Below are 40,450 nucleotides of genomic sequence, written 5' to 3' on the forward strand. Positions count from 1 at the left end.
CGACCGGGTCGCGGCCCAAGGGATCATCACGACGGCCGAAGCACGGGCGGCCAAGGCCGAGCCGGTGCCCGCCGGCCGACGGCTGTTCCCGATGCTCGCGGCCCATGCCGCCGACGCGGCGCTCGCGGCCGAACCCGCCGCACCGGTGGTGCGCCTGACCCTCGACGGGCGCCTGCAGGCCAGCCTCGAAGCCCTGGCGACCGAGCGTGCCGCCGCGGTCGGACCGGGGATCTCGGCGGCGATCCTGGCCATCGACAACGCCACCGGCGCGGTGATCGCCCAGGTCGGCAGCCCCGGCTACACCGATGCCTCGCGCATGGGCGCCATCGACATGACGGGTGCCATCCGCTCGCCGGGGTCCGCCCTCAAGCCCTTCATCTACGCGCTCGCCTTCGAGGGGGGGATCGCCCATCCCGAGACGCTGCTCGAAGACCGGCCGGTGCGCTTTGCCGGTTCCTATGCCCCCGAGAACTTCGACCTCGGCTACCAGGGCGTGGTCACGGCCCGGCGCGCGCTGCAACTCTCCCTCAACGTGCCGGCGGTGGACCTGCTGGAGGCGGTGGGGGCGGCGCGTTTCGTCGCCCGCCTGCGCGCGGCGGGCGCGCGGATCGACCTGCCGCGCGACACCGCGCCCGGCCTGCCGGTGGCGCTCGGCGGTCTCGGCATCACGCTCGCCGACACCGCCCGGCTGTTCTCAGGGCTCGCCCGCGGCGGCGGCGTGCCGGCCCTCCTGCGCCGCCTCGGCGAGGTGCCGGGCCCCGAGACGCGGATCGCCGAGCCGGTGGCGGCTTCCTATGTCGCCGACATCCTGCGCGGGGCGCCGCCGCCGGAGAACGCCCTGCCCAACCGCATCGCCTACAAGACCGGCACCTCCTACGGCTATCGCGATGCCGTGGCGGTGGGGTTCGACCGGCGCGTGACGATCGCCGTCTGGGTCGGGCGGCCGGACGGCAACGCCGTGCCCGGCCTCGTCGGGCGCCTCGTGGCCGCACCGATCCTGTTCGACGCCTTCTCCCGCTACGGCGGCGAGCCCGAGCCGGTGCCGCTCGCCCGCGAGGCGCTGGTGGCCACCACGCTGTCGCTGCCCCCGCCCCTGCGCCACATCCGCAGGGACGTGCCCAAGACCCTGGCGGCGAGCCAGGGCGCCGCCCTGCGCATCGCCTACCCGCCCGACGGGGCGCGGATCGACCTCGGCCTGGCGGAGGCCGCTGCCGCGCCGCTGGCCCTCAAGGCGCTGGGCGGGGTGCCGCCGCTGACCTGGATGGCCAACGGCCTGCCGGTGGCCGACAGCGCCCGGCGCCAATCCGCCTGGGTGCCCGACGGTGCCGGCTTCGCCCGGATCTCGGTGATGGATGCCGCGGGCGCCAGCGACAGCGTCGTGGTGCGGTTGGAGTGACCCGGAGGTGCCCACACCCCGAACGGCCGCGTCAGGCTCCGCCCTGCACCACGCGCCCGTCCACCACCCGGATCACGTCCGCCCTGCCCGCGAGGTCCGCGAACAGGGCGGGGTCCGCCCCCGTCATCCAGACCTGGCCCGGCAGGGCGTCGAGAGCGTCGAACAGGCCGGCGCGGCGGCGCGGGTCGAGGTGGGCGGCGACCTCGTCGAGGAGGACGACCGGCGCCAGGCCGCACATCGCCTGGACCAGCCGGGCATGGGCGAGCACGAGGCCAATCAGCAGGGCCTTCTGTTCGCCGGTGGAGGCGGTGGCGGCCGGCACGTCCTTGGGGCCGTGGCGGACGACGAGGTCGGTGGTCTGGGGGCCGTTGAGGGTGCGGCCGGCGGCCCTGTCACGCTGGCGACCCTGCCGGAGCGTCTGCCGGTAGCGATCCTCCGCCTCGATGGCCGGCCAGACGGCGACGAGGTCGTCCATGTCGCCCTCCAACCGCACGCCCGCCCAGGGGAAGGGCTGGCCGTCGTCGCGGCCCTCCGCGATCAGGCGGTCGAGGCGCTCGGCGGTCTCGCGGCGGGCCAGTGCCACGGCGACGGCGAGTTCGGCCACCTCCCGCTCGATCGCGTCGAGCCAGCGCCCGTCGTCCGGACGCTCGTCGAGCAAACGGTTGCGCGAGCGCAGGGCCCGTTCCAGGGCACCGACGCGGGCGCCGTGACTGGCATCGACCGCGAGCACCAGCCGGTCCAGGAAGCGACGGCGGTCGCCGGCCGGCCCGCGGAACAGCCCGTCGAGGTCGGGGGTCAGCCAGACCACGCGCAGAAACTCGCTGAAGGCGATGGGGGATGGCACGCTTCCCCCGTCGACCCGGCACAGCCGGGTGGCGCGGGTGTCGAGCCCGGCGGGCTCGTAGCCGGTACCGACCCGGTGCTCGTCCTCGCCGCTCGTGAGACCCATCGAAACGGCGAAGCCGCCGGTGCCGCCGGTGCGGGCCATGCCGGCGAACTCGGCCCGGCGCAGGCCGCGGCCGGGCGAGAACAGCGAGATCGCCTCCAAGAGGTTGGTCTTGCCCGCACCGTTCTCGCCGACCAGCGCCACGAAGCGGCGGTTCAGCCCGAGTTCGAGGTCGGCGTGGTTGCGAAAGTCCCGGCAGGTCAGCCGGGTAAGCCGAAGCTGCCCGCCCTGGTCTGTCGGTCGATCCTGGTCCGGCGCGATGGGCGGCTGGCTCCCCCTCACACCCGCATCGGCATCAGAACGTAGAGGGCGGCCGCGCCCTCGCGGTCCTGGATCAGGGTCGGCGAGCCGGGATCGGCGAGCTTGAACAGGGCGGTGTCGCCTTCGAGCTGGCCCGTGATGTCGAGGAGGTAGCGGGCGTTGAAGCCGATATCGAGGGCCCCGGCCTCGTAGTCCACGTCGAGCTCCTCCGTGGCGCTGCCCGAGTCCGGGTTGTTGACGGACAGCGCCAGGCGCCCCTCCTGCACGCTGAGCTTCACCGCCCGCCCGCGCTCGGAGGAGATCGTCGAGACGCGGTCGACCGCGCGGGCGAAGGGCTCGCGCTCCACGGTGAGGAACTTGTCGTTCCCGGCCGGGATCACCCGCTGGTAGTCGGGGAAGGTGCCGTCGATGAGCTTGGAGATCAGCACCACGCCGCTGGCGAAGCGAAAGCGGATCTTGGCCGGCGACAGGTCGATCTCGACGCCCTCGCCGCCGTCCTCCACGAGCTTGATGATCTCGGCCACGGCCTTTCGCGGCACGATGATGCCGGGCATGCCGCGGCTGCCCTCGGGGGCGTCGATCTCCACCCGCGCCAGGCGGTGGCCGTCGGTGGCCACGGCGCGCATCTTGAGCGCACCGTCGACGTCAAGGGTATGGAGGTAGATGCCGTTCAGGTAGTAGCGCGTCTCCTCCGTCGAGATCGCGAACTGCGTCTTCTCGATCAGGCGCTTGAGGTCGGAGGCCGCCAGGGCGAAGCCGTGCGGGAGCTCGCCCGCCGCGAGGTCGGGGAAGTCGCCCTCGGGCAGGGCGCCGAGCGAGAAGCGCGAACGGCCCGAGCGGATGGTCATCTGCCCGGTCTCGCCGCTCGTCTCCAGGGAGACCTGGGCGCCGTCGGGCAGCTTGCGGACGATGTCGTAGATGACGTGGGCGGGAACCGTGGTGGCGCCGGGATCGGCGACGTCCGCGGCGATCGTTTCCGTGACCTCGATGTCGAGGTCGGTCGCCTTGAGTTGCAGGCCCTCCGGGCCGCTGCGCAGGAGCACGTTCGAGAGGATCGGAATCGTGTTGCGGCGTTCCACCACCCGGTGGACGTGGCCGAGCGACCGAAGCAGGGCCGCACGCTCGACTGTGACTCTCATCTCGAAAACTCGTGGTCTTTGAAAAAAAGCTCGCCGCAGCCGCGAGGGCCCGAGGACGGGGCCTCAACTTGGCGAAGCGCCCCCCGGAAGGCAAGGGCGGGACAGGCCCCGGTCTCCCCCGCCCGCGCCCACGGCTCGCCTCCTTGCACAGGCTTGTGGCGGCGGTGTCGGGGACGGCGACGGTCCGGGAACGGCGGCGCCCGGGTTTCGTTGAGCGAGCGTGGCCGCAATTCGGGCGGTGGGTGACGGGCGAGGGTGGGACGGATCATGGCGGAGCGGCCCTCGGAGTCCCTTCCTTCCCTCCTCGGGCAGGCGCTGCGCCTGGGCGCCGAGCATCTGCGTCAGACCCTGGCCCTGGCGCAGATCGAGACCACGGGGAACATCCGCGCCATCCTCGGCCTCGTCACCCTCCTGGGCACGGCCGTCCTCCTGGTGATCGTCAGCTTCTTCCTGGTCCTCGCCGCCGTGGTGAAGGGGCTCGCCGTCTTCGTCGGGTCGGAGCCGCTGGCGGCGGTCATCGTCGCCGGTCCCTTCCTGCTGGCCTCGCTCGTCCTGCTGTGGCTCGGCCTGCGCCGCATGGCGCTCGACAACCTGGAACCGCGACGGACCGAACGGCAACTGGCCGCCGACGCCCGCGTGGTGCTGGGCACCGACGCGCCCCGCTAAGGCCCTTCAGCCTGTCGCGAACCGGACGATTGCGATCGCAGTCTCGCCATAGAGGCGCCGTTCGAGTTCCGTGAAGCCGGTCGGCAGTCCGACCATGGCGCTAGCGGCCTCCTCCACCACCACGAGGGCGCCCGGCGCCAGCCAGCCGCCCTCGGCCGCCGACGCCAGGGCCGCAGGGGCGAGGTCGCGGCCGTAGGGCGGATCGCAAAAGGCGAGCGAGAACGTGCCGCTGGTGCCCACCGGCCCGAGCTTGGTCGCGTCGCGCCGGAACAGGCGTGTCACGCCTTCCGCCCCGAACGCCTCGATGTTGTCGCGGATCAGGCCGCGCGCCTCGGCGCCGTCGTCGACGAGCAGGGCGTAGGCGGCTCCGCGTGACAGAGCCTCGAAGCTGAGTGCCCCGGTGCCGGCGAACAGGTCGAGCACCCGCGCGCCGGTGACGGGGTCGTCGTAGGCATGCATCAGGACGTTGAAGACGGCCTCGCGCAGGCGATCCGACGTGGGACGGATCGCATCGGTCTTCGGGGTCGCGAGCCGGCGCCCGCGATGGGCGCCGCCGACGATCCTCACCGCGAACCACCGCGCGGCGGACGACCCGCCCCGCCGCCGGGACGGCCACCCGGCTTGGCGCCTCCGGGCTTGGCCCCGAAGCCTCCGGGCTTGGCCCCGAAGCCTCCGGGCTTGGCTCCCCCGGGCCTGGCGCCGAAGCCGCCCGGCTTGGCCCCGCCGGCCTTGAAGCCCCCCGGCTTGCCGCCGGCCTTGAAGCCGCCGCGGTCCCCGCCCGGTCGCTCGCCGCCCGCCTTGAATCCACCGGTCTTGAAACCACCGGGTTTGGCGCCGGCACCCTTGTAGCCGCCGCGATCGCCGCCACCGGGACGGTCGCCACGGTCCCTGGCGCCGTCGCGGTCACCCGAGGGTGCGAAGCTGCGGGGACGCTCGCCGGCCGGCGGGCCGCGGCGTTCGCCACGCTCCCCGCCGCGATCCTGGCGGGGGGCGCCCGGCGCACCGTCGCGGCCGAACGGCCGTGGTCCGGCATCGCGGCGGGGCGGACGTGCGTCGCCCTCCGGTCGGCCGGCGCTTCGGGGCTGGTCGTCCCGCCGCGGTGGGCGGGCGTCGCCCTCGAAGCGGCGGGCGGGACGGTCGTCGCGGTCGTCCCGCCGGAACGCCGGCTTGGGCGTGAACGCCCGCGGCGCGCGGGCCGGCTCGTGACCGTCGGTTCGCGCGCGCTGCGGGCGGGCATCGCCCTCCGGCGCATCCCGGCGCGCACCACGGTCGCGGCGATGCGGCTCGGGCGCGGCTTCCTGGGGCGTCGCCTTCAGGCGCTCCACCAGCACCCGGCGCTCGCCGGTCTGGATGGCGCCGACGCGCTCGCGACCGCGGGCGGCCGCCGTCTCGCGCTCGACCTTCGGGTCCGCTCCGCGGCGGGGAACCTTGACGCGGCGGGGGGCGTCCTGCGCCGATGCCTCCTCCTCGGAGCGCCAGACCGAGCGGCGCGGCCCGGCACCGGAGCCTCCGGTGGGAACCCTGGCGGGAGCGGCGGGGCCGCGGACCGGGCGGTCGCCGCCGCGGGAGGGAGCGCGCTCGCCGTAGGATCGCGCCGGGCGCGGTGCCTCGTCGTCGGACTGGCGCCGTTCGGCGCCCCGGGCGGCCGAGGCCGAACGGGCGGGCTGCTTGGCCTGCGGCTTGGGCGATCCGAACGGAGCGATCGGCTCGCGCACCGGGCTCGCGAAATCGACGCCGGCCTGTTCGGACAGCGCCGGGCCGAGCTGCTCCTTGAGGACCTTGGTCTTGATCTCCTCGACGAGGCCCACTTCGAGGTCGCCGAGCTGGAACGGCCCGAACGACAGCCGGATCAGCCGGTTCACGGCCAGCCCGAGGTGTTCGAGGATGCGCTTGACCTCTCGGTTCTTGCCCTCGCGCAGGCCCAGCGTGATCCAGAGGTTGTCGCCCGACGAGCGGTCGAGCACGGCATCGACCGGGCCGTAGTCCATGCCGTCGATGGTGACGCCCTTGCGCAGCTTGTCGAGTTCGGCCTGGCTGGTGTCGCCATGGGCCCGCACCCGGTAGCGCCGCAGCCAGCCGGTGTCGGGATGCGCGATCACCTTGGCGAGGCCGCCGTCGTTGGTGAGCAGCAGCAGCCCTTCGGTGTTGATGTCGAGCCGGCCGATCGCCACCACCCGCGGCAGGTCCTCGGGCAGCGATTCGAACACGGTCTGGCGACCTTCCGGGTCGCGGGCCGTGGTGACGAGGCCGCGCGGCTTGTGGAAGATCCAGAGCCGGGTGCGCTCGCGGATCGGCAGCGGCTCGCCGTCGACGGTGATGACGTCCGCATCGGTGACGTTGATCGCCGGCGAGTCGAGGACCCGGCCGTTCAGGCTGACGCGGCCTTGCTCGATCATGGCCTCGACGTCGCGGCGGGAGGCGATGCCGGCCCGTGCGACCACCTTGGCGATGCGGTCACCCTCCGGCGTCGGCTCGTCGGAGGCGGCCGGCTTGGGCTTGGGCGCCGGCTCGGTCCGGCGCCGCAGGGGCGCGTCGCCGCCGCGGGCGGGGGCTGCGGCCTTGCGGGGCTTGGGCTTCTCCTCGGCCGAATCGCCGGGCACGCCGGCATCGGTGGTCGGGGCCCAAGGCGCCGTCGCGGCTTCGCGGCCAGCGTCTTCGCGCTCGACCGCCGGAGGCGTCGTGGTGGGATCGCGCGTGTCGTCGGACCCGCCCGTCGTATCGTCTGTGTCGTCGCTCATCCCCGCCCCATAACAGAGAGGGTTCACGGTTGCGAGATGGCCACGACGCGACGAACGGCCGAGCCGGACGAGAAAAAGGCGGCCGAAGCCGCCTCTGTCCCACTCCGTCGGCCGAAGACCGACACTAGATCCTGGGCGAGCGCCCGCGGATGACGCCGAACACCGCCGAGATCAGGAACAGCGCGATCGCCACGAAGAAGACGATCTTGGCGGCCTCCATCGCAGTGCCGGCGATACCACCGAAGCCGAGGAGTGCCGCGACGAGCGCGACGACGAGGAAGGTGACTGCCCAACCGATCATGGTGTTCTCCGTTCGGTTCGTGCCGTCGCTGACGAACGGCGCTGCGATGATCCGAGGATCAGGATGCCCGGCTCAGGGCATGGGACCGTTTGAGCCGGGCTGTTCGAGGTACGATCAGATCTTGCTCTTGACCGCGTCGGCTGCGTTCTTGACGCCGTCCTTGGCGTCGCCGACCGTCTTCTGGGTCTCGCCCTTGAGTTCCTGGGCCTTGCCCTCGGCCTTCAGCTTGTCGTTGTCTGTGACGTTGCCGATGCCCTGCTTGACGTTGCCGACGGCTTCGTTGGCGAGACCTTTGATCTTGTCGGTGGTGCTGCTCATGATGCGCTCCTCAACTGTCATTGGCGGGCCCTCGTCCTGGTCGACGTCTGTCGTCGAAGACTTGGCCGCGTCGTCGGATCAACCCAGTCGGGCCGGCAATGTTCCGACCATTAACATTGCATGTCGCAGATCGATGGCCGGTTCGGCCGGCGGGTTTGCCCAGACACCGACCGGGGCTTAGGAACGTGCCCGTGAGCGATCCGATCCCTTTTTCCTCCGGCAACGATCCGTTCGACCTGGCCTTCGCGGCCGCCCGCGCGGCCGCCGATGCCGGCGAGGTGCCGGTGGGTGCCGTCGTGCTGCGCGGCGGCATGGTGCTGGCCGTGGCGGGCAACCGGCCCCGCGCCCTGGCCGATCCCACCGCCCATGCCGAGATCCTGGCGATCCGCGCGGCCTGCGCCGCCGTAGGCGACGAGCGGCTGGTGGGTTGCGACCTCTACGTGACCCTGGAGCCGTGTCCGATGTGCGCGGGCGCGATCTCGCTGGCGCGCATCCGCCGGCTCTACTTCTCGGCGTCCGACCCCAAGGGCGGCGGCGTCGAGCACGGGCCGCGGGTGTTCAACCAGCCGACCTGCCACCACGCGCCGGAGGTCTACGGCGGTTTTCGCGAGGCCGAGGGCGCGGCGTTGCTGCGAACCTTCTTCGCGCACAGGCGCGACCGCTGAGGCGGGACGGCGGGCCGCCCGGCCCCGGCGGCGAGGATCAGGCCGCCGCCAGCGGCTTGGAGACCTCCTCCAGGGACTTGCCCTCGGCGGCCGTGCCCCAGATGCCCCCGACGATGGCCGCGAACAGCATCAGCGCCGCGCCGATGCCGTAGCCGATCAGCACGTTGTCGCGCGAACCGGTCTCCACCAGGGCGCCGAACAGCAGCGGGCCCGAGACCCCGCCGATGCCGGTGCCCAGCGCATAGAACACCGCGATGGCCAGGGCTCGGATCTCCAGCGGGAAGGTCTCGGCCACGGTGAGATAGGCCGCGCTCGCGGCGGCCGAGGCGAAGAAGAACACCACCATCCAGGCCGCGGTCTGGCCGACCGGCCCGAACACCTCGATCTTGAAGAGGTAGCCGGTGACGGCGAGCAACACCGCCGAGATGCCGTAGGTGAAGGCGATCATCTGCCGCCGCCCGATCGTGTCGAACAGACGCCCCAGCAGCACCGGCCCGAGGAAGGAGCCGAGGGCGAAGGGGAGCAGGTACCAGCCGACGTGCTCGCCGGGCACGCCGTAGAACCGCTGCAGCACCAGCGCGTATGTGAAGAACAGGGCATTGTAGAAGAACGCCTGCGCGATCATCAGGGCGAGGCCGACCAGGGTCTGCTTGCGGTGGCCCACCAGCATGGTGCCGAACACCTCCGACAGGGGCGTGTGGCTGCGGGTCTTGATCTTGTAGCGCTTGGCCTCGTCGATCGGGGGCAGGGTGTGGCCCTCGTCGGTGAAGCGCTTCTCGATGCCCGACACCACCCGGTCGGCCTCGGCGATGTAGCCGTGGGTGGCGAGCCAGCGCGGGCTCTCGGGAATCCACGACCGCAGGAGAAGGATGGCGAGTCCGACGCCGCCGCCGATGAAGAAGGCGACGCGCCAGCCCCAGTTCGGGTCGATCACGTCGGCGCGCAGCAGCACGATCGACAGGACGGAGCCGCCCGCCGCACCGATCCAGAACGAGCCGTTGATGACGAGGTCGGTCCAGCCGCGCACGCGGGCCGGCACCAGCTCCTGGATGGTGGAATTGATGGCGGTGTACTCGCCGCCGATGCCGGCGCCGGTGAGGAAGCGGAAGATGCAGAAGCTGTAGATGTCCCACGACAGGCCGGTGGCGGCGGTGGCCACGAGGTAGAGGGCGAGGGTGATGAAGAACAGCTTCTTGCGCCCGATCCGGTCGGTGAGCCAGCCGAAGCCGAGCGCCCCGGTGACGGCGCCGATGAGGTAGGAGCTGGCCGCGAGCCCGACGTCGAACTCGGTGAAGCTCATCGGCTCCTTGCGTAGCGCGCCCACCAGCGAACCGGCCAGCGTCACCTCGAGGCCGTCGAGCACCCAGGTGATCCCGAGCGCCACGATGACGAGGACGTGGAACCTGCCCCAGGGCAGCCGGTCGAGACGGGCCGAGACGTCGGTGTCGATCACCGTCCCCATCGGGACGCGCTCCGGGCTCGCCGCCGTTTCAGCCCTGGTCGCCATCGACACCTCGTTAACGCTGCTGTGAGAGACGGGTGGAGAAGTCGAGGCGAATCGCTTTCGTTCCGCTTTTGCCTTCACCGGTCCGGCTCATGCTGGCGGCATCCCCACGGGTCCGCCCCATGCCGCGTCCACGCTCCTCCGAAATCCTGTTCGTCGTCGTCATGACCGCTCTCTTCACCGCCGCGTTCAGGGGCGGCGAGGCGAAGCCGCCGCCCGACGATCCCGCCGCGACGGGCGCCACCGCCGTGCCGGGAAACACCGACGGCCGCGTCGTGCGGATCGTCTACCAGCCCCTGGTCACACCGCGCTGAGATCACACCGCGCCGAGATCACGTCGCGCTGAGGTCGCGCAGGCGCGGATCGAGGGCGTCGGACAGGGCGTCGCCGATCAGGTTGAGCGAGACCAGCGTCGCGACCAGGAAGGCGGCCGGACCGGCCAGCATCCAGGGCGCCGTCTCGAGGGAGCGGGCGCCGTCGGCGACGAGGGCGCCCCAGCTCGTCTCGGGCTCCTGGACCCCGAGCCCGAGGAACGAGAGGAAGCTCTCCAGCAGGATCACCCGCGGCACCAGCGAGGTCGCGGCCACCACCACGACCCCCAGGGTGTTGGGGACGACGTGCCGGGCGAGGATCGCGGCCCGCGACCGGCCGAGCGCCTCGGCGGCGCGCACGAAGTCGCGGTGGCGCAGGGCTCGGGTCTGGGCGCGCACCAGCCGGGCCATGTCGAGCCATTCCACCGCCGCGATGGCCGCCAGGATGAGCACGAGGTTCGCCCGGAAGAACACCAGCAGGACGATCACGAAGAACACGAACGGCAGCGCGTAGAGGATGTCGACGATCCGCATCATCACCGCATCGAGCGTGCCGCCGGAAAACCCCGCCACGGCGCCGTAGACGACGCCCACGAGGAGCGCGACGGCGGTGGCGACGAGGCCGATCAGCAGCGAGACCCGGCCGGCGACCAGGCTGCGGGAGAGGATGTCGCGCCCGAGCGCATCGGTGCCCAGGAGGAAGTGGAGCCGGCGCACGGGGACCGAGACGACGAGGCCGCGCCCGTCCTCCGCGCGCGACAGGACGACGGGCGTACCGAACAGGTCCGAGCGCGGCAGCGCGGTCAGCACGCGCGGGTCGATCGGCCGGTCGGCGGCGAGCGTCAGGCGCACCGTGCCCGGTTCCCGCACCACGGCCTCGAGGCGCACGCGCATGCGGAAGGCGAGGCGTGCGAGGATGTCCGGAAGGTCGTCGCCGCGCGGGTGTGCCGCCGGCCCGGGCGCCACCCGCACGAGGTCGGGGTAGATCCGCCCCGGCGCGTGGCCGGTGAGGAGCGGGCCGACGAGGCAGGCCAGGGCCACGGCGGTCAGCACCGCCACCGCCGCGACGGCGACGGGCCGGCGCAGGAGGCGCCCGGCCGCCAGCCGCCCGAGGGACCCGCCCGCCGTCATCGCATCGACCGCGTGCGCGGGTCGAGCATGGCCGCCGCGATGTCGCCGACGAGGTTGAGGACCATCACGAAGACCGCCACCAGCACCACCGTGCCCATCACCAGCGTGTAGTCGCGGTTGAGCGCGCCGTCGACGAAGTAGCGGCCGATGCCGGGCAGGCCGAAGATCGTCTCGACCACCACCGACCCCGTCAGCAGCGCCGCCGCGGTGGGGCCGAGGGTGGCCACCACCGGGATCAGGGCGGCGCGCAGCGCGTGGCGGGCGATGCGCGCCGGCGACAGGCCCATGGCGCGCTGGGTGCGCACGTGCGGCGCGTTGAGGGTCTCGACCAGGGCGGAGCGGACGAGGCGGGCGATCGCCCCGGCCTGGGGCAGCGCCAGGGTGATCGCCGGCAGGACGAGATGGCTCGGTGCGCCACCCTCCCAGCCGCCCACCGGCAGCCAGGCCAGCCCGAGCCCGAGCACGATCTGCAGGAGAGGCGCCACCACGAACCCGGGAACCGACAGGCCGGTGCCGGCCATGAGACCCACGGCCCGGTCCCAACCGCTGCCGCGCCGCAAGGCGGCCAGCGACCCGAGGCCGAGGCCGGCGCAGACCGCGAGCGCCAGCGCCAGCGCGCCCAGGGTCATCGACACCGGCAGGCCGCGGGCGAACAGTTCCGCCACGGTGAGGTCGCGGAACGAGAACGAGGGCCCGAGGTCGCCCCGCAGCAGCGCCGCGCAATAGCGCAGGAACTGGACCGCCAGCGGCTGGTCGAGCCCGTAGGTGCGCGACAGGTTCTCCATCGCCGCGCGGGGGAGGGGGCGTTCGAGGTCGAACGGACCGCCGGGCGCCAGGCGCATCAGGAAGAAGCTGCCCGCCACCACGAGGAACAGGGTCGGGACCGCCTGGACGAGCCGGTGCAGGACGAGGCCGATCACCGGGCCCGTCGCCCCAAGTGGATCGCGCCGGCCCGTCGCCGCCCCGTTGGCTCGCGCCGGCCCCTCACGTCATCGCTCTCCGTCACCGCCGCCCGCGATGATGACGCCACGGCCGGACCCGCGCAAACACCATCCGCTCGCAAACACCATCCGCGCACAAGCACCCTTCGAACGCGTCCCGCCGCGCGTCTGCCCTGCCAGAACTTGCCTTTCCGTTCGAACCCGTCTATCCGCCCGTTTCGCGTTCGCTCCGGCTGGGGGCTGAACGGACGGTGTCGGCTTGCCGGCAACAGGGGGTGGTTCCGAACCGGAGTCGTTCCCGTCGTCCCGTGTCTCCGCCTTCGATCAACCGCTCGGGCCTCCATTACGGCTCGAAGGGCTTGGCGCCGGGTGAACGTGTGAGCCGGCCCGACGCGTCTTCCAGCACTTCTGGTGCCGTCGGGTCCCTATGGACATGAAGGGCCCGTTACAATGCCTCTTTACGAACACGTCTTCCTGGCGCGCCAGGACGTGACATCCCAGCAGGTCGAGACCATGATCGAGACCTACAAGGGCGTCATCGAAGCCAATGGCGGCACGGTCGAGAAGATCGAGATGTGGGGCGTCAAGTCCCTCGCCTACCGCATCAAGAAGAACCGCAAGGCGCATTTCACCCTCCTGAACATCGACGCCCCCCCGGCGGCGCTGACGGAGATGGAGCGCCAGATGCAGATCTCCGAAGACGTGCTGCGGTTCATGACCGTGCGCGTCGAGGCCCTCGAGGCCGAGCCGTCTGCGATGATGCAGAAGCGCGATCGCGACGATCGCAAGGACCGCGAGCGCGGCCGTCGTCGTGACGACGAGGGCTTCGGTGGCGGTGGTGGTGGATTCGGTGGCGACCGCGATCGGGGTGATCGCGGCGACCGTGGCGATCGTGGCGACCGGCCCGAGCGCAGCTTCGGCGGGGAGGCTTAAGTCATGGCATTCGGTGCTGGACCTGGTGCGGCCCCTGCGGCCGGTGGTGCTGCTGCTGGCGGAGCCGGCGGCGGACGTCGTCCGTTCTTCCGTCGTCGCAAGACCTGCCCCTTCTCGGGCGTGAACGCGCCCAAGATCGACTACAAGGACGTCAAGCTGCTCTCCCGCTACGTCTCGGAGCGCGGCAAGATCGTGCCGTCGCGCATCACCGCGGTGTCGGCCAAGAAGCAGCGCGAGCTCGCCCAGGCGATCAAGCGCGCCCGCTTCCTCGGCTTCCTCCCCTACGTGATCAAATAGTTGGCTGCCCTGGCCCGGCTTTGCCGAGCCAGGGCGTCCGCCGCACGCGCGGCGGTGCGTAGTCACGCTTGCGCCGCATAGGGGCGGCGAGGGGTTTTTCGTACCGGCGTTCATGGTGGAACGCCGGGAGTCGTTGGGGCGACGCGGTTCGCCTCTAACCCTGCCCCATCCGGGACAGCGGGACAGCGGGATTCAATGAAACAGTCACTCGGTATCGGCATCGGCGCGGGCCTCGTCTCGGCACTCCTGTTCGGCGTGCTCCTGAAGGCGACGGCCCTCTCCATCCTGCTCTATCTGCTGGCCCCGCTGCCGATCCTCATCGTCGGGCTCGGCTGGAGCCACAAGGCCGCCCTGGCCGCCGCCGTCTCGGGCAGCCTGGCGCTCGCCCTCGTGATCGCGCCGTTCCTCGGCCTCGGGTTCCTGGCCTATCTCGCCCTGCCGGCCTGGTGGCTCGCCTATCTGACGCTGCTCGGCCGTCCCGGTGCCGACGGCACCATGGAATGGTATCCCACCGGGCGCCTTTTGGCCTGGACGGCGAGCACGGCGGCCCTGGCTTTCGTCGCCATCGCGGTGATCGCGTCTCCGAACTACGAGACCTTCCAGAACCAGCTGCGCGGGATGACCCGCACCCTCGTGAAGACGCGCGGCGACGCGCGCATCACGCCGGCCCCGGCCCCGGCCGCACCCGGTTCGTCCGAGACCCAGGATCGCTCCGCTCCGGCGCAGGATGCTCCCGCCACCCCGGCCACGGACGGGACGACGCCGATCACCGTCTCGGCCGACGAGGTCGCCGATGCGCTGGCGGCGATCGCGCCGGGGCTGGCCGCGCAGGGACTGGCGCTGCTGCTGACCTTCTACCTCTGGGCCGCGGCCCGGATCGTCCAGATCTCGGGGCGCCTGCCGCGGCCGTGGCCCGACCTGCCCGCCACGGCGATGCCGCGCCGTGTCCTGATCCTCCTCGGGGCGGGGGCCGTCCTGGCGCTGATGCCGGGCTACTTCGGTGTCCTCGGGATCGCGCTGGCGGGGGCCCTGAGTGCCGCCTTCGCCCTGCAGGGGCTCGCCGCCTTCCACGACCGCAGCCGCGGCCGCAAGGGCCGGGGGGCGCTCCTGATCGGCCTCTACATGATCCTGTTCGTGACCCAGGGCGTCGCCTTCGTGGCGCTGACCCTGTTCGGCGTCGCCGATTCCGCGCTCAACCTCCGCCGTCCCAAGGAAGGCGCGGGCCCGACCTGAGACACCCCGCTCAAACCCCGCCGCTCCGGCACCGGACGGCGGCCCATCTCCCACCCACCGGACAAGGACAAAAGACCATGGAAGTGATCCTCCTCGAGCGCGTGGCCAAGCTCGGCCAGATGGGCGAGACCGTCAACGTCAAGCCCGGCTACGCCCGCAACTTCCTCCTGGCCCGCGGCAAGGCCCTGCGCGCCACCTCCAACAACAAGAAGCACTTCGAGACCCAGCGCGCCCAGCTCGAGGCCCGCAACCTCGAGCGCAAGTCCGAGGCCCAGGGCGTCGCCGAGACCCTCGAGGGCAAGAGCTTCGTGCTGATCCGCCAGTCCGGCGAGACCGGCGTGCTCTACGGCTCGGTCTCCACCCGCGATCTCGCCGAAGTCGTCACCGCCGAGGGCTTCACCGTCGGGCGCGACCAGTTCGCCCTGAACGCGCCGATCAAGACGCTGGGCCTCCATGTCGTCCCGGTGGTGCTGCACCCCGAGGTCGAAGTGACGGTGACCGTCAACGTCGCCCGTTCGCCGGAAGAGGCCGAGCGTCAGGCGCGTGGCGAATCGACCACCGAGCGCGAGGCCTTCAACCTCGACGACCTCGGCCTCGAGGTCGGCGCGGCGCTCGCCGAGGCCGGCGACGACCGCGAGTAGGTCCCACTCGCCCCGGTGGACAACGGGGACGGTCGGCCTTCGGGCTTGACACGTTCCGCATTTGTTCCAGCATGGACGCCCGCCGGTTCGAAGGAGCCGGCGGGCGTTCCTGCGTTCGATCCTATCCCGATCCCTCATCCTGAGGTGACCGGGCCGGAGACGCGAGGCGCGTGTCGCGCCCATCGGCTAAGGATCGGCTAACCATGCCGGGGCCATGGTCTTCAGGTAGCGACGTTGCGCGGCGGCGACCGCGCGGTTTTGACGAGTTGGAGCGTCGAGTCAGCCCATGGCCCTGCCCAATGCCCTGACGGCCAACCTCCAGGCGGTCACCCAGGAATTCCGCGTCGCGCCCCACAACATCGATGCGGAGCAGGCGCTGCTCGGCGCCATCTTGGTCAACAACGACGCCTACTACCGGATCTCGGACTTCCTCCTGCCAGAGCACTTCATGGAGGACGTGCACCGCAAGATCTTCGAGGTGGCGACTTCCCTGATCAAGGCGGGCAAGCTCGCGACCCCGATCACGCTCAAGACCTATCTCGGCGATGCGGATCTCGGCGGCCAGACGGTGATGCAGTACCTCGCCCGCCTCGCGGCCGAGGCGACGACGGTCATCAACGCGGGCGACTACGGCCGCACCATCTACGATCTCGCCATCCGCCGCCGGCTCATCACCATCGGCGAGGATCTCGTCAACGGCGCCTACGAGGCGCCGGTGGAATCCTCGCCCCGCGACCAGATCGAGGGCACCGAGCGCCGGCTCTACGAACTCGCCGAATCGGGCAAGTACGACGGCGGCTTCCAGAAGTTCTCCGACGCGCTCACCACCGCCGTCGACATGGCGGCCAAGGCCTACCAGCGCGAAGGCAAGCTCTCCGGCATCGCCACCGGCCTCACCGACCTCGACGCCAAGATGGGCGGCCTGCAATCGTCGGATCTCATCATCCTCGCCGGACGCCCGGCGATGGGCAAGACCTCGCTCGTCACCAACATCGCCTTCAACATCGCCAAGGCCTACCAGGGCGAGAAGCAGCCCGACGGCCGCATCGAGACCAAGAACGGCGGCATCGTTGGGTTCTTCTCGCTGGAAATGTCGGCCGAGCAGCTCGCCACCCGCATCATCGCCGAGCAGTCGGGCGTGCCCTCCTACAAGATCCGCCGCGGCGACATCCGCCCGGAGGACTTCTACAAGATCACCGACGCGGCGCGGGACATGCAGTCGATCCCGTTCTACATCGACCAGACCGGCGGCATCTCGATCGCCCAGCTCGCCGCCCGCGCGCGCCGCCTCAAGCGCCAGAAGGGCCTCGACGTGCTCATCGTCGACTACCTGCAACTGCTTTCGGGCTCGGGCAAGCGCAGCGACAACCGCGTGCAGGAGATGACCGAGATCACCACCGGCATGAAGGCGCTCGCCAAGGAGCTCTCGGTGCCGATCATCGCCCTGTCGCAGCTTTCGCGCCAGGTGGAGAACCGCGACGACAAGCGCCCGCAGCTCTCGGACCTGCGCGAATCCGGCTCCATCGAGCAGGACGCCGACGTGGTGATGTTCGTGTTCCGCGAGGAATATTACGTCAACAACAAGAAGCCTCGCGAGGGCACCGAGGAGTTCTTCGCCTGGGAGGCGGAGATGAACCGCGTCCACGGCAAGGCCGAGGTGATCCTGGGCAAGCAGCGCCACGGCCCCACCGGCACGGTGGAACTGCAGTTCGACGCCAACATCACCCGGTTCTCGAACCTGGCGGCCGAGGACCGGACGCCGGCGCGGATGTAGGACGCCGCCGCGCCCGGCCGGCCCTCACCGGCCGAGCAATCGTTTGAGGAACGAGCCCTCGACCGGAACCGTCGGCGTCCCGGCCGCGGCGGGGATCGGGCCTCGGCGAAGCTCCCATCCCCAGGACCAGACATGCTGGCCAGGCTCGCCGACGATGCCGAGGCCCGCGCACGGGCGCTCTCCGTCCACGGGCGCGACACGGCCGGCGGCCCAGACCCGCTGCCAGCAGTCCCGCAGGCCGAGGTCCGCATCGCACCAGCCCAGGCGCTCGGTTCCCATCACGGCGAGGATGCGTGCGGCCGAAAAGTCCGCCGGGATCCAGACCCAGGCGGAGAAGACGTAGACCGTGCGGGGATCGAAGGCGCGGATGTCGAGGAGCGTCGTGTAGGAGTTCAACACCTCACCGGGCAGTCCGGTGTCGTGGCGCCGGGCCGGGCGGGCCAGCCTCGTCGGGCGGGCGAGGGGCCCTGCGGGCGCGGGACGCAAGCCATGGTGAGCCGCATAGGCGGCGTCGCAGAGCCCGATCCACGATTCGAGGTCGGTTTCGTAGTTGCGCTCCGGTTGCGAGATCCGTCTGACCGTGCCCTCCAGCAGCCGCCCCGACGTACGGCGGAGGCCCGGCTCGCCCTCGGTGACGCGCAGCACCGTCGAGGGTCCGTGCTGCCAGATCGCTTGCGCCAGGGCCATGAAGGCGGCATCGTCCTCGCCCTGCTGCGGCTTGCGGACGAGGATCTTCTCGCCGGTGGCGAGGTCGCTCAGGAGCGCCCGCTTGAGGTGGGCCACCTTGCCGTACTGCCGCTCGAGGAAGGCGCTCTTGTCGACCGCGTCGGCATGCGTCTGGGTGTTGTACCAGAAATTGTAGCATCCGCTCCTGCAGTAATAGGTTCCGCTCTCGGTCTCTTCGAGGCTCAGGTCGCCCGGCGCGCCATACTTGTCCAGGTTGTCGGCGATCGCGTGCGTGAGCGGTTCCACATCCGCATAGGCGAACCGGAACAGCCCGGAGGGCTCGGCACCGCAATAGCGCTGCACGAACCCGAACTCGCAGTTTCCGCCGAGGCTGCGGAAGGCCGCGATCCGGTCGGAGACGCCGAGACCGCCCAGAAGCCCGGTAGTCGGCCCCTGGCGCGAGGGACGCAGTCGACGCTTGCCGCCGAGCTTCACGATCATGGTCTCTCCTCGCCCGCCCCGTTTCGGACCGCTCGGGGGCGGGATAGACCACCCGGGCCATGCCGGTCACCCGGCCGCATGCCGGCGGTTTTAGCGAGCGGTGTGGCCGCATCGGGCCGCGATCGTGCATAGGTAGGGCGAGGACGCGGGCCGGTTCCCGGCCTCGCCCGCGCCGGCAACCGCCGGTGGCTGTGTCGTTGGATGGAGGATGTCATCGGATCGGTTGATGCGGCCTCGATCGGCCATGGTGCCCGCCTCACGATCGACCTTTCCGCCATCGTCGAGAACTGGCGCCGGCTCGGTGCGCAAGCGCCCCACATCCCCTGCGCCGCTGTGGTGAAGGCCGACGCCTACGGCTGCGGCCTCGCCGCCGTCGCCCCGGCCCTGTGGCGGGCCGGTTGCCGCACGGTGTTCGTGGCCCATTTGAGCGAGGGCATCGCCGCCCGCGCGCTCCTGCCGGAGGCCGCGATCTACATCCTCAACGGGCTCCTGCCCGGGACCGGCGAGGCCCTCCTCGCCAACGCCCTGCGGCCGGTGCTCGGATCGCGGGAGGAACTCGCCGAATGGGCCGGTCGCGGGCCGGCGGCGCTGCATGTGGACACTGGCATGAGCCGGCTCGGCCTGTCGGTGCCAGAGGCCCTGGCGCTCGCCGGCGATTCCCTCGTGACGGGGGCGGGACTCGACCTCCTGATGAGCCATCTCGTCAGCGCGGAACAGCCCGGCGAGGCGATCAACGCCCGCCAGGTCGCGGATTTCGCGCGGGTGCGGGCGGCCTATCCCGGCCTCCCGGCCTCGCTCGCTAATTCCTCCGGCTGCTTTCTCGGGGACGGCGTTCCCAACGATCTCCTGCGGCCGGGCTACGCCCTGTTCGGCGGCAACCCCATGCCGGGTTCGCCCAACCCCATGCGCCCCGTGGTGCGCCTGGAGGCGGCCATCGCCCAGGTCCGCACCGTCGAGGCGGGGGAGAGTGCGGGCTACAACGCCCGCTGGACCGCGCCGTCCCGGCGCCGGCTCGCCACCCTCTCGATCGGCTATGCCGACGGCTATCCCCGCGCGGCGAGCGGGCGCGGCCATGCCCTCGTGGGCGGTGTCGCCTGTCCCATCGCCGGGCTGATCTCGATGGACCTCATCATCCTCGACGTCACCGATGCGCCGGCCGCCCGCCGCGGCGAGCCGGCGGTGCTGATCGGCGACGGCCTCGACGTCGACACCGTCGGGCAGGCGGCGGGCACCATCGGCTACGAAATCCTGACGGGCCTGGGTTCACGCTATGTTCGCCATTATGTAGTGTGACGGGGCGGAGCGCCGCGCCCGACCCGGAAGCAGAATGGCCAAGATCCACCAGACCTTCGTCTGCCAGTCCTGCGGGGCGGTCTACAACCGCTGGCGCGGGCGCTGCGAGGCCTGCAACGGCTGGAACTGCATCGCCGAGGAGACGGGGGCGAGCGGCCCGCAGGCCGGCCCGGTGGCGACGCGTCCGGGCCGGGCACGCGGCCGGGTGTTTCCCCTCGAAGGGCTGACCGGCGAGGCCAAGCAGGCGCCGCGCATCCCCTCCGGCATCGCCGAGCTCGACCGGGTCACCGGCGGCGGCTTCGTGCGCGGCTCGGTGATCCTGCTCGGCGGCGATCCCGGTATCGGCAAGTCGACGCTCCTGATGCAGGCCACCGCCGCCATGGCCGGCACCGGCGAACGCGTCGTCTACATCTCCGGCGAGGAGGCGGTGGCGCAGGTGCGCCTGCGGGCGGAGCGCCTGGGCCTCGCCGGCCGGCCGGTGGAGCTGGCCGCCGAGACCAACGTCGAGGACATCGTCGAGACGCTGTCGCAGGGGCGCCCGCCGGCGCTCGCCATCATCGATTCGATCCAGACCATGTGGACCGAGACGGTGGAATCGGCGCCCGGCACGGTCACGCAGGTGCGCGGCTCGGCCCAGAGCCTGATCCGCTTCGCCAAGACCACGGGCACCGCGGTGATCCTGGTGGGCCACGTCACCAAGGACGGCCAGATCGCCGGCCCGCGCGTGGTCGAGCACATGGTCGATTGCGTCGCCTCCTTCGAGGGCGACCAGGGCCATCATTTCCGCATCCTGCGCGCCGTGAAGAATCGCTTCGGCCCCACCGACGAGATCGGGGTGTTCGAGATGACCGACATGGGGCTGGCCGAGGTGCCCAACCCCTCCGCCCTGTTCCTGGCCGGGCGCGACCATGCCGCGCCGGGCACGGCGGTCTTCGCCGGAATGGAGGGGACGCGGCCGCTGCTCGTGGAGATCCAGGCGCTCGTCGCCCCGTCCTCCCTCGGCACGCCGCGCCGCGCCGTGGTGGGGTGGGACCCCAACCGCCTGTCGATGGTGCTGGCGGTGCTCGAGGCCCATGGCGGCATCCGGCTCGGCACCCACGACGTCTACCTCAACGTCGCCGGCGGCCTGCGCATCACCGAGCCGGCGGCCGACCTCGCGGTCGCCGCGGCACTGGTCTCGTCGCTGTCGGGCGCGGCGCTGCCGCCGGAGACCGTCTATTTCGGCGAGATCGGATTGTCCGGGGCGATCCGCCCCGTGGCGCAGGCGCCGGCCCGGATCAAGGAGGCGGTGAAGCTCGGGTTCGCCAAGGCCGTGACACCGCAGAACCGGGGGGAGGGCGGCGACGGCGCCCTCCAGACCGAGGCCCTGCGCCACATCGCCGACCTCGTCGCCGGCATCGCCAGCGGCGCGCCCCGGCGCGGCAAGGGCGGGCGTGGGCGGGACGACTACGACGACGACTGACCCTCAGCGATCGCTCGACCACGACCCTCCCGCGCGCGTTTCGCGGCGGAGGGTGACGGGCCTGATCCGGCACGGTATACGGTCATCGCGGCACGGGGCAGCCGCAACGCCATCGATCGTCGCCGCTCTGCCCCCTTGTGACCAGCGTCGTCGATGCCGTTTTCCATTCTGGACCTCGCCGTTCTGGGGATCGTCGCGATCTCCGCCCTTCTCGCGGCCGTGCGAGGAGCCACCCGTGAGGTCCTGGCGATCATCGCCTGGGTCGCCGCGGCGGCCGTGGCCTGGAAGTTCTACCCCCTCGTCCTGCCGATGGTCGGCCAGCACGTCACCAACGCCACGGTGGCGCTCGTCGCCTCCATCGCCGCGATCTTCCTCGGCACCCTGATCGTCGTCTCGATCATCACCGTGAAGATCTCGGACATGATCCTCGATTCGCGGATCGGCGCGGTGGACCGCTCGCTGGGCCTGATCTTCGGCGCCGGTCGCGGCTTCCTGATCTGCGTGATCGGCTGGGTGTTCCTGGCCTGGCTGGTGCAGGGCAAGATGCCGGACTGGGCCGCCACCGCCAAGAGCCGCCCCCTCCTCGAGAGGTCCGGCGATGCCCTGGTGGCGCAGCTGCCGGAGAACCCGGAGGGGATCCTCAAGCAGTTCAAGAAGCCCAAGGCCGACGGGGCGGCCGAGCCGACCGATTCGCCGGCGGAGGGCGAGGCGCCGGTCCAACGGCGCAGCGATGCCGAGAAGCCGGGCCAAGCCGCGCCCGCGGCGCGACGCTGACCTGCAAGAATCCGGGCTTGGTTGCGCCGCACCGATCGACGACATAACGGTTTCGTGACGCAAGGTCTTGAGGCTGCGCCCGGCCGCCTTTCCCGGTGACCCGCGCGGCCGACGGGGAAACGGCAACAGCATGTCCGATCGATCAGCCACTTCCCGTTCCTCCCACCGGACGGTGGACGGGATGGACCGCGACGGCGACACGCTGCGCGAGGAATGCGGCGTCTTCGGCATCTTCGGGCACCCGGACGCCTCGGCCATCGTGGCGCTGGGGCTGCATGCCCTGCAGCACCGCGGCCAGGAGGCGGCGGGCATCGTCTCCTTCGACGGGGCGGTCTTCCATTCCGAGCGTCGCCCCGGCCTCGTCGGCGACTCGTTCTCAGACCGCTCGACCATCGAGCACCTGGAGGGCTCGGCCGCCATCGGCCACGTCCGCTATTCGACGACAGGGGGCACGATCCTCAGAAACGTGCAGCCGCTCTTCGCCGAACTCGCCAGCGGCGGCCTGGCTGTGGCGCACAACGGCAACCTCACCAACGCCCTCACCATCCGCCGCGACCTGGTCCGCGAGGGCGCCATCACCCAGTCGACCTCCGACACCGAGGTGATCCTGCATCTGGCCGCGCGCTCGCGCGCCCCGCGCATCGTCGAGCGCTTCACCGAGGCTCTGCGTCGGATCGAAGGCGCCTATGCCATCGTGGCGCTGACCAACAAGAAGCTCATCGGTGCCCGCGACCCCCTCGGCATCCGTCCGCTGGTGCTCGGCGAACTCGACGGCCGCTATATCCTTGCCTCCGAGACCTGCGCGCTGGACATCATCGGCGCCAAGTTCATCCGCGACATCGAGAACGGCGAGATCGTGGTGATCTCCGAAGAGGGGATCGAGTCGATCCGGTTCGCGCCGCCCCAGCCGATGCGCCCGTGCATCTTCGAGTACATCTATTTCGCGCGGCCCGATTCCGTCGTGAACGGCAAAAGCGTCTACGCGGTGCGCAAGAACATCGGCGTCGAACTCGCCCGCGAGTCGCCGGCGGATGCCGACATCGTCATCCCGGTGCCGGATTCCGGCGTGCCGGCGGCGCTGGGCTTCGCGCAGGAGACCGGCCTGCCCTACGAGATGGGCATCATCCGCAACCATTACGTCGGACGGACCTTCATCCAGCCGACCCAGTCGGTGCGAGAGCTCGGCGTGCGCATGAAGCACTCGGCCAACCGGGCCGCCGTCGAGGGCAAGAGCATCGTGCTCGTCGACGACAGCCTCGTGCGCGGGACCACCTCGGTGAAGATCGTGCGCATGATGCGCGAGGCCGGCGCCCGCGAGGTGCATTTCCGCATCGCCTCGCCACCGATCACCTACCCCGACTTCTACGGCATCGACACGCCCGAGCGCGAGAAGCTGCTCGCCGCCACCCACGACCTCGAGGGCATGCGCCGCTACATCGGTGCCGATTCGCTGGCCTTCCTGTCCATCGCCGGACTCTACCGGGCGATGGGGGAGGAGGCGCGCGACTCCGCCTGTCCGCAGTACACCGACCATTGCTTCACCGGCGACTATCCCACCGCCCTGACCGATCTGGCGGTGGCCGGGCCGCGGCGCCTGGCCATGCTCGCCGAAGCCGATTGAGATCCCCATGACCGCGTCCTCCGACAAGCCGCTCTCCGGCCGCGTCGCCGTCGTCACCGGTGCTTCCCGCGGCATCGGCCGTGCGGCGGCCCTGGCCCTGGCGCAGGCCGGCGCGCATGTCGTCGCCGTGGCGCGCACGCAGGGCGGCCTCGAGGAGCTCGACGACGCCGTGACGGCGGCGGGATCGAGCGCCACCCTGGTGCCGCTCGACCTCACCGATTACGACGGCATCGACCGCCTGGGCGCGGCGATCTACGAGCGCTGGCGGCGCCTCGACATCCTGGTCGGCAACGCCGGCATCCTCGGCAACCTGACGCCGCTCGGCCATGTGACACCCAAGGCCTGGGACCAGGTGATGGCCATCAACGTGACGGCCAACTGGCGCCTGATCCGCTCGCTCGATCCCCTGTTGCGGGCCTCCGATGCCGGGCGGGCGGTGTTCGTCACCTCCGGCGCGGCCCACAAGTGCCGCGCCTATTGGGGGGCTTATGCCGTGTCGAAGGCTGCCCTCGACGCCCTGGTGCGGACCTACGCCGCCGAGACCGAGACGACGCCGGTGCGGGCCATGCTCCTCAATCCCGGCCCCCTGCGCACGGCCATGCGCAAGGCCGCGATGCCCGGCGAGGATGCCGCCACCCTCAAGACGCCCGACGACCTCGCCCCGGCCTTCGTGCGGCTGGCGCGGCCCGATTGGTCGGACTCCGGTAAGATCTACGACTTTCCCACCGACCGTGTCGTGGTGTTCCAGCCGCCGGCCTGACCGGTGGTGTTCCACGACGACAGGCTAGCCAGGTCCCCACGATGATCGACGTCCGCTGCATCTGTGCCATCGGGTTGCGGGGCCAGCTCGGCCTGAACGGGCAGTTGCCCTGGGAGGGCAACACCGACCCGCTGTTCGTCGAGGACGTGACGCGGTTCTTCGCCCTCACCATGGGCCATGTGCTGATCGCCGGCCCCAAGACCATCGCGTCGGTGCCGACCTTCGCCTTTCAGGATCGCACCATCGACGTGATCCGCAGCCACGAAGACCCCGAGGCGGTGCTGGCCCGCTATCCCGGCCGGCGCATCTTCGTGGGCGGCGGCATCGCGGTCTGGAACGTCTACGCGCGCTACATCCAGCACTGGGACGTCACGCGCCTGCCGTACGACGGCGAGGCCGACCGCTGGTTCGACCCGGCCTGGCTGGTGGGCGGGGCGTTGCGGGAGGGCTGATGCGGTCTGCCGCTTGATGAAAGCGGTGACCGTATCGGCAAGCCCATGCGGCGCCTGAGCGAAGCGGAAATCCGCATTGCGAAGCAATCGAACGGATTTTGCATGAGCCAGTCCGACTGAATTGGGTTTCGCTGCCGCGCGGCACGATGGCCATCGTCCCGAGTTGACGCTCAGGCCATACGCGAAGGTTCCCCATGACCGCACACAGCTACCGCTTTGGCATCGAGGAGGAGTACTTCCTGGCCGATGCCGAGACCCGCGGCACCCCGCGCCGGTCGGTGACGGCCTTCCATGAGGAGGCCGGCGACAGGCTGCCCGAGATCGGGCAGGAATTGCTTCAGAGCCAGATCGAGGTCTGCACGCCGCCGTCCACGGATTTCGGAGAGGCACGCGAGATCCTGGCCGGCCGGCGCTGCGCACTCGCCGCCCTCGCTGGCAGGCACGACCTTTTGATCTTTGCCGCCGGCACGCACCCGGTCGCCGAATGGGCGCGGCAGGTGCCCACGAAGGGCGACCGCTACCGCGGCATCTTGCGCGATGTCGGGCTCGCCGGGCGGCGCAGCCTGATCTGCGGCATGCATGTCCATGTCGAGGTGCCCGACCCGAAGGCGCGCATCGACCTCATGAACCGGCTGCTGCCGTTCCAGCCCCTGTTGCTGGCGCTGTCGGCCTCCTCGCCGTTCTGGCAAGGGGCCCCGACGGGGCTGACCGCCTATCGCCTGAGCGCCTTCGGCGAGTTGCCCCGCACCGGGCTGCCGCCGCTGATCGGGTCCCCGCAGGATTACGAACGCTATCTGCGCATCATGACCGCGGCCGGGTCGATCGCGGACGCAAGCTTCCTATGGTGGTCCCTGCGCCCCTCGATCAAGTTCCCGACCCTGGAACTGCGCATCGCCGATTCCTGCACGCGGCTGGAGGACGCGCTGGCCATCGCCGCCCTGTTCCGTTGCCTCGTGCGCCTCGTGATCCGCCGGCCCGACCTCAACGACTCCCTCGACGGGGTCTCGCGGGCGCTGGCGGAGGAGAACCTGTGGCGGGCCCAGCGCAGCGGCACCGACGCCGAATTGATTGACGAGGCGAGCGAGGACGCCCTACCCTTCGCCGAGGCCCTGGACCGCGTCCTCGCCCTCGTCGATGCGGACGCCGACGCCTTGGGCTGTGGCCCGGAGATCGAAAGGACCCGCGCGATCCTGACCGAGGGCACCAGCGCCGAGAACCAGATCGGCGTGTTCGAGGCGGCCCGAAAGGGCGGCCGCAGCGACCGGCAGGCCCTCGACGCCGTAGTGGACTGGCTGGCGAAGACGACGGCCGGTGCGACCGCCGCCTGAGCCGCCCGTCTAGCCCTTGTTCTCCTTGTCGAACGGGTTCTTCGACGTCCGTAGCGACAGGCGGATCGGGGTGCCGGGCAGGTCGAACGCCTCGCGCAGGTTGTTGACGAGGTAGCGGGTGTAGGATTTCGGCAGGCCGTCGAGCTGGTTGCCGAACAGGGCAAAATGCGGCGGGCGCGCCTTCACCTGGGTGGCGTAGCGGATCTTGATGCGCCGGCTCGCCACGGCCGGGGGCGGGTTGCGCTGGGTCGCCTCGTTGAGCCAGTCGTTGATCCGCGAGGTCGAGATGCGCCGGCTCCACACATCGGCGGCGTCCACCACCGCCTGCATCAGCTTGTCGATGCCCTGGCCGGCGAGGCCCGACAGCGGGATGACGGAGACGCCGCGCACCTGCGGCAGCAGCCGGGTGCAATCCTCGCGCAGGGTCTTCAACAGGCCGTTCTGGTCTGCCACCAGATCCCACTTGTTGAGGCCGATGACGAGGGAGCGGCCCTCGCTCTCGACGAGGTCGACGATGGTGAGGTCCTGCTTCTCGAACGGGATGGTGGCGTCCAGGAGCACCACCACCACCTCGGCGAACCGCACCGCACGCAGGCCGTCGGAGACCGCGAGCTTCTCGAGCTTGTCGTCGATGCGGGCGCGCCGGCGCATCCCGGCGGTGTCGTGGAGCTTGATCCGGCGGCCGCGCCAGTCCCAGTCCAGCGAGATCGAATCGCGGGTGATGCCGGCCTCGGGCCCCACCAGAAGCCGGTCTTCACCGAGCATGGTGTTGATGAGGGTCGACTTGCCGGCGTTGGGCCGGCCGACGATGGCGACCTTGAGCGACTTCTCCGATCCCTCCTCGTCATAGTCCTCGTCCTGTTCGGGGAGGGCGGCGATGAGGGCGTCGTGCAATTCGCCGATGCCTTCGCCGTGTTCGGCCGAGAACGGGATCGGGTCGCCGAGCCCCAGCGAGAACGCCTCGTAGGCGCCCCCGAGCCCGGCGCCGCCCTCCGCCTTGTTGGCGATGAGGATGACCGGGCAGCCGGCCCGGCGCACGAGTTCGGCGAAGGGCTGGTCGGCGGGCAGCACGCCCGCGCGGGAATCGATCACGAAGAGGACGACGTCCGCCTCCATGATCGCCGCCTCGGTCTGGGCGCGCATGCGCCCGAGCAGCGTGCCCGCATCCGCATCCTCGAGCCCGGCCGTGTCGATGACCCGGAACACGAGGCCGCCGAAGTTCACGTCGCCCTCGCGCCGGTCGCGGGTGACGCCGGGCCGGTCATCGACGAGGGCGAGCTTCTTGCCGACGAGCCGGTTGAACAGCGTCGACTTGCCGACGTTCGGCCGTCCGATGATCGCGACGGTCGGCATATCCATGGGGTGGGCCAGTTCAGGTTGGGGCGGTCGGTCGGGGAACGCGAAAACGGCCGGTGCGGGACCGACCGGTTCTCGACCGCCGACGGAGCAGGTAAACCGATTTTGCCAATCGGCTCAAGGGAAAGGCGGAGTGCCCTAGCGCGTCGCGGGGAGAGGGGCCGCCGGCGCCGGGACCGCCTCGGTCACCGTCACCGGACCGCCGGCCACCAGGGCGGAATAGACTTCGATGCGCTGGCGCAGGTTCTGCGGCGTCTGCGGATCGGCGCTGATCTGGTCGAACCAGCGGCCGGCCCCGTCGTAATCGCCGCGCTTGAGCGCGGACAGGCCCAGCATCTCGCGGGCGGTGTGCCGGAACGCGCCAGTGGGGGCGGCCAATCCCTGCAGGCTGGCGAGCGCCGGATCGGGGTTGGGCAGGTCGAGGCGGATCAGGGCCGCCCGCAGGCGTGCGAGGTCGCGCAGCCCGTTGCTCAGCTTGGCGTCGGCGCCCAGCGCCTCGTATTCGGCGGCACCCGCGGCCTGGTCGCGCTTGGCGGTCTCGGTGGCGGAGCGGAAGCGTGCGAGCAGGGCATAGCCGGCCGGCGCCTGGGATTCGATCGCGGCGAAGGCCTTGTCGGCCTCCTCGGCCTTGCCGTCGCGCACCAGCCGGTTGGCGGTCTCGAACGATTCCGATGCCGTCTCGGCCCGGCTGCGCTGCTCGGACTGCCAGTAGCGCCAGCCGCCGACGCCGGCCACCACCAGCACCGCCAGGGCGATGATCAGCGCACTGTAGCGGCGCCAGATCTCGGCGACCTGATCGCGGCGATAGTCCTCGTTGACCTCGCGGATGAACTCGTTGTTCTCAGCCATGTCGTCTCATAACAGGTCAGCTCCTGCCGCGGCATCCGCGGCGGGCGACCTCACGATGGTCGGGGCCTGCGCCTAGCACACCATGGGCGGCTTGGCGACAGACGCGGCGCCGGCCGCGCTCAGGCCATCCCCGGCCAGGCCGCGACGCCGATGAGCAGCGGATGCAGGTACTTCGCGAAGACGAACCAGGTCACGAGGCCCACCGCCACGGCGATGGCATCGTTGCGCCAGCCGGCCGGTGCCGCCACCGCGCCGCCGTGCTGGGCCACCGCCTCGGCGGGGTTGCGGGCCCGGCGCTTGGCGCTGATGCGGGCGATCACCGCCCAGGCGAGGAAGGCCCCGAACAGGAGCATGCCGCCGAGGTCGCCGTTGGCGAGGAGATGGGCGGTCGCCCAGATCTTCACGGCCAGCAGCATCGGGTGCTTGGCCTTGGCGCGGATGTGGCCGGGCAGGTAGGCCGAAGCGAGGGCGATGAAGGCCAGGAGGTTGAGGACCAGCGCGAGGTGGCGGGTGAACACCGGCGGGTTCCAGACCTGGATCATGCCCTCCTGCCTGTACACGCCGAAACCGTAGCCGACGAGCACCAGGCCCAGCAGCGACAGCACCATGTACCCGAGCTTGTAGCGGGTCTCCCCGACCTCGCCGATGACCTTGGCGCGCTTGGAGCGCAGCATGGTGAAGGCGTGGGTGCCCAGGAACAGCACGAGGCCGAGGATCAGGAAGGTCATGGAGGTCTCGGGGCGGTGGTCGGCCAATCGGAAGGTTAAGGGTTCAGACCGCAAACTCAGGCGCAAGTCCAGGCTGGAACCGCTCCAGGTCAAGAATGACGCGCCCGCTTCCCCGATCGTCCGCGCGCGCTCGTCGTTCCCCCAGGATCGTCGCGGCCCTCGTCGTGGCCCTGGCAAACCTCGTCTGGCCCGATGCCGGATGGGCAAGGGGCGACCCGCCGCTGTCGGCCCTCACCCTGATCGGCGCACCCAAACCCCTGTTCCGCGCGACGCGCGACGCCTGCGACGGGGTCGACGTGCCCGACGCCTCGGCCCGCGCCTTTCGCGATGCCGCCGGCACGGTCGTGCTATTCGGCATGCACTATCGCAACCGCGCCCTGCGCGGACCCGACTTCGACCGGCTGAAACTCGATTGCGCCGTCGTCCTCGATTCGGCGGGTGACGCCGATCCGGCCCGCTACGACGACCGCTCCTGGGTCACCGCCACCTGGACCGAGGACGGAACGGCGGTGGCGGCGCTGCTCCACCACGAATATCAGGCGAACACCCACGCCGGGCGCTGCCGGCTGCCGGCCTATCTCGCGTGCTGGTACAACAGCATCGTGGCGGCCTCCTCCACGGACGGCGGTCGCACCATCCGGCGCGCCGTGCCGCCGGTGGTGGTGGCCGCAGCGCCCTTCGCGCAGGAGGTCGACCAGGGCCGGCATCGCGGGTTCTTCAACCCTTCGAACATCGTCGCGGACGGGCGCTGGCGCTACGTCTTCGCCTCGACCACCGGCTGGTCTCAGCCCGGCCGGAAGCAGGAGGCCGGCGTCTGCTTGTTCCGCAGCGACGACCCCTCCGATCCGGCCCGCTGGCGCGCCTGGACCGGAACCGGGTTCGAGGCCCGCTTCCCCGGCCCCTACGGCAAGGCCCGGCCGGGACCGGATGCCTGCAAGCCTGTCGCACCCTTTCCGACCCCGGTCGGCGCGGTGGTGCGGCACCGGGCGACGGGGGCCTGGATCGCCGTCTTCATGGCCAAGGCGAGTGCGGCGTTCCCGCGATCCGGCTTCTACTGGACGAGCTCGCGCGATCTCCTGGCCTGGGATCAGCCGCGGCTGCTGATGGCGGGTGCCACCCTCTACGACGATGCCTGCACCGCGTCGGGACGCCTCATCGCCTATCCATCGCTCCTCGACCCGGCCGCCGAGGGCCGCAACTTCGACGACGCCGGAGACGCCGCGCTCCTCACCTATGTGACTCTGAGGACCGAGGGCTGCACCGTCACCTCCGATCGCGATCTCCTCAGCCAGCGCCTGTCGATCAAGGTCTGGCCGTAGGGTCGCCGGCCGAATCGAGAGTGCTCGCGCGCCGCCAGCGGACGATCCGTCCCGACGGCCTTCGATGGGCCGAGCCCGTTCCGGCGAAGGTGACGCAGAGTCCAAGTCGGCTATGGTTGAAACCATCGCGCAAGCGCTAGCGTAGCCGTCGTGTCGATGACGGTGCTCGCACCCATCGCTCCGGACAACGGGAGAACGCCACCATGAACCTCAACCGTCGCACCACCCTGGCCGCCATCGGCGGAGGCCTCATCGCCCTTCGCGCGCAGGCGAGCGTCGCGCAAGGAGCGCCGGCCCCGGCTCCGTCGGGTCCCTTCACCCTCGCACCGCTGCCCTATCCGGCCGACCGCAACGCCCCGACCATCGACGCCGAGACGATGCAGCTGCACCACGGCAAGCATCACGCCGCGTTCGTGACGAACCTGAACACGGCGCTGGCCGACAAGCCGGACCTCGCCAAGAAGCCGTTGCCGGAGATGCTCGCCAACCTGTCGTCGCTGCCCGAGGCGGTGCGCGGGACCATCCGCAACAGCGGCGGCGGACACGCCAACCACACGATGTTCTGGACGATCATGGGCGGCAAGGGTGGCGAACCCACCGGCGACCTCAAGGCGGCCATCGACAAGGATCTGGGTGGCTTTGCCAAGCTGCAGACCGATTTCAACACCGCCGGCACCAAGCTGTTCGGCTCCGGCTGGGTGTTCGTGGTGCTCGGCAAGGACGGCAAGCTCGCCCTCACCAGCCGCCCCAACCAGGATTCGCCGCTGATGGACGGCACCCCGGTGGTGTTCGGCAACGACGTCTGGGAGCACGCCTACTACCTGACCTACCGGAACCGCCGCGCCGACTACCTCAAGGCGTGGTGGAACGTGGTCGACTGGTCGAAGGTGAGCGACCGCTACGCGGCCGCCAAGGCCGGCACGCTGGCGATCTGAGGCTCGCCGTTCGTCCCCTGGCCGGAGGCTCGTCTCCGGCCAGGGGCGCCCGAGCCGTCAGGCCCTCGGGCCGGCGGACGACAGCACGCCGAGGCCAGCTCCCAGGCAGGCGCGTGCGCGGCGTAGACTCCGGAAGGCGGCGCCCGAGTCCCTGGCGAGCCTCATCAGGTCGCCGGGGCTCGCCCGGCGACGGACGAGGGCGCGTAGCACGGCGAGGATGTCGGGATCGCCGTTTGGCTTGAGGGCGCTCGCCACGAAGGCCGGCAGGGCCCGGTCGGCCGGGTCGCAGACCACGCGCAGCGCCGCGAAGGGAAGGCCGTGCGCCCGCGCGAAGCCGGCCGCCACATGCGATTCCATGTCGACCGCCGCCGCGCCGGTCCGGCCGCGCAACGCCGATTTATCTGCGACGGCGAGGACCGCGGCGTCGACCCCGGCGAGGTCGGCCGCGGTGATCCTCAGTCCGCTGCGCTCCAGACGGTCTCTCAGGCAAGCGACGATGCCGGGATCGGCGTCCCACCGTTCGCCGTCCGACCGGACGCCGGTCGCCACCACGACATCGCCGGGGAGGAGCGCCGGGTCGAGACCGCCGGCGATGCCGAAGCTGATCACGGCGCGGACGGCGCCGGGGGCCTGGCGGGCGAGTGCCGCGCGCAGGCGGTGCGGATCGCCGCCGGCACCCACCACGACGACCCCCGGACCGGCCGCGAGGCGCGCCTCCTTGGAGAGGCCGACCACGGCGAGGACGGACCGTTCGGTCCCTGCCGACATGGCGATGCGCTCCGCCGGACCGGCCTACATCCCGAAGGCCACCTGGCGGGTGTTGCTCTGCTTGAGGTTGCGGAACCGCGCCATCGCCCAGAGCGGGAAGAACTTCGGGTAGCCGTGGTAGCGCAGGTAGAACACCCGCGGGAACCCGGTGGCGGTGTAGCGCTCCTCGGCCCAGAAGCCGTCGGCCCCCTGCGTCCGGGTCAGGTAATTGATGCCGCGGGTCACCGCCGGGTCGTCGGCTTCGCCCACCGCCATCAGGGCGAGCAGCGCCCAGGCGGTCTGCGAGGCGGTGGAATAGCCGGGCTCGAACGCCGGATCGATCTTGTAGGACGAGGCGTCCTCGCCCCAGCCGCCGTCCGGGTTCTGGATGCGGATGAGCCAGGCCACGGCGCGGCGAATTTCCGGCGAGGCCGGATCGACGCCCGCCGCGTTGAGGGCGCACAGCACCGACCAGGTGCCGTAGATGAAGTTCATGCCCCAGCGGCCGTACCAGCTTCCGTCGTCCTCCTGGTCGGCCAGGAGGTAGGTGACGCCGCGGTCGAGCGCCTTGGAGCTGGAGCGCGTCTCGCCGAGCTGGGACAGCATCGAGACCACCCGCGCCGTGACGTCGGCGGTGGGCGGATCGAGGAGCGCGCCGTGGTCCGAGAACGGGATGTGGTTGAGGTAGTGGTGGTTGTTGTCGGCGTCGAAGGCCGCCCAGCCGCCGTCGCTCGACTGCAGGCCCTCGACCCATTCGCGCGCGCGGGCGATGGCGTTGGTGTAGTCGGGCATGTCGGCGACGAGGCCGTGCTGGCGCATCGCCCGGTCCATCGCCATCACCACCACGGCGGTGTCGTCGAGGTCGGGGAAGTGCGGGTTGGCGTATTGGAATGCCCAGCCGCCCGGCCGCACGTTCGGCCGGCCCGCCGCCCAGTCGCCCTTGATGTCGAGGACCTGCAGGGGCCGCAGCCAGTCGAGGCCGCGCCGAGCCTGATGCTCGGCCTGAGGGCCGCCGGCCTCGAGGAGCGCGTGGCTCGCCAGCGCCGTGTCCCACACCGGCGACAGGCAGGGCTGGACGTAGGCCTCGTAACCCTTGTCGACCACCAGCTTCTCGATCGCCTCGCAGGCGATGCGCATCTGCGGATGGTCGGCCGGGTAGCCCAGCACCTCGTACATCAGCACGGAGTTGACCATGGCCGGGTAGATCGCCCCGAGGCCGTCCTCGCCGTTGAGGCGCTCGCTCACCCAGGCCACCGCCTTGTCGATGGCGCGCTGGCGGCGCTTCTTGGGAAACCAGTTCTCCGTCAGCTGGAGGATCCGGTCGATGCCGCCGAAGATCGGCGTCCACGGCCAGGTCGCATGCGGGCTGCCGGGCCAGTTGCGCACGTGCTCGGGCGGCGTCACGAACAGCTCGGGGATGCCGATGCCGAGGGGGTTGCGGGCGCGGGGCTTCTTGGCCTGGAGGACGAACAGGGGCACCATCACGCAGCGCGCCCAGTACGACACCTTGTCGAGGTGGAACGGGAACCAGCGCGGCAGGTGCATCACCTCCACCGGCATCACCGGGATGGCACGCCAGGGCACCTCGCCGTAGAGGGCGAGGAAGAAGCGGGTGAACACGTTGGAATTGGCCGCCCCGCCGCGCGAGAGGATGGCCTCGCGGGCCTTGCGCATGTGGGGCGCCTCGATCGAGTCGCCGATGAGCTTCAGGGCGAAATACGCCTTCACGCTGCAGCTGATGTCGAACGGCCCCTCATGGACCAGCGACCAGCCGCCGTGCTTGCCCTGCGTCCGGCGCAGGTAGTTCCCGATCTTCGGCCCGAGACCGTTGGGAATCGGCGTGGCGCGAAAGTTGTGGAACAGGATGTATTCGGATGGGATCGTGGCATCGGCTTCGAGCTCGAAGCACAGGTGCCCGTCGGCATGCGACAGGGCCGTCAATCCTTGCGTCGCCCGGACGATGCCGCGCTCCACGTCGGAGAGAGAGATTTCCTGTGTCTTGGGACGCTGCAGCGTCTCGACCTTCTTGAATGCCTCGCGCATCGATCTCCGCCTTGAACCATCCGCGACCACGGTGCGTCGGGACTAGACCGTCCCGTCCGCCGCATCCGTGACCGATCACACGTCTCGGCTGCGCGGCGAGCGGCCCCGATGGGCCGACGCCGCGCAGGTTTCTGCGAGCGCAACGTCCTGGATCTGGCTCCAGGACGATGCGCCCATCTCTCGTCCTGGCATCAGACCCAAAGGCGGCAGCCGCCTTTCGGTCCGATGCCCTAGGCGCGCGCTCCGTCGAGGAGCGCGTGCGCAGCCGTGGTTCCAGAGCGGATCGCCCCCTCGATCGTCGATGGCAGGCCGGTGGCAGTCCAATCGCCCGCCAGGACGAGGTTCTTGTGGTCGGTCACGGCGCTTGCGCGCCGCGCGGCCTCGGCCGGCGTCGCTGCGAAGGTCGCCCGCTTCTCCTTGACGATCTGCCAGCTTGGCCTTTCGGGCGCAAGTCCCGTCAAAGTCGAGAGCTCCGCCCAGATCCGGGCACTCAAGTCTTCCCGTGGTGTATCGAGCAGCCGATCGGCACCGCTGATGGTCACCGATAGACGATCCGGATACGCGAACAGCCACTCCGTCAGTCCGTTCACCACACCCAGAAGAAGAGGCGATCCCGGTGGAGGAACGATCGCGAAATGGGCGTTCACGATGGATCGGTAGGCCTGCGGGCTCGCGACGCCGGGCAGGACGTCGGCGGCCACCCAGGGTGGCAGGGCCAGAACCACGGCATCGTCCGGCCTGAGGGCGAGGGGGCCGTCGCCGAAGTCGAGGCTGTCGATCCGCCCGGCACCGAAACCGAGGCCGCGCAGGCGGCGCCCGAACCGGATCTCGCCCCCCCGTGCGGTGAGATGGGCCACGGCCGGGTCGACGAAGGCGTAGGAGAGGCCGGCCACCGCCACCAGCGGTCGGCAGGCCTCGCCACCCGCCCCCAGGGTCTCGAGCAGGATCTTGGCGGCCAGGCCGTTGTCGCTCTCGGCCGGCTCGGTGTTGAGCGCGGCCAGCAGCACCGGGTGCCACAGGCGCTCATAGAGCGTGCCGGAGCAGGTCATGCTCTGCCCGATGGTGCCGCCGAGGCCCGGCCCCTTGCCGGCCGCCGCCCGGATGATGCCGAGGGGGGCGAGGTAGTCGATCGCCCGGGTGCCCGGCACCCGCCGCGACGGGCTCATCACCCACCACGGCAACCGGCCGCGGTTCGGGCGCAGGCGCCAGCGCTCGCCCGTGGCGAGGTCGGCGAAGTCGAAGGCCGCCTCGGCCGGTCCTTGCAGGGCGTCGGCCGGAGCGCCGATGGTGCGCATGAAGCCGAGCGTCGAGGCGTTGCCCGACAGGAGGAGATGGTTGCCGTTGTCGAGGGTGAGCCCGAGGCTGGGGTCGTAGTACGAGCGGCAGCGTCCGCCCGCCTGCTTGGCGGCCTCGTGCAACACCACGCGGGCGCCGCGTTCCACCAGCGACACCGCCGCGGAGAGCCCGGCGAGGCCCGCTCCGACCACATGGACGGTTCCCGCCATTCAGACGATCCCGTGGCGCAGGGCGACGGACAGCAGGGCGAGCTTGCCGGGCTTGACGCGGGCGCGTGGGGGCGACCACCCCCGCTTCAGGAGCTCGTCGAGATAGAGGCGGTAGGCGGCCGCCATCAGCCGGGGGGCCTTGGTGGCCGCCCTCGGGCTTTTGGCGATGATCGCCCAGGTCTCGCGGTAATGCGCCTCGGCCTGGGCGGCCACCGCCGCGCAGACCTCGCCGATGCGCGGATGCGCCATCGCTGCCTGCGGCGTCGGAGTCGTCAGACCGATGGCGGCCAGCCGCTCGCGCGGCAGGTAGAGGCGGCCGCGCCCGGCGTCTTCGTCGATGTCGCGCAGGATGTTGGTGAGCTGCAGCGCCCGGCCCTCGTGATGGGCCAGCCGGATGCCGAGATCCTCGGGCAGGCCGAAGATGCGCACCGAGAGGCGGCCGACGGCGCTGGCGACGCGGTCGCAATAGAGGTCGAGGGTGTCCTCGTCGGGGGCGACGATATCCTCGAAGGCATCCATCGCCATGCCGTCGATGACCGCCTGGAAATCCTCGCGGCGCAAGGCGTAGCGCGCGATCGGGACCACGAGGTCGCGCACCCGGGCCGCCGGGCGGCCGGCGTAGAGGTCGTCGATGTCGGCGCGCCAGCGGTCGAGTTCGGCCGCACGGACCTCGGCCGCCCCGCCGTCGTCGGCGACGTCGTCCACCGCCCGACAGAAGGCGTAGACCGCATACATCGCCTCGCGCCGATCCTTCGGCAGCAGCCGCATGGCGGTGTAGAACGAGGAGGATTTCGCGGGCAGGGCAGGGGCTTCGGCGGCGTCCGCCGGCAGCGGCGTGGCGGTGGCGCTCATCGGCGTCCCTCCTGGTTGGCGACGCGCAGCGCCTGCGCCCGAAGCACTCGGCCTCGCAACGGACGCCGCGCCAGGGTCGCAATGATGCCGCCGAGCGCGGTGAGGGCGAAGCCGGCCTTGCCGTGATGCACCGACTCGCTGAGCGGGTCGCGCTCCATCAGGCCGCGGCAGAGCACCACCGCCAGGCGATGGATCGCGGCGATCTCGAGGCTCAGGCGCAGGTCCGCGATGAGGTCGGGCAGTACCGCACCCTCGTCGAGGAGCCCCATGGTCCGTTCGGCCAGCTCCCGGATCACGGCGCGCAGGGCAGGAGACGCCCTGTCGGCGGCCAGGGCCTCGACGGTGACGCCGTGGCGAGCGAGCACGTCCCGGGGTAGGTAGACCCGGTCGTTGCGGCGATAGTCCTTCGCGCAATCCTGGAGGTGGTTGACGATCTGAAGGGCCGCGCAGATCGCATCGGACGGTCCCCAGACCACGGCCGGATCCTCGCCGTGGACGTCGAGGACGTAGCGCCCCACCGGCATCGCCGAGAGCCGGCAATAGGCGATGAGGTCCTCCCAGTCGTCGTAGCGGGTCTTGCGGGCATCGAGGCGGAAGGCGTCGAGGAGCTCGAGGGCATGGGTCGGGGGCAGGCCGCGCGTCGCGAGTTCGCGTTTCAGCGGCTCGGCCTCCGGGTCGGGCGGGCCCTCGCCCGTCAGGGCGTCGGCGAGCCGATCGAGGAGCGCGATCTTGCGCTCGGGCGACAGCTCGGCATGGTCGGCGACGTCGTCGCCCGCCCGCACGAAATCGTAGAAGGCGAGGATCGCCCCGCGATTCCTGGGGTGGATCAGGTGCGAGGCGACGGGGAAGTTCTCGTCCTTGTGGCCCTTGCCGGAGCGGGCCTGCGTGGCGTTGTCCAGGGTCGCGCTCATTGGATCAGCCCCGCCTGGCGAAACCACGCGATCGCGTCGGACAGGCCCTCTCGGTAGGGGCGGGCGGTATAGCCGAGTTCGGCCCGCGCCTTGGCGTCGGTGAAGAACATGCGGTAGCGCGACATCCGGATGCCGTCGATCGTCGCGAAGGGGGCCTTGCCGGTCACCCGCGCGATCTGCTCGGAGAGATAAGCGATCGGATACACCACGGCGCGCGGCAGGTTGACGGTGGGGGGCTTGCGCCCGACCAGGCCAGCGATGTCGGCCAGCATCTGCGACAGCAACACGTTCTCGCCGCCCAGGATGTAGCGTTCCCCGGTGCGGCCCTTGCGCAGGGCGAGGAGATGCCCGGCGGCGACGTCGTCGACGTGGGCGAGGTTGAGGCCGGTGTCGACGAAGGCGGGCATCCGCCCCAGCGCCGCTTCCAGGATGATGCGGCCGGTGGGCGTCGGCTTGACGTCGCGCGGGCCGATCGGCGTCGAGGGGTTGACGATGACCACGGGCAGGCCGTTGCGGGCGGCCATCTCCTCGACGACGCGTTCGGCCACGACCTTGCTGCGCTTGTAGGCGCCGATGGCGGTGCCGGGGGTGAGCGGCCGGCTCTCGTCGGCGGGCGTCCCGTCGTCGTGCGGTTTGATGGTGGCGACGCTGGAGGTGTAGACGATCCGCTCGATCCCGGCGCGCAACGCCTCTTCCATCATGATGAGGGTGCCGTCGCGGTTGGTCCGGACGATCTCCTCCATGTCCGGTGCCCACAGCCGGTAGTCGGCCGCGGCGTGGACGAGGTAGCGCTGGCCCTGCAATGCGGCGGCGACGGCGTCCCGGTCGCGCATGTCGCCTTCCACCACTTCGACGTCTGTCCAGACGAGGTTGGTGCGCGGGCTCGTCGAACGCACCATGATCCGTACGGGAAAGCCCGCCTTGCGGAACACGTCGACGAGGGCGGCTCCGAGGAACCCGCTGGCGCCGGTGATCAGGACCGGACCGACGCCCCAGGGGCCGGATGGATCAGCCTCAGCCATGTCTCTCTTAATCGTCAGGACGATCGGTGGCGGCCGTGGGACCGCAGGAAAAACGCCGGGGCGCGTCCGCCGCGGCCCGGCCTCATGTCATCGAAAACCGCCGCCGACAAGGATCGCACGGGCACACCCCCGCGCGATCTCGCGGCGCGGGTCAGGCGAGCCGGAGGCGGCCGGACTTCCGCTCGGGCAGGGCGCCGGTGACGGCCTTGACGATGCCGTCGGTGTCGAGGCCGGCCTGGGCGTACATGCGCTCGGGGGTGTCGTGGTCCTGGTAGACGTCGGGCAGGGTCAGGGTGCGCACCCNCCTTGACGATGCCGTCGGTGTCGAGGCCGGCCTGGGCGTACATGCGCTCGGGGGTGTCGTGGTCCTGGTAGACGTCGGGCAGGGTCAGGGTGCGCACCCGCACCCGGCCTTCGTCGAGGGCGCCCTTCTCGGCCAGGAGATGCAGCACCATCGCCCCGAAGCCGCCCACCGACCCCTCCTCCATCGTGATCAGGACCTCGTGGGTCGCGGCCAGGTCGAGGATCATCGCCTCGTCCAGCGGCTTGGCGAAGCGGGCGTCGGCCACGCTGACGCCGACGCCGGCCGCCTCGAGCTGGTCGGCGGCCTTGAGCGCTTCCGCCAGGCGCGTGCCCAGCGACAGCAGCGCCACCCGCGCCCCCTCGGGCCGGCGCACGATCCGGCCCTTGCCGATGGGCAGCGCCCGGCCTTGCTCGGGCAGGTCGATGCCGACGCCCTCGCCGCGCGGATAGCGCAGCGCGATCGGCCCGGAATCGTGGGCATGGGCCGTCGCCACCATGTGGACGAGCTCGGCCTCGTCGGCCGCCGCCATCACCGTCATGTTCGGCAGGCAGCACAGGTAGGCCAGATCGAAGGCGCCCGCGTGGGTCGCCCCGTCGGCCCCCACCAGCCCGGCCCGGTCGAGGCAGAACCGCACGGGCAGGTTCTGCAGCGCCACGTCGTGGACGACCTGGTCGTAGGCCCGCTGCAGGAAGGTCGAGTAGATCGCCACGAACGGCTTGTAGCCCTCCGTCGCCAGGCCGCCGGCGAAGGTCACCGCGTGCTGCTCGGCGATGCCGACGTCGAAGGTCCGGTCGGGGTGGGCCTTGCCGAACAGGTCGATGCCGGTGCCGCCGGGCATGGCGGCGGTGATCGCCACCACCTTGGGGTCGGCGTCCGCCGCCTTGATCAGGCTCTCGCCGAACACCCGGGTGTAGGCCGGGGCGTTGGGCTTGGCCTTGGCCTGCACGCCGGAGATCACGTCGAACTTGACGACGCCGTGGTAGCGGTCGGCGCTGGCCTCGGCCGGGGCGTAGCCCTTGCCCTTCTGGGTGACGACGTGGAGCAGGATCGGGCCCTGCTCGGAGTCGCGCACGTTCTTGAGCACCGGCAGCAGGTGGTCGAGGTTGTGCCCGTCGACGGGGCCGACGTAGTGGAAGCCCATCTCCTCGAACATGGTGCCGCCGCCCACGATCAGGCCGCGGGCGAACTCCTCGGCCTGGGCCGCGCGCTGGTAGATGCCCTTGGGYAGGAGCTTGCCGAGCTGCTTGGCGGTCTCGCGCAGGGASCGGTAGGTGTCGCCCGAGGCGAGCCGCGCGAGATAGGCCGACATCGCGCCGACCGGGGGCGCGATCGACATGTCGTTGTCGTTGAGGATGACGATCAGGCGCGAGTGCAGCGCGCCGGCGTTGTTGAGGGCCTCGGCCTCGCCCTTCGCCTTGGCCGCGGCGACGTCGAGGTCGCGGGCCACCGCCATGCCGAGTGCGGCCGAGATCGAGGTCGAGGAATGGGCCGCGCCGAAGGGGTCGTATTCGCTCTCCGARCGCTTGGTGAAGCCCGAGAGGCCGCCGCCCTGGCGCAGGGTGCGGATGCGGTCGCGCCGCCCGGTGAGGATCTTGTGCGGATAGGCCTGGTGGCCGACGTCCCASACGATCCTGTCGTCGGGCGTGTCGAACACGTAGTGCAGCGCCACCGTCAGCTCGACCACGCCGAGCCCCGAGCCGAGATGCCCGCCGGTCACCGAGACCGCGTCGATCATCTCCCGCCGCACCGCATCGGCCACAGCCTGCAACTCGCCCTCGGGCAGGGCCCGCAGCGACGACGTCTCGACAAGACCGTCCAGAATCGAGG

At 71.2% G+C, this 40,450-nt stretch carries 37 protein-coding genes and 1 pseudogene (1 of these 38 cut by a window edge); 18 read left to right on the forward strand and 20 right to left on the reverse strand.

What is annotated here, in order from left to right; genetic code table 11:
* A protein-coding gene (gene pbpC, locus ASG59_RS16055) for a penicillin-binding protein 1C (RefSeq protein WP_244475730.1) crosses the window boundary here: on the forward strand, nucleotides 1-1,396 show its 3' portion. Its footprint begins 671 nt before the window's first position; 1,396 of the gene's 2,067 nt are visible here — the last part of the coding sequence; its start codon lies off the left edge, out of view; its stop codon occupies nucleotides 1,394-1,396.
* Nucleotides 1,397-1,427: 31 nt separating this feature from the next.
* Here the strand turns inward: pbpC and recF are convergent, their stop codons facing one another.
* The gene (gene recF, locus ASG59_RS16060) at nucleotides 1,428-2,603 is read right to left on the reverse strand and encodes a DNA replication/repair protein RecF (RefSeq protein ID WP_056410101.1); all 1,176 of its coding nucleotides are present in this window, start codon (nucleotides 2,601-2,603) and stop codon (nucleotides 1,428-1,430) included.
* A gap of 17 nt (nucleotides 2,604-2,620) precedes the next feature.
* Complete coding sequence (gene dnaN, locus ASG59_RS16065; RefSeq protein ID WP_055878633.1) at nucleotides 2,621-3,742, reverse strand: DNA polymerase III subunit beta; 1,122 nt, start codon at nucleotides 3,740-3,742, stop codon at nucleotides 2,621-2,623.
* A 267-nt stretch (nucleotides 3,743-4,009) separates the two neighbouring features.
* On the opposite strand from dnaN, the gene ASG59_RS16070 reads away from it, so the two are divergent.
* A complete protein-coding gene (locus ASG59_RS16070) occupies nucleotides 4,010-4,408 on the forward strand; it encodes a phage holin family protein (RefSeq protein WP_056410044.1) in 399 nt (132 codons plus the stop codon).
* A gap of 6 nt (nucleotides 4,409-4,414) precedes the next feature.
* Here ASG59_RS16070 and rsmD read toward each other — a convergent pair whose 3' ends face one another.
* From rsmD to ASG59_RS16085, 4 genes are all read right to left on the reverse strand, one after another.
* Nucleotides 4,415-4,975 carry a 16S rRNA (guanine(966)-N(2))-methyltransferase RsmD gene (gene rsmD / locus ASG59_RS16075; RefSeq protein ID WP_056410045.1) on the reverse strand — a complete coding sequence of 187 codons (561 nt, stop codon included), beginning with the start codon at nucleotides 4,973-4,975 and terminating at the stop codon, nucleotides 4,415-4,417.
* On the reverse strand, nucleotides 4,972-7,146 hold the full coding sequence (locus tag ASG59_RS16080; RefSeq protein ID WP_082528798.1) for a pseudouridine synthase: 2,175 nt from the start codon (nucleotides 7,144-7,146) through the stop codon (nucleotides 4,972-4,974). Before ASG59_RS16080 ends, rsmD begins: the two co-directional genes overlap by 4 nt.
* Before the next feature lie 124 nt (nucleotides 7,147-7,270).
* The gene (locus ASG59_RS20090; RefSeq protein ID WP_082494260.1) at nucleotides 7,271-7,447 is read right to left on the reverse strand and encodes a DUF1328 domain-containing protein; all 177 of its coding nucleotides are present in this window, start codon (nucleotides 7,445-7,447) and stop codon (nucleotides 7,271-7,273) included.
* A 114-nt stretch (nucleotides 7,448-7,561) separates the two neighbouring features.
* Entirely contained in the window at nucleotides 7,562-7,765 is a 204-nt protein-coding gene (locus ASG59_RS16085; protein ID WP_056280119.1) for a CsbD family protein, read from the reverse strand.
* Between the two features lie 191 nt (nucleotides 7,766-7,956).
* Between ASG59_RS16085 and ASG59_RS16090 the strand changes: the two genes are divergently transcribed.
* On the forward strand, nucleotides 7,957-8,430 hold the full coding sequence (locus ASG59_RS16090; RefSeq protein ID WP_056410048.1) for a nucleoside deaminase: 474 nt from the start codon (nucleotides 7,957-7,959) through the stop codon (nucleotides 8,428-8,430).
* A gap of 37 nt (nucleotides 8,431-8,467) precedes the next feature.
* Here ASG59_RS16090 and ASG59_RS16095 read toward each other — a convergent pair whose 3' ends face one another.
* Complete coding sequence (locus ASG59_RS16095) at nucleotides 8,468-9,937, reverse strand: MFS transporter (protein WP_056280115.1); 1,470 nt, start codon at nucleotides 9,935-9,937, stop codon at nucleotides 8,468-8,470.
* Nucleotides 9,938-10,056: 119 nt separating this feature from the next.
* Here ASG59_RS16095 and ASG59_RS20725 point away from each other — a divergent pair, with 119 nt between their 5' ends.
* The gene (locus ASG59_RS20725; RefSeq protein WP_156399276.1) at nucleotides 10,057-10,248 is read left to right on the forward strand and encodes a hypothetical protein; all 192 of its coding nucleotides are present in this window, start codon (nucleotides 10,057-10,059) and stop codon (nucleotides 10,246-10,248) included.
* Between the two features lie 18 nt (nucleotides 10,249-10,266).
* Here ASG59_RS20725 and ASG59_RS16100 read toward each other — a convergent pair whose 3' ends face one another.
* Together ASG59_RS16100 and ASG59_RS16105 are read right to left on the reverse strand one after the other, a co-directional pair.
* Nucleotides 10,267-11,376 (reverse strand): ABC transporter permease subunit, encoded by a 1,110-nt coding sequence (locus ASG59_RS16100; RefSeq protein ID WP_056410050.1) that lies wholly within the window; start codon nucleotides 11,374-11,376, stop codon nucleotides 10,267-10,269.
* Nucleotides 11,373-12,296: an ABC transporter permease subunit gene (locus ASG59_RS16105; RefSeq protein WP_056410052.1), complete on the reverse strand. Its 924-nt coding sequence runs from the start codon at nucleotides 12,294-12,296 to the stop codon at nucleotides 11,373-11,375. The genes ASG59_RS16100 and ASG59_RS16105 overlap by 4 nt, the downstream gene beginning before the upstream one ends.
* A gap of 471 nt (nucleotides 12,297-12,767) precedes the next feature.
* On the opposite strand from ASG59_RS16105, the gene rpsF reads away from it, so the two are divergent.
* From rpsF to ASG59_RS16130, 5 genes are all read left to right on the forward strand, one after another.
* Nucleotides 12,768-13,250, forward strand: a complete 483-nt coding sequence (gene rpsF, locus ASG59_RS16110; RefSeq protein WP_055878607.1) for a 30S ribosomal protein S6 — start codon at nucleotides 12,768-12,770, stop codon at nucleotides 13,248-13,250.
* Between the two features lie 3 nt (nucleotides 13,251-13,253).
* Nucleotides 13,254-13,547: a 30S ribosomal protein S18 gene (gene rpsR, locus ASG59_RS16115; protein ID WP_055878603.1), complete on the forward strand. Its 294-nt coding sequence runs from the start codon at nucleotides 13,254-13,256 to the stop codon at nucleotides 13,545-13,547.
* Between the two features lie 195 nt (nucleotides 13,548-13,742).
* The gene (locus ASG59_RS16120) at nucleotides 13,743-14,780 is read left to right on the forward strand and encodes a DUF2232 domain-containing protein (protein ID WP_055878598.1); all 1,038 of its coding nucleotides are present in this window, start codon (nucleotides 13,743-13,745) and stop codon (nucleotides 14,778-14,780) included.
* Nucleotides 14,781-14,857: 77 nt separating this feature from the next.
* Nucleotides 14,858-15,421, forward strand: coding sequence for a 50S ribosomal protein L9 (gene rplI, locus ASG59_RS16125; RefSeq protein WP_055878596.1), 564 nt, complete (start codon nucleotides 14,858-14,860; stop codon nucleotides 15,419-15,421).
* 286 nt (nucleotides 15,422-15,707) lie between these two features.
* The gene (locus tag ASG59_RS16130; RefSeq protein ID WP_055878593.1) at nucleotides 15,708-17,195 is read left to right on the forward strand and encodes a replicative DNA helicase; all 1,488 of its coding nucleotides are present in this window, start codon (nucleotides 15,708-15,710) and stop codon (nucleotides 17,193-17,195) included.
* Nucleotides 17,196-17,219: 24 nt separating this feature from the next.
* On the opposite strand, the gene ASG59_RS16135 is transcribed toward ASG59_RS16130, so the two are convergent.
* A complete protein-coding gene (locus ASG59_RS16135; protein ID WP_056410054.1) occupies nucleotides 17,220-18,362 on the reverse strand; it encodes a hypothetical protein in 1,143 nt (380 codons plus the stop codon).
* 201 nt (nucleotides 18,363-18,563) lie between these two features.
* Between ASG59_RS16135 and alr the strand changes: the two genes are divergently transcribed.
* The 7 genes from alr to ASG59_RS16170 all read left to right on the forward strand — a co-directional run bounded on the left by alr (nucleotide 18,564) and on the right by ASG59_RS16170 (nucleotide 26,052).
* Nucleotides 18,564-19,655 (forward strand): alanine racemase, encoded by a 1,092-nt coding sequence (gene alr / locus ASG59_RS16140; RefSeq protein ID WP_082528800.1) that lies wholly within the window; start codon nucleotides 18,564-18,566, stop codon nucleotides 19,653-19,655.
* 34 nt (nucleotides 19,656-19,689) lie between these two features.
* Entirely contained in the window at nucleotides 19,690-21,117 is a 1,428-nt protein-coding gene (radA, locus tag ASG59_RS16145) for a DNA repair protein RadA (protein ID WP_055878586.1), read from the forward strand.
* 153 nt (nucleotides 21,118-21,270) lie between these two features.
* Nucleotides 21,271-21,891 (forward strand): CvpA family protein, encoded by a 621-nt coding sequence (locus tag ASG59_RS16150; protein ID WP_056410056.1) that lies wholly within the window; start codon nucleotides 21,271-21,273, stop codon nucleotides 21,889-21,891.
* 130 nt (nucleotides 21,892-22,021) lie between these two features.
* A complete protein-coding gene (gene purF / locus ASG59_RS16155) occupies nucleotides 22,022-23,512 on the forward strand; it encodes an amidophosphoribosyltransferase (RefSeq protein WP_056410060.1) in 1,491 nt (496 codons plus the stop codon).
* Between the two features lie 7 nt (nucleotides 23,513-23,519).
* Complete coding sequence (locus ASG59_RS16160; protein ID WP_056410062.1) at nucleotides 23,520-24,272, forward strand: SDR family NAD(P)-dependent oxidoreductase; 753 nt, start codon at nucleotides 23,520-23,522, stop codon at nucleotides 24,270-24,272.
* 41 nt (nucleotides 24,273-24,313) lie between these two features.
* Nucleotides 24,314-24,724: a dihydrofolate reductase gene (locus ASG59_RS16165; RefSeq protein WP_056410063.1), complete on the forward strand. Its 411-nt coding sequence runs from the start codon at nucleotides 24,314-24,316 to the stop codon at nucleotides 24,722-24,724.
* A 194-nt stretch (nucleotides 24,725-24,918) separates the two neighbouring features.
* Nucleotides 24,919-26,052 (forward strand): carboxylate-amine ligase, encoded by a 1,134-nt coding sequence (locus ASG59_RS16170; protein ID WP_056410065.1) that lies wholly within the window; start codon nucleotides 24,919-24,921, stop codon nucleotides 26,050-26,052.
* A 9-nt stretch (nucleotides 26,053-26,061) separates the two neighbouring features.
* Here ASG59_RS16170 and der read toward each other — a convergent pair whose 3' ends face one another.
* The 3 genes from der to ASG59_RS16185 form a co-directional block, all read right to left on the reverse strand.
* Nucleotides 26,062-27,411 carry a ribosome biogenesis GTPase Der gene (der, locus tag ASG59_RS16175; RefSeq protein WP_056280087.1) on the reverse strand — a complete coding sequence of 450 codons (1,350 nt, stop codon included), beginning with the start codon at nucleotides 27,409-27,411 and terminating at the stop codon, nucleotides 26,062-26,064.
* A 135-nt stretch (nucleotides 27,412-27,546) separates the two neighbouring features.
* Nucleotides 27,547-28,257, reverse strand: a complete 711-nt coding sequence (locus ASG59_RS16180) for a tetratricopeptide repeat protein (RefSeq protein ID WP_055878565.1) — start codon at nucleotides 28,255-28,257, stop codon at nucleotides 27,547-27,549.
* Nucleotides 28,258-28,376: 119 nt separating this feature from the next.
* On the reverse strand, nucleotides 28,377-28,985 hold the full coding sequence (locus tag ASG59_RS16185) for an NnrU family protein (RefSeq protein WP_055880973.1): 609 nt from the start codon (nucleotides 28,983-28,985) through the stop codon (nucleotides 28,377-28,379).
* Nucleotides 28,986-29,080: 95 nt separating this feature from the next.
* On the opposite strand from ASG59_RS16185, the gene ASG59_RS16190 reads away from it, so the two are divergent.
* Both ASG59_RS16190 and ASG59_RS16195 read left to right on the forward strand, forming a co-directional pair.
* Entirely contained in the window at nucleotides 29,081-30,304 is a 1,224-nt protein-coding gene (locus ASG59_RS16190; protein ID WP_056410067.1) for a hypothetical protein, read from the forward strand.
* A gap of 203 nt (nucleotides 30,305-30,507) precedes the next feature.
* Entirely contained in the window at nucleotides 30,508-31,239 is a 732-nt protein-coding gene (locus ASG59_RS16195) for a superoxide dismutase (RefSeq protein WP_056280082.1), read from the forward strand.
* 57 nt (nucleotides 31,240-31,296) lie between these two features.
* Here ASG59_RS16195 and ASG59_RS16200 read toward each other — a convergent pair whose 3' ends face one another.
* The 7 genes and pseudogenes from ASG59_RS16200 to dxs all read right to left on the reverse strand — a co-directional run.
* Nucleotides 31,297-32,007: a phosphorylase gene (locus ASG59_RS16200; protein ID WP_056410069.1), complete on the reverse strand. Its 711-nt coding sequence runs from the start codon at nucleotides 32,005-32,007 to the stop codon at nucleotides 31,297-31,299.
* A 24-nt stretch (nucleotides 32,008-32,031) separates the two neighbouring features.
* Entirely contained in the window at nucleotides 32,032-34,029 is a 1,998-nt protein-coding gene (shc, locus tag ASG59_RS16205; protein WP_055878552.1) for a squalene--hopene cyclase, read from the reverse strand.
* Nucleotides 34,030-34,259: 230 nt separating this feature from the next.
* The gene (gene hpnE / locus ASG59_RS16210; RefSeq protein ID WP_056410072.1) at nucleotides 34,260-35,534 is read right to left on the reverse strand and encodes a hydroxysqualene dehydroxylase HpnE; all 1,275 of its coding nucleotides are present in this window, start codon (nucleotides 35,532-35,534) and stop codon (nucleotides 34,260-34,262) included.
* The gene (gene hpnD / locus ASG59_RS16215; RefSeq protein WP_056410073.1) at nucleotides 35,535-36,386 is read right to left on the reverse strand and encodes a presqualene diphosphate synthase HpnD; all 852 of its coding nucleotides are present in this window, start codon (nucleotides 36,384-36,386) and stop codon (nucleotides 35,535-35,537) included.
* A complete protein-coding gene (gene hpnC, locus ASG59_RS16220) occupies nucleotides 36,383-37,297 on the reverse strand; it encodes a squalene synthase HpnC (protein WP_056410075.1) in 915 nt (304 codons plus the stop codon). Before hpnC ends, hpnD begins: the two co-directional genes overlap by 4 nt.
* Entirely contained in the window at nucleotides 37,294-38,319 is a 1,026-nt protein-coding gene (gene hpnA, locus ASG59_RS16225) for a hopanoid-associated sugar epimerase (protein WP_056410077.1), read from the reverse strand. Before hpnA ends, hpnC begins: the two co-directional genes overlap by 4 nt.
* 304 nt (nucleotides 38,320-38,623) lie before the next feature.
* Nucleotides 38,624-40,450 (reverse strand): annotated as a pseudogene (gene dxs, locus ASG59_RS16230) (1-deoxy-D-xylulose-5-phosphate synthase); the annotation flags it as partial.

It is taken from the genome of Methylobacterium sp. Leaf466 (assembly GCF_001425565.1).
Lineage (GTDB): Bacteria > Pseudomonadota > Alphaproteobacteria > Rhizobiales > Beijerinckiaceae > Methylobacterium.

Excerpts from the sequence above, each read along its gene's own strand:
- ASG59_RS16135 (WP_056410054.1), bottom strand. The coding sequence starts at position 18,362 with ATGATCGTGAAGCTCGGCGGCAAGCGTCGACTGCGTCCCTCGCGCCAG.
- ASG59_RS20725 (WP_156399276.1), top strand. The coding sequence starts at position 10,057 with ATGCCGCGTCCACGCTCCTCCGAAATCCTGTTCGTCGTCGTCATGACC.
- ASG59_RS16080 (WP_082528798.1), bottom strand. The coding sequence starts at position 7,146 with ATGAGCGACGACACAGACGATACGACGGGCGGGTCCGACGACACGCGC.
- ASG59_RS16170 (WP_056410065.1), top strand. The coding sequence starts at position 24,919 with ATGACCGCACACAGCTACCGCTTTGGCATCGAGGAGGAGTACTTCCTG.
- alr (WP_082528800.1), top strand. The coding sequence starts at position 18,564 with ATGGAGGATGTCATCGGATCGGTTGATGCGGCCTCGATCGGCCATGGT.
- ASG59_RS16185 (WP_055880973.1), bottom strand. The coding sequence starts at position 28,985 with ATGACCTTCCTGATCCTCGGCCTCGTGCTGTTCCTGGGCACCCACGCC.
- ASG59_RS16190 (WP_056410067.1), top strand. The coding sequence starts at position 29,081 with ATGACGCGCCCGCTTCCCCGATCGTCCGCGCGCGCTCGTCGTTCCCCC.
- ASG59_RS20090 (WP_082494260.1), bottom strand. The coding sequence starts at position 7,447 with ATGATCGGTTGGGCAGTCACCTTCCTCGTCGTCGCGCTCGTCGCGGCA.
- hpnD (WP_056410073.1), bottom strand. The coding sequence starts at position 36,386 with ATGAGCGCCACCGCCACGCCGCTGCCGGCGGACGCCGCCGAAGCCCCT.
- ASG59_RS16070 (WP_056410044.1), top strand. The coding sequence starts at position 4,010 with ATGGCGGAGCGGCCCTCGGAGTCCCTTCCTTCCCTCCTCGGGCAGGCG.
- dnaN (WP_055878633.1), bottom strand. The coding sequence starts at position 3,742 with ATGAGAGTCACAGTCGAGCGTGCGGCCCTGCTTCGGTCGCTCGGCCAC.
- radA (WP_055878586.1), top strand. The coding sequence starts at position 19,690 with ATGGCCAAGATCCACCAGACCTTCGTCTGCCAGTCCTGCGGGGCGGTC.
- ASG59_RS16100 (WP_056410050.1), bottom strand. The coding sequence starts at position 11,376 with ATGACGGCGGGCGGGTCCCTCGGGCGGCTGGCGGCCGGGCGCCTCCTG.
- ASG59_RS16085 (WP_056280119.1), bottom strand. The coding sequence starts at position 7,765 with ATGAGCAGCACCACCGACAAGATCAAAGGTCTCGCCAACGAAGCCGTC.
- ASG59_RS16120 (WP_055878598.1), top strand. The coding sequence starts at position 13,743 with ATGAAACAGTCACTCGGTATCGGCATCGGCGCGGGCCTCGTCTCGGCA.
- ASG59_RS16165 (WP_056410063.1), top strand. The coding sequence starts at position 24,314 with ATGATCGACGTCCGCTGCATCTGTGCCATCGGGTTGCGGGGCCAGCTC.
- ASG59_RS16160 (WP_056410062.1), top strand. The coding sequence starts at position 23,520 with ATGACCGCGTCCTCCGACAAGCCGCTCTCCGGCCGCGTCGCCGTCGTC.
- purF (WP_056410060.1), top strand. The coding sequence starts at position 22,022 with ATGTCCGATCGATCAGCCACTTCCCGTTCCTCCCACCGGACGGTGGAC.
- rplI (WP_055878596.1), top strand. The coding sequence starts at position 14,858 with ATGGAAGTGATCCTCCTCGAGCGCGTGGCCAAGCTCGGCCAGATGGGC.
- ASG59_RS16195 (WP_056280082.1), top strand. The coding sequence starts at position 30,508 with ATGAACCTCAACCGTCGCACCACCCTGGCCGCCATCGGCGGAGGCCTC.
- ASG59_RS16180 (WP_055878565.1), bottom strand. The coding sequence starts at position 28,257 with ATGGCTGAGAACAACGAGTTCATCCGCGAGGTCAACGAGGACTATCGC.
- der (WP_056280087.1), bottom strand. The coding sequence starts at position 27,411 with ATGGATATGCCGACCGTCGCGATCATCGGACGGCCGAACGTCGGCAAG.
- hpnA (WP_056410077.1), bottom strand. The coding sequence starts at position 38,319 with ATGGCTGAGGCTGATCCATCCGGCCCCTGGGGCGTCGGTCCGGTCCTG.
- rpsR (WP_055878603.1), top strand. The coding sequence starts at position 13,254 with ATGGCATTCGGTGCTGGACCTGGTGCGGCCCCTGCGGCCGGTGGTGCT.
- ASG59_RS16095 (WP_056280115.1), bottom strand. The coding sequence starts at position 9,937 with ATGGCGACCAGGGCTGAAACGGCGGCGAGCCCGGAGCGCGTCCCGATG.
- ASG59_RS16200 (WP_056410069.1), bottom strand. The coding sequence starts at position 32,007 with ATGTCGGCAGGGACCGAACGGTCCGTCCTCGCCGTGGTCGGCCTCTCC.
- ASG59_RS16150 (WP_056410056.1), top strand. The coding sequence starts at position 21,271 with ATGCCGTTTTCCATTCTGGACCTCGCCGTTCTGGGGATCGTCGCGATC.
- hpnE (WP_056410072.1), bottom strand. The coding sequence starts at position 35,534 with ATGGCGGGAACCGTCCATGTGGTCGGAGCGGGCCTCGCCGGGCTCTCC.
- hpnC (WP_056410075.1), bottom strand. The coding sequence starts at position 37,297 with ATGAGCGCGACCCTGGACAACGCCACGCAGGCCCGCTCCGGCAAGGGC.
- shc (WP_055878552.1), bottom strand. The coding sequence starts at position 34,029 with ATGCGCGAGGCATTCAAGAAGGTCGAGACGCTGCAGCGTCCCAAGACA.
- rpsF (WP_055878607.1), top strand. The coding sequence starts at position 12,768 with ATGCCTCTTTACGAACACGTCTTCCTGGCGCGCCAGGACGTGACATCC.
- ASG59_RS16130 (WP_055878593.1), top strand. The coding sequence starts at position 15,708 with ATGGCCCTGCCCAATGCCCTGACGGCCAACCTCCAGGCGGTCACCCAG.